Below are 55,857 nucleotides of genomic sequence, written 5' to 3'. Positions count from 1 at the left end.
GGCGATCGAAGCGGCGATCGCCCTCGCCGGCCAAGCCGAGGACCGAACCCGAATCGTTCCTGCCGATCCATCGAATCCGAGCAATACGCCAGGCACGCCGCAAGCATCGCGGCCTGGACCCGATACGTCCATGACGAAGCCGAGATCTCGCCATGGGCAGTCCGCAACCCGTCGTCGATAGGAGTCCGTATGCGCTACGCGAAGATCGTCCTGCTACTGCTTTGTCTGACCTTGCACGGCACCGCCGCAGCGGTCGTCGCCGGCGGCATGGTCGCGATAGACCGCACTTGGCCGAGCCAGCCCGGCGGTTACCTGGATATGGACTTCAGCATCGCCATCACCCAGGAGCCCGGCTACAACGGGCGCACCTATTGGGCGCATCAGTTCGCGCTCAAGAACGGCGACGGCGGCTACGTCGGCCTGCAACAACGCAGCAATGCCGACAAGGCACTGAATTTCTCGATCTGGCAGGCCACCGGCTGGGTCGCCGAAAGCGGCACCCTGTGCAGCCATTTCTCCCACGAAGGCAGCGGCGTGCAGTGCTGGGTCGCTTATCCCTGGGTGCAGGGCAAGAAGTACAAGATCCGCATCGTCAGCGAAGCTCCCGGCAGTTGGAGCGCCTACATCACCGATGTCGCGACCGGTGCGCGCCGCAAGGTCGCCAGCATCCAAGTGCCGCAGACCTGGGGCGGCCTCAACGAGAAGACCGTCGAGTTCCTGGAGAACTTCGCCCAGGGCGCCGATCAACTGGAAAGCTGCGCGGCCGCGCCGGCGACGAGTGCGGTGTTCTTCCGCCCCAGCGCCGAGAACGGCGCGGTCGCGCCATCGACCAGCACCAGCAAGACCTACGGCAACTGCGAGTCGATCGCCCGCGCCTCCTGTACCGCGGAGCAGGACTGCATCGCCGCCGACAACAAGTTCGGCACGCTCGGTTCGCCGAAGGTGCTGCTCAACACCTACAGCGGCTATTGCCTGGATACCCTGGCCGGCGGCACTCAGGCCGGCTTGTGGAGCTGCGCGAGCAACAACAACCAACTGATCGAACGCGACGACGGCTTCCGCATGATGATGCGCAGCCGCAGCCAGTGCCTGCAGGCGGAAAGCGACGGCAGCGTCCGGCTCGCGGCATGCGGCAACGGCTCGGCGCAACGCTGGATGCCGATGCCGGGCTCGGATGGGCTGTACAACGTCGCCAGCGGCACCTGCCTGGACCCGCTCAACAACGCCGCCCAGGGCGCTTATCTGCGCGTCTATACCTGCCTCGGCAACGGCTATCAGAAGTGGCGCTTGAACCCCTGAGCCCCTGAACCCCCGAACCAGGGCTCGCTTCCTGGGGGCCGCCGCCCGGATGCGACGGTTTCATCGAAGCTCGCACACCACGCCGTCATCGCCTGCGATGGCGGCGTTTTCGTTTTCGAGCCCGCAGGCGCGCCAGAGACATCGACATGCGAAGGTCTCGTGCATGCGCCATGCGCCCGGGGTTCCGCAAGCCGGCCTGCGCAGGCCGGCCCGCAACCCGTGCCGAAAGGTGGCACCATCCCGGCTATGCCCCGCATCGATCGCCGCCGCGCCCCCCCGACGCAGGACGACACGCCGCAGCGCTGACGCCATCCGCTTCCGCCCCGTGCTGCACCGAGAAGGACCGATGCGAAACACCCGCCAACGCCGCGAACGGATCCTGCAGATGCTGGTCAAGCACGGCAGCGTGCACGTTGCGCATCTGGCCGAATCGATGGGCGTGTCCACGGTGACGATCCGCGCCGATCTGGCCCAGATCGAGTCGCAGGGCCTGGCCAAGCGCAACCACGGCGGCGCCACCCTGGTGCGCACGCCGCCGCTGGAACAAGACATCCATCAGAAGGACAGCCTCAACAGCAGCTTGAAGGAATCGATAGGCGCCCGCGCGGCGCAGCTGATCCGGGCCGGCGACAATGTCATCATCGATTCCGGCACCACCACCATGACCCTGGCGCGCCATCTGCGCCACGCCGAGGGCGTCACGGTGATGACCAACGGCCTCAATATCGCCTGGGAACTGGCCAACGCGACGGGTGTCGAGGTGATGCTGACCGGCGGCCTGTTGCGCAAGCAGTCGCTGTCGTTCCAGGGCGCGCAGGCCGAGGCCAGCCTCACCAGCTACAGCTTCGATGCGCTGTTCCTCGGCGTCGACGGCCTCGACCTGCAGTTCGGTCTGAGCACGCATCACGAAGGCGAAGCCAGCCTCAACCATCGCATGGTCGAACGCGCGCGCAAGGTGATCGTGCTGACCGACGCGTCCAAGTTCGGCCGCGTCGGCCTGCACCGCATCGCCCAGTTGGAATGCGTGCATACCATCATCACCGACTCCAGCATCAGCCCGGAATACAGCCAGGGGCTGCTGCGTCTCGGCATCGAGCTGATCGTCGTCGACTGAGGCCGACGACGATCAGTTTTACAGCCCCAGCTCGCTGAGCCCCGGGTGATCGTCGGGCCGCCGGCCCTGCGGCCAATGAAACTTGCGTTCGCTCGCCGCGATCGGCCGGTCGTTGATGCTCGCCAGGCGCACCGCCATCAGGCCGTCGTCGCCGAACTCCCAGTTCTCGTTGCCGTAGCTGCGGAACCATTGCCCGGAATCGTCGCGCCATTCGTAAGCGAAGCGCACGGCGATGCGAGCGCCGTCGAAGGCCCACAGTTCCTTGATCAGGCGGTAGTCGAGCTCGCGGGTCCACTTGCGTTCGAGCAAGGCCACCGCGGCTTCGCGGCCGTCGACGAATTCGGCGCGGTTGCGCCAACGGGTATCGACCGAATAAGCCTGGCCGATGCGGGCCGGGTCGCGCGAATTCCAGGCGTCTTCGGCCAGGCGGATCTTTTCGATGGCGCTGTCGCGGGTGAACGGCGGCAAGGGCGGACGGGTGTGCATGAGGGCGGCTCCTGAGCGCATGTAGACGAATTAGTCTACTTGGATAAAAATTTATGTAGACAGATCGGTCTACACGGTAAATTTACCTCACGTAGACAGAGCTGTCTACACGATTGGCGCCGGTAGACGAATCGGTCTACCATTGCGCCATGAACCGCAAAGCCGCTTCGCCTGCCCAGCCAGTGCCCGCCCGCGAGCGGATCCTGCAGACCGCCCACGATCTGTTCTATCTCGAAGGCATCCGCGCCACCGGCATCGACCGGGTGATCGCCGAGTCCGGCGTCACCAAGGTCACGCTGTACCGGCATTTCCCGAGTAAGAACGCCCTGATCCTGGCGTTCCTGCACTACCGCCACGAGCGCTGGATGACTTGGTTCGATGCGGCCTTGCAGCGCCACGGCGCAGCGCCCGGACACGGCGCCGAGGCGCTGGTGCCGGCCCTGGCGGAATGGTTCTCCCATCCGCATTTCCGCGGCTGCGCCTTCATCAATGCCGTGGCCGAGATCGGCCCGGCGCTGCCCGAAGCGGTCGAATGCTCGCGCCGGCACAAGCGCGAACTCGCCGAACGCATCGCCGCGCTGCTGCCGGCGTCGGCCGAACGCGATGCGCGCACCGCTGCGATCGCCCAGGCCTTCGACGGTGCGATCGTGCGCGCTGCCGCCGATCCCGCCGCTGCGCAGGACGCCCTGAACGGACTCGCGCTGACCATCGAGGCCTTGTCGGCGGCGAATCGCTGAGCGAAACGCCGAGCAGAACGGGCCCCACGTCACGCGTCGCGCGTGAACCCCGTTACAGGCTCGACTCACTTCACACAGACCCCATACGGGCTTCGTCGAGCCTGCCCAGACTGCACCGGTCTCCCCACGAGAAACCGGAATGAACCTCGACCCCCAAGCCTACGACTGCGACCTGGTCGTCGTCGGCGCCAGCTTCGCCGGCGCCGCCTGCGCCCTGGCCGCCGCGCGCGCCGGCCTGCACGTGGTGGTGCTCGAACGCAAGCGCGACCCCGGCGAGAAATTGCGCACCACCGGCATCGTGGTCAAGGAAGCCGCCGAACAGACTTGGCTGAGCCGCGCGCCGGCCGGCTGCCTGCACCGCGTCGAACGCGTACGCCTGTATTCGCCGCGCCTGCGCAGCATGGCCTTGAGCGCACCGGGCTACTACTTCCTGACCACCGACACACCGCGGCTGATGCGCTGGCTGACCCAGGAACTGGTCCGCCACGGCGTCGAGTTGCGCCTCGGCACCTCCTTCACCCAGGCCGAGCGCGAGGACGACGGCTGGCGCATCGAAGGCGTGGGCCGCACCCGTTTCCTGGTCGGCGCCGACGGCGCCAAGTCGCGCGTCGCCGAGCGCACCGGACTGGGCCAGACGCGCGAGTTCCTCTACGGCATCGAGTACGAGTTTCCCGGTGCCGCCCTGCCCGAATCCGGCGCCCTGCACTGCTTCGTCAGCAAGCGCTACGCGCCCGGCTACATCGGCTGGGTGGCGCAGAACCCGACCGGCGTCCAGGCCGGCCTGGCGGTGCGCCACGACCCCGAACGCGCGCGCGTGCCCGACATCGACGGCTTCCTGCAGCGGGTGCGCTCGGTGGTCGGCCTTGACGCCGATGTGCAGCCTGCGGCGACCCGCGCCGGCCTGATCCCCTGCGGCGGCCCGGTGTTTCCGCTCGCCCGCGACGGCGTGATGCTGACCGGCGACGCCGCCGGCATCGTCTCGCCGGTCACCGCCGGCGGCATCCACTCGGCCTGGGCGCACGGCGAAACCCTGGGCCAGGCGATCGCCCTGCACGCGCTCGGACAGGGCCCGGCGCCGGAATCGGTCGCCCGCGACAGCGCCCCGCGCTTCCGCCGCAAGCGCGCGCTGCGCTGGGCCTTCGATCACTTCCAGTTCGACTGGCCGTTCGACCTGCTGTTGCATTCGGCGCCACTGCGCTGGGCCGCCGAACAGGTCTATTTCCACAAACGCGGCAGCCGCGAGCCGGACGAGGCCGCCGCATCGCGGCCTTCGGAAAGCCTCTGAACATGTGCGCCGGCGCGCTCGACACCTGCGCGCCGGCGTACAGTGGCCGCATGACCCTGTCTGCCCTGCCCGCTACGCTCGCCTGTCTGTTGGCCGCCGCCTTGGCCTACGGGGACGCGACGGCTGCGCCCGCTGCGGCCGCCTTGCAGGTCGAGATCGACTCGCGCCAGCAGGACTTACTGCTGGTCGACGGCGCCAGGCGCAAACCGCTCAAGCTCGCGCGCATCACCGATGTCGACGGCGTCGTCGAGCGGCGCGCGCTGCTGGCCGACTCCGGCCACGGCCCGGCCGAACTGCGTTATCTGTTGATCGAGGTCGACACCGCCAGCCGCAGCGACCGCACGCAGGGCCATTGCGGCGCCGGCATCGAGACCGACCTGGTCTGGCTGGCGCTCGATGCCGCACTGCAGGTGCGCAAGCACGACGCCTACCGCATCGCCTCCTGTCTGCAGTCGATCGAAGCGGGCGAGCGTGTCGTCGCCGCCGATGGCTCGCTGCGCGTGTCCTTGCTGCGTCCTGGGCGCGACGGCGAACCCGATCGCGAGGTCACCGTGCGTTACGACGCCGCCGACCCGAGCCAGGGCCTGCAGGTCCACGACCGCCTGCGCTGAACGCTGCCGTCCCTTATCCAACGAAGCGGCGTGCTCGCGCCAGGGCAGGAGCGACGGCCTGCCCGAGCTGCTCCTGCCGTTGCTGTTGCTGTTGCTGTTGCTGTTGCTGTTAAAGGTTGGCGCAGCTCCGAACTTGAGAGAACACCTGGAGACCCGGAGGGCGGCGCACAGGACGTGCGCCCAGCCTTTAAAAAGGAATGACTCGATAGGACAAGGATGTCCTATCGAAAAATCCCGGCGTAAGCCATGAACTCGCAGGAGAGCTTCGTCAAGGAAGGCCTCCCTTTGGTCAGCTTTGACCGAAGGGAATCCAGACGGACTTTTGGGCCAGCAAAAGAAAGTAACCCGGCCGCGTCAGCGGACGGAAGCTTTAGATGTTGCCTCACCGCTCTGCGGTAAGAGGCGTCGCAACCGCCAGCTGCGCAGTCGCGGCTTGCGCCGCTCCTACCCAAGAGCAGCGGCAGCGGCGCCGCAACGCTCGAGATACTCAGCGCAGTTCGAAGCTGTCGCCGTCGAGCATGGCCGGGAAACGCTCGCGGTGCGCCGCCAGTTCCGCCGCCTGCAGGGTCGTGGTCACGACCACTTCCTCGTCGGTGCATTCGCTGATCGGGTGGCCGAGGAAATCGATCACCGCGCTGTCGCCGGAATAGCTCAGGCCGTTGCCGTCGCTGCCGACGCGGTTGAGCCCGGCGACGTAGCACAGGTTCTCGATCGCGCGCGCGCGCAGCAGGGTCTTCCACGGGTAGGCGCGCGCCGCCGGCCAGTTGGCGACGTACAGCAGCAGGTCGAAATCGAGCGCGCCGGGGCGCTCGACGTCGAAACGGTTGCGCGAAAACACCGGGAAACGCAGGTCGTAACAGACCATCGGGCAGATCCGCCAGCCCTTCCATTCCACCGTCAGGCGCTCGCGGCCGGCGGCGTAGCGTTCGTGTTCCTTGGCGTAACGAAACAGATGGCGCTTGTCGTAGGTTTGCAACTCGCCGTCGGGCGTGGCGAACAATAGGCGGTTGAACACGCCGTCGTCGGTGCGCAGTTGCACGCTGCCGGCGACCGCGGCGCCGAGCTTGGCCGCCTGTTCGCGGATCCAGGCGACGGTCGGCCCGTCCATGGTCTCGGCGTCGCCGATGGCGTCGTTGCTGAAGCCGCTGGTGAAGGTCTCCGGCAGCAGCACCAGATCGGTGATGCCGCGCAGCGAAGCGATCAGATGGCCGTAGTAATCGCGGTTGCCGGCCGGGTCGTGCCAGCGGGTGGCGCCTTGGACGAGCGAGATGCGAAGGTCGCGCATACGAGCTACCGAACAGGGGGTCTGCGGACATTATGCCCGCGAAGCCGCGCCGGTTGCCGGGCCGGAGCCCGGCAACGCGACGCACGACTCATCCGGCTCAGCCGGTGCCGATGTCCAGCACCGGCACCGATACCTTCGGCAACAGGCGCTGGGTGAACAGCTTGTCCTGGTAGTACTTGATCTTGTCGCACTTCACCGGGTGCGGGATGCCTTCGTACAGGAACACCTCGCTGTCGAAGCCCATCGCCTTGAGCTCCTGCGGCAGCATCAGCGCGCGGCGCTCTTCCGACTCGCTGCGCGAGACTTCGCGGCCGCGGGTGATGTTCTCCTTGCGCACGGTGGTGTAGCCGAGCATATCGGAGTAGTCGTTCGCGTCCTGCTGCTCGCGCGGCGCGTAGATGATCTGCAGCGCGTGGTTGGTGATGATGGTGCGCGAGATGTCCTTGCCGTAGGTGGCGTCGAGCTGCGACATGCTCTGGATGATCGGCAGCAGGCGCAGGTTGTAGCCGGCCATGTACGACACCGCCGAGGCGATGATGTCGACCTTGCCGATCGAGGTGAACTCGTCCATCAGCAACAGGCACTGATGCTTGAGCTCGGGGTTGTTCTGCGGCAGCTCGCGGGTGTTGAGGTTGATGATCTGGCTGAAGAACAGGTTCACGATCAGACGGCTTTCGGCCAGCTTGTTGGGCTGGATGCCGACGTAGATCGTCATCTTCTTCTTGCGCAGGTCGGTCAGCAGGAAATCGTCGGTGTTGGTGGCCGCGTCCAGGACCGGGTTGATCCAGGGATTGAGCGGTTCCTTGAAAGTGCCGAGGATCGAGGCGAAGGTCTCGTCGGCCTGCGACAGCATGTTGGCGAACGCCGACTTGGCGTTGCTGCTGAGGAAGGGCCGCTGCGACAGTCCCTGCAGGAACGGCTTGAGCTCGGTCTTGCCGTCGCCCGAAGACAGGCGGTACACCGCGCCCAGGGTCGGGATGGTGCCGAACGGGAAGCCGACCTTCTTGGCGTCTTCCCAGGCCTCGAACAGGTACAGGGTGAAGGCCATGAAGGCGTTGCGGGCCTGGCTGACCCAGAATTTCTGGTCGTCCGAGCCGTCCGGATACAGCATCGCGGCGATGCTCATCAGATCTGAGACGCGGAACGCCGGATCGCTGGACACGTAGGTCAGCGGGTTCCAGCGATGGGTGCGGCGATCCTCGGCGAAGGGGTTGAACAGGAAGATCTCCTGCCCTTGCTCGGCGCGCCAGCCGCTGGTCAGGTCGAAATTTTCCTGCTTGATGTCGAGCACGACCATCGAGCCCTGGTAGTTCAGCAGGTTCGGAATGACGATGCCGACGCCCTTGCCCGAACGGGTCGGCGCGGCGAGGATCACGAACTGCTGGCCGCTGAGTTGCACCAGCTGGCCGTTGAACTTGCCGACCACGATGCTGGTGGGGGTCGACTTGAACATGCCCTTGGCCGACAGGTCGCCGGAGCGCGCGAAACGCGCGTCGCCGTGCATCGACTTCTTCTTCGGCTTCAGCATCAGCACGGTCAGGATCAGATAGCCGACCATCGGCAGGCCATAGCCGATGAAGCCGCCGGCCTTGATCTTGCCCACGTAGGGCTTGTACTGCGGGACGTCCAACACCTTGAGGTAATCGAGGTAGGTGTTCCACTTCAGCGCACTGGTGTCGATCTTCATCAACATCAACGTCACGTATCCCGACAGATACGTCCCCGCGGCCAGTACGAGTACCAGTACCGCCAGGGCAAAAATCAGCTTCCCTTTCACGTTATGTTTCCTGCTTGGTTTCCCCGAACCCGCTGTCGGTCAGCGTCGCTTGCGGGCGGCCTGCAGCCTGGAAGGCTCCCCCGGAGGCGATGACTCCATCATATCCGGCGACGAGCCTCCGCTGGAGGCCCTTTCCTGCTCGATCCAGAATTCCAGCCAGTTGCGGGCATCGGTCAGGGTCAGTTCCTGACGCATTTTGAGCCCGGAAGAGGACATCACCGCGTAAGCGTAGATGTCGTCGCTCTCGAACTGCGGGTCCGGGGTCAAGGCCACGATCTGGTAGCGGCCGCGGGTCAGGATGTGATGACGGTATTCGTTCATTGCAGGCCTCCGATGCCTTCGCGCGCTCTATGGCGGCGCGGGCGTTTCAGTCTTTGTCTTTGAACAGGGCACGGGCCAGCGACGGCTCGCGTTCGCCGCGGTGCTCGGCCTGACGTTCGGCCTGGCGCTCGTCCTGCCGTTGCCGGTCCTGGAGTTCCTGTTCGCGATTGAGCTGGGCCAGCTGCTGGCTGCTCCGTTCCATCGATTGCGCCGCCGCCTGGGCGGTGTCGACATAGCTCATGCGCCGGCTCGGCGAATCCAGCTCGCCCTCGATCACGAACGCGCGCGAACCGTCCTTGCTCAGCACCACGTGATCGGCGCTGCGCAGGCCGCCGGTGCGCGCTTCCAGGGCCAGGGCCGCGGCCAGGTTGTCGCGCTGGTCGCCGGAGTAATCCTTGAGCCCCATGTCCTGCTTGTCGAGGCAGACGCGCACCTGCGAGTACAGGTCGTGATGCGGATGGCTGGGGCTGCTGAGCAGCGAGCGCTGCTCGGCGCGGCGCATGTCGTCCAGCGTCTGGGTCGTGGCTTGGCCGTCGACCTTCAATTGCTGTTCCTGAGTGCTTCCGTTCATCGTTGCACCTCCGGCCGGAACCGAATCGTCATGCTCGCGCAATAGCGGAAACCCCACAAGGGCGAGGCCCCCGGGCCGGTGCGCGCAGCCCGGCCTGGTTAGAAACATTGGCATCCCGGCCCCGCCGTCGCCGGCCGGCCGTGTCCGCCCGCCCGATCGCGGGCGGCCGGCAAAGCGGCAGCGACAGGCTCGATCTCCCTAGCGATCGAGCCTGCCCTGCCCGCTCCGCCCCTGCGGGCGAAGCGACGACGTCCCTGTCCGGACATCGCAGTGGTTGCAACGCATTCCCTTGCCTGCGATGTCCCCGATCCGGATCGGCGCTCTCCTCCACCAGAGTTGTGCGCCGGCCCAGGGTCAAGCCATCTGGATCCTCGGAGCTTCCTTCTGCGGCGCCTGGGCCTGCTCGCGCGTCGGTGCGTCCTGTTGCACCTGGAAGCTCGAGCGTTCGACCGGCTGCTCGGCCGCGTACTTCTTTTCCACGTGGACGCGGTTCTGGCTCGGATCGTTGAGTTCGCCCTGCACCGCGAACAGGCCGTTGCCGTTCGCGCTGCGGGTGACGTGATCGATCGCAGTCAAGCCGCTGACCTTCGCTTCATAGGTCAGCGCAGCGGCGGCGCGCTCCATCTGTTCGCGATTGCCGAAGCCGCCGTTCGGCCCGAGCTTCTCCAACCCGGCCACGGCCTGGCGGTAAATGCCGTTGTCCGGGTGCACCGGATTCGACAGCAACGGCGCCTCGCCGGCCTTCTTCAGCGCTTCCAGCGTCTTCGGGCCGGCGATGCCGTCGTCCTTGAGGCCGTGCGCATGCTGGAAAGCCTTGACCGCTTCGCGGGTGCGATCGCCGAAATCGCCGTCGGACTTCAGCGCATGGCCGTGGCCGTCGCGGTAACCGAGCTTGTTCAACTGCTCCTGCAGCAGGCGCACGTCGCGGCCGTGTTCGCCTTCGCGGATCACGCCGTCGGCAGCGGCGCCGCGGCTGGCCGGACGCGGCGTCGCTTCGCGATGCCCGGCTTCGCGATGCACGTCCTCGCGCGCCGGCGCTTCGGCGGTCTGGCCGTTCTTGGCCGGATAGCGGTCCGGGGTGATCACGCCACGGTCGATGTCCTGGATATAGCGCTTGAACTGATCGGCCTCGACTTCGACGTGCGCGTGCACCGAACCGGGCGTGCCGGTGTCGGACATCGCGCCGAGCGGCTGGCCGTATTGCACGTGCGCGCCTTCCTTGAGCTTGAACGAGTGGGGGTCCATGTGCAGGACCTGACCCACCAGCTTGGCGCCGGGCTGATCGTGCGGACGGTCGTAGATGCGCAGCGCGGCCGTGGGGTCGTTCGGCAGGTAGTGCACATAGCCTTCGACCGGCGCCGGAATCTGCACCCGCCCCAGGCTGTCCTGGCTGAGGATGAAGTCTTTCTTGACCAGGGTGCGGCCGTCGTTGGTGCGGCGGATTTCCTCGAACTCGCCGTCGACGCGCGCATGGTCGCGGCCGTGCTCGAAGTCGGCGTCGCGGCCGGTCTGCAGGCCGCGCGCGTTGCGGCTCGGGTGATGGATGTCGAGGTCGTCGTAGCTGTGAACGTGCTCGACGCGGCGGCCCACGCTTTCCGTAATGCGGTAGCGGCTCATGAGAGTCCTTCCATTGAGTGATTGAGAGGGTGCTGAAGTCGCGATCAGGGGGCGGACGGTTCCGGGTCCTCGGCGAGGAACCAGCAACCTTCCTGTTTGACGAAGCGGTACGAATTACCTTCCGACATGCCGTACTGGTAGCGGACGAAATAGGCGTCGGCCGGCTCGGCCTTGACCTCTACCGCGACCGGCTTGGGATCGACCGCGCCGGCACTGTCGACGACATGGAAACCGTCGTCGCGATAAGCGAGGTTGAAGCCGGTGTAGTCCTTGCCCGGCACCTGCTCGGTGCGTTGCTGGGTGTCTTCGCCGACGTCGACCAGGTCGACGACCTTGACCGTCGGCAAGGTGAAACGGGTCTTGGTCTGCGCATCGCGTGCGTAGGCCTTGAGGAAATCGTCGAAACCCTGCGCGGGGCACGCGGCCGCAGCCGCCGGGGCCGCCGCAGCGGGTGTCGAGGGCGTCGCCGTCGCGCCGACCGCCGGCGTTGCGGGCACTGCATTCGGGCTCGCGCCTTCGAGTTCCTTGAACGGCGATTCCGACTGCTCGGCGTCGCCGGAGCTCGCGCCGCAAGCGACGAGCGCCAGGGTCAACGGGATTACCAGAAACCGGGGGAGATTCATGCCTGTCTTCCTTGTGCGTGGCGATCGGTGCATGGCGATCTTTGCAGGGGGGATCTTGCGAGGGTTCTTTGCGAGGAGCGTGGGATCGATGGCGGCAGGGCCGATGCGGGGCGCGGATCGGCCCTGCCCGCCCTCAGATCGTGTGCATCCTCGGCGGCTGTTGTTGCTGACGCGGTTCCTGGGCCTGCTGTTGCGCGGTCTGGGCCTGCTGCGGCAGATCCTGTTGCAGTTTCTGGGTCGATTGCTCGAGCGACTGGTTCATCGCGATGTCCTTGTTGGCGAACACGCGGTGATGGGCCGGGTCGTTGAGCCCGCCCTGCACCGCGAACAGACCGTTGCCGTTCGTGCTGAGCACGACATGGTCGATCTTGTTCAGACCGCTCACCTTCGCCTCGTAGGTCAGGCTCGCCGCGGCGCGCTCGAGATCCTCGCGGCCGCGGAAGCCGGCCTGCGGCCCGAGTTTTTCCAGCCCGCCGAGCGCCTGCTGGTACATCGCGTAATGCGGGTTGTTGGGGTTCGACAACAGGTTCGACGGCTCGCCCTTCTTGAGCGCGTCGAGTGTGCGCTTGCCGGCGATGCCGTCGTCCTTCAAACCCTGGTCGCGCTGGAACGCCAGCAAGGCCTCGCGGGTACGCTCGCCGAAATCGCCGTCGGCATGCAGCGGCCGCCCCTGAGCGTCGCGATAACCGAGCTTGTTGAGGTGGTCCTGCATCGCGCGGACGTCGGCGCCACGCTCGCCCTGGCGCAGCACGCCGTCGTCGACCGCAGGCCGGTCCGCTGCGGCCTGGCCGCCGCGCGCGCCGACCGTCTGGCGCTGATTCCAGAAGGTTTCCGGGTTGAGGTTGCGGTCCTCGCTGTCCTTCATCTGGTAATGGACGTGCTGGGCGTACTGCTCGGAACCGCGCGGGCCACGGCCGCCCATCGTGCCGATCTCGGTGCCGGGTTCGACGCGCTGCCCCACCACCACCGACTGGCTCTGCGTATGCAGCAGCTGATGGCTGTTGCCTTCGGCATCGCGGATGCTGATGGTGCCGTAGCGCCCGCCGACGAATTCGACGGTGCCGGCGACCGGCGAATGAATCGTCGGATGGGTCAGGTTGACGCCGGCCTGGCCGCCGACGTAGTTGAAGTCGGAGCCGCCGTGGGCGCCGTTGTCGCGGTGTTCGCCGTAATGGCCGGTGATGTGCGCCGAGCGTCCGTATTGCGGCGGCAGGATCACGTTCATGGTGTCCTGGTACGACATGTCAGCGTCTCCTCATGGGCTTGGCTTGCATCGGGCGGCGCTCACAGGGAGTCGTCGCGCGTGCGGTACAAGGTCCAGCATTCGCCCTTTTTGAAGAAGAACGACATCTGGTAGTCGGTGTCCGGCTTGGCCAGCATCACTTCCTTGTCGCCGTTCAATTCGGTCTGGCTGAGCACGAGTCCATCGCGCTTTTGTTGCTGCGCGCCCGGCATCACCGGGAAGCGCAAGGCGGTTGCGTCGAGCATCGTCGTGACCGGCCTGGGTTCCGGATCGGCGTTCGCATCGACCGTCTCGCTCTGCAGCGGGCTTGCGGTAAAGGCCTTCTGGATGGCGACGTCGTCCATGAACGCGGCCAGGAAGGCGTCGAATTGCTGCGACGGACAGGCCACGCCGGTCTTGCCGGCAGCAGCCGCCGCGGTCTTGACCGGGGCCGCGGCTTTATCCGCAGGCGCCGTCGCGCCCGGGCCTCTGGAGGCGACTTCGCAGCCCCCCAGCCACATCAGCATCGTCAGCACTACTACTTTCTTGCAGTTCATCTTGCTTCCCCAAACACTACGGCCTGTCGCAGCGGGCCGACCATCGGCCCCCGTCGAGCGGCGCCTGCGCCGCTGCCACCTTCCGTGGCCCTGCTGATGCTCCTGGTCCATGCCCGGTTCCTTGCTGCCGCTTCCGTGCGGATCGAAGGCAAGGCTCCGAACCTGCCGCCTACGACTTCAGATCGGGCTTCAGCCCCACCTGGAACGTGCTGCGCCGATCACTGTCGTCGAGACGGTAGTACTGGCCGGAAACGATCAGGCCGCCATTGCTCCAGCGCAATCCCTGCGCCCCTTCTTCGACCCAGGCCGAGACGGGATCCTTGACGCCCGGCACAGGCACGTCCGCCTGGCCTTGCACCGCGCCGTCGCCGAGCGCGAGCCTGACCACGCGCAACAGCGTCTGCGACGAGGCCTGTTGCGGCTGGGTGTCGGACTGCAACAACACGTACACCGAATCGGCTTCGCGCACGCAATGGGTCGCGCGGCTCTGGTAGGTCTGCGTCGGCAGATCCAGGGTGCGCGTCCACAAGGCCTTGCCGGAGGTCTCGGCGACGTAGGCCACGGGACGCTGGTTCATGCCGTCGTCGTCGACCGCCGCACCGACCACGCATTGCTTGTTGTCGCCGATCGATTCCGAGGCATAGGAAGAAAACCCCGGCGGGATATCGGTGCTCTTGGCCCGGGCGTCGCGCGGGACGCCGTCGTTCGCCGCCGAAGCCAGCGGCTGCGGCGTCGACACCGACGCGTTAGCGGCCGGATCGGCGCTGCACGCGGCCAGCGCGAGAGTAAGAGCGGATACAGCGAGCAATGCGGTGTACGGGTTCGTCGTCATGAGCCGGTCCAACAAGTCCAGTGATTGAAGCCGCGGGCGACGAACACCGCCCGGGGCGCACTACACGAGCCGGTCTGGTACGCCCGCCGTATCGGCGGCGGACGCACCAGACCCAACCGCCCCACGTTCCCGCGTCCTGCGGGAGCGAGGGGCCACTCGGTCAGGCCATCATCGGCCTGGCTTGCTGCTGACGCGCTTCCTGCGTCTGCGGTGCCTGCTGCTGCACGTCCTGCTGCAACTGCTGGCTCGACTGCTCGACCGTCTGCTGGCGCGCCTGGCGGCCGTCGACGTGCACGCGGTGGTTGCCCGGATCGGTGAGTTCGCCTTGCACCGCGAACAGACCGGTGCCGTTCGCGCTCGGCACGACGTGGTCGATCTTGCTCAGACCGCTGACCCGCGCTTCATAGGTCAGGCTGGCCGCGGCACGTTCCATGTCTTCGCGGTTGCGGAAGCCGGCCTGCGGGCCCAGGCGTTCCACGCCTTCGAGCGCTTGGCGGTACATCGCGTTGTCGCGGTTGGCCGGGTCCGACAGCAACGGTGCGCGCGCCGGATCGGCCTGCTGCGGCGTCGGCGTGGCGCGGCCTTGCTGAGTGGCCTCCTGCTGGGCGCGATCCTGCGCAGCCGGCTGAGCGCCGTCGCGAGCGCCCTGCTGCTGGTTCGGCTGCGCGTTGCGCAGTGCTTCCAAGGTCTTGCTACCGGCGATGCCGTCGTCCTTGAGGCCGTGTTCGCGCTGGAATGTCTGCAGCGCTTCCTTGGTGTGGGCGCCGAAATGGCCGTCGGGATTGATCTCGTTGCCCTGGGCGTCGCGAATGCCGAGGCGCTTGAGCTGCTCCTGCATCTGCTGCACCGCCGGGCCGCGCTCGTTGAGCTTGAGCACGCCGTCGGCCATCGCATCGCGCTGTCCCGGGGCGGCCGGCAGCGCCACTTCGCCGCGCGCCAAGCGTTCCATCACTTCCGGAGTCAGCGCGCGTTCCCACTGGCCCACCGCTTCCCGGCGTTCCTTGAGGTGGTTGTAGCCGCCGTTGATGTCGTGGGTGGCTTCGCGAACATTGGTCTGGTGACCGTTCGGCACCACCCGGCCCTGCCAGTAGTGCACGGCGATCTTGGCCGCGTTCTCGCGATCGGAAGCCAGGTCCGGGTTACGGACCACGTCGATGCCGATCTCGCGCGCAACGCGCTCGTAATTGTCGCGGCCGGTCAGCTGGACATAGCCGCGGCCGTGGAAACGCGCGCCGTCGCCCGGCTCGGTGTTGCCGAGGTTTTCGCGGCCCCAGGCGCCGCCGTAGATCGCATTGGCGATCGCATCGCGGCCGCCGCGGACGATCGCGTCGGCCTCGGCCTTGGTGTCCATGCCGTTGCGGCCCGGGAACACTTCGAGCAGGCGCTCGCTGCTGTAGCCCAGCCCCTCGTGCATGCTCTTGAAGCCGCCGGACTCGACCTGCATCTGGCCCATGAACCCGGCCAGTTCCTTCGGATCGCGGATGCCCGCTTCATAGGCGCGGAGCAGCAGAAAATCACGATTGTTTGGGGTCGACATAATTCCTCCTTGATGGATCTTCGATAGCGGCCGGACCCGGTCCGGCCGATGAATTAATTCCTGGGCGGCAGGCCGCGCTTATCGAGCTGCGCGTCGCGGTCCCAGCTACGGGTGAACTTGAACAAGACGTTGTCTTCGTTGCGGATCACGCTGTCCTTCTCGCAGCTCAGCGCGGTCTCGGGCTTCGCGGCCGCGTCGGCCACCACCATCACGCCCTGCTCTTCCAGCCCCATTTCGCCGGACACCGAGTAGAAAATGTGCTTGCGGCCGCCGTCCTCGAACGAATAGGCGTAACCGCCGGTGTTGCCGGCAAAACCCAGTTGCGTGCGCTTGAAGCGACGCGCCGGAGCGGACTTGTCCGCGGGGTAAACGTAATCGTTATGACCTGCGGTTCCCTGGGCGAAGTAGACATAACCCGACTGGTCGGTCACGCCCTTCGATGCGCACAGCGACGCGAGCTTCTTCTCGGCGCCGGCGAGGGTGCACGAGATCACCACGTCCTCGTCGGCCGCGCACAGCGAACGGCCGTCGCCGGCGGGCGCTGCGGTCGCAGCCGGTGCCGGCACTGCGGGAGCCGCAGTTGCCGGGGCCGGTGCTTGCGATGCCGTCTCGGTTGCAGCGGTGGTCGCGGCCGCCGGCGCTGCCGACGTTTCGCCGTTCGCCGCAGTGCCGCCCTGGCAGCCGCTCAACACGGTCAACAGTGCGATGCCCAAGAGATTCACAGATTTCATAGCAATTCCTTGACTGATCGAGGTAACGGGGTGTCGCGGGTGGATCCGAGCTCAATTGGATCCGAGTTCCATTGGATTCGAGCTCAATTGGATCCGCGTTCAATTGAGTCGGCATTCAATCGAGTCCGCATTCAATCGCCGAACGCGGCAGCGGAACAGACTGCGCTCGCAGTGCTGGCCGGGCCCGGCTGGCTGAAAGAAAGTCGCTGACACGGGCACGACCGGGACGGCCTGACCAGACCGGCGCACGACGGCGAAAGAACTGGGAGCCACCGAACGGACGCGACCACCGCTGAGCCGACACGCACGCTTGCGCGCACGCAACGACGGGCACGAGGCGACGCCGACCGAGCAAGACGGCGTTCCGATCGCATGCGCGAACGGAGCGCCGCATGCTTAGGCGGTCAGAACCTTCGGCTTGTGCTCTTGCGTCGGCGCGGCCTGCTGCGGTGCGTCCTGCTGGACCTGGAACGTCGACTGCTCGACCGGCTGGTTCGCCGCCTGAGCCTTGTTGACGTGGGCACGTTGGCTGCCCGGGTCGGTCAAGCCGCCCTGGACCGCAAACAGCCCGCTTCCGTCCGCATTCGGCACCACGTGATCGATCCGGTTCAGACCGCTCACCTTGGCCTCGTACGTCAGCGTCGCCGCAGCGCGCTCCAGTTCCTGGCGATTGTGGAACGCCTGCGGACCGAGCTTTTCCAGCCCGTCCACCGCGCCCTTGAACATCGCATGGTCCGGATGCGCCGCATTCGACAACAAGGGCGCCTGCTCGGCCTTCTTCAACGCTTCCAGCGTCTTGGGGCCGGCAATGCCGTCGTCCTTCAGGCCATGGGCCTGCTGGAACGCCTGCAGCGCTTGCTTGCTGCGATCGCCGAAGTCGCCGTCGGCCTTGAGCGGCTGCCCTTGCGCGTCGCGGTAGCCGAGTTTGTTGAGCGTTTCCTGCATGCCGCGCACTTCCGCGCCATGCTCGCCACGCTTCAACACGCCATCGGCCATCGCATCCCTTTCGGGTGCGCGCGGCGTCGTCTGGGTCTGGCCCTGGGTCGGGGATGCGTCGTTGACGGCCCGCCAGGCGGCTTGCGGCGTAAGGCCCTGGTCGATCGCGGCCTTGTACTCGGCCCGCATCGCCTGCAGCGCTTCGCCGGCCCGCTCGGCCGAGATGGAAGCGCGATTGCCCCCCATTCCGCCGTAACGGCTGCGGCCGGTGTCGGGATCGGCCACGCTGGCCCATTCGGCCGCCATCGCTTCCTGCGCATCGTGCAGCGACACGCCGGGCTTGCCGGTGATGTAGCCGTGGATGTCGGGGCGCTTCTGGACGATCAGGTAATCGGAGAAGATCCGCTCCTGCAGCTCAGGGGTGAAGCGCTGGTCCGGGTCGAGCCGAAGCCCGCGGACTGCGCCGTCCATGGTGCCGGGGATGATTTGATACTTGCCGACCGCGAACAGGCGGTCGGGATCGCGTCGCGGCAGGTGCTGCGCTTCTTGCAGCTCGCCGACGGTCATGCGCGAAAAATCAATCGTGGCGCCACGGGCGTCGCCCGCGCTTCCGCGATTGTATGAGTTGTATCCGCCCTCACCTTGCGCGATGAGGTCGCCTAGTCTGTTTCCCATTGTAGTGAGCCTCCAGCTCAAGCAAGTAAGTCGATGGTTACCTGGAAAACCGATTCATCCTGAATCTTTCCAGGCCATGCGAAACCGGCCGGAGCCGACTTCGACTTTACGGACCGGGCACTTGCAGACCCGGGACCGCAATGGCGCATCTGCGCCACGATTTCTTGCGAGCTGGAGCGGCCTCCTGGCCTGTCCTCAGCCCTTGGAGGCTTTCGCGAAGCCCCACTCGGTAACGTTCAAGCGCGAATCCTCACCAGCGACGTTCCAGTCCTCGACCATTCCATAGGTCGTCACGTCCAACTTCTCGCCGCTGCTGACGCTTTCAAAGTGCATTATGCAGTAGCCGTCGCCGCTGCAAGCATCCAATTCGGGAATTTGATCACAAATTTCAGCTTCGCCGCCCACATTTTTCTTGCAGGCCGGCTCCACCACCGGGGTCCAGCCGCCCTCGAGCACCAGCTTGCGAAGATCGGCGTAGGCCATGTCCTTCTTGAAGGCGGCCTGCAACTCGGTCGACGAGCGGGTCGGGCTCTTGGCGACGACCGCTTCGGCCGTGGCTTCGGAAGCGTTGCTATCCATCGCGTTCTCCATAGGCGCAGCGCTGTCGGTTTGCGCTTGTGCTTTGACCGCTGGCGCCGCGTCCGCCTGTCCCCGGCCCGAGTCCGCGCTGCATGCGCAGAGCGAGACGGCCAACAGCAACAGGATGATTCGATTCGGCTTCACTGCGACTCCTTTGCAGCCCAGAACCGCAGGTTAGCACAGCCGCAAACGCGCTCGGCCGGCCTGCGGACCCGACGGAATCGGGCCGGGGTGAAGCCGATGAACGAGGCAAAGTCGGTCGCCTGTGGGAGCGGGCTCGAGGGTCGCGCCCACCCTTCCCTGTTCATTGGAGAGTCTGCAGCCAACCCAAGACCAGAGATCAGAGATCAGATCAAGCGTCGAAGGTTCACAGCCACCTAGAGCGTCTCGCTTCGACCGGATCGGGTCTCTCGAGCCCCATTCGTATTCCTCACGGCAGCACGAGCACGGGCTCCGAACATTCCGAATAGACGGTCTGGCACCGCCCTTTTTTCTAAGCCGGTCTGTCATCTAAGCGAATTCTTATTGCGTGCCAGCAGGGCGACATGGCTACGCTTTTCAAAGCTACTGCACAAGCACCGGTTTGGTGCACTCCGAATAGACGATACGGCACCCGCGATTATTACTGGCATCGTCGCCGATACAACTCTTCATCGCGAGCCCTGTCGCGACTTCTATCGTAGAACCGCCTTGCGTGACGATGGTTGCACCCGGTACCGAAGGCCAAGCGATGACGGCGCACTGGTTCTCATAGGCGAAAAGCAGCTTCTTGCAACCGCTCGCGCCACTCGCGGCACAACGCTTCAAGGCTTCCTGCTCGGCCTTCTTCCTGCTGAAGTTGCCGACCGAAGTGCCTACATCTCCGCTGATCGGATCAATCGCAATAGCACCCCAAGTCAGTTTCCAGCTTGGCTCCGCAGGCACGGCTCGCGAGGCTGCTGCATTCTGCGGCCATGCGCTCGGAGGAAGGCATTGCGGATTGCCCGCCGAAGGAATGCCTGCGGGACACTGCGCCATTGAGTCGTCGTTCCACAGCAACCCAATACCAAGAACCACGAATAAATACGCGACTTTCATTTCAACATTCCTTGTTTCCTTACCTACCGAGAGAAGGACGTTCGCCCGCACTCGTCACTCTTCTCGCCCCATCAAATCGAACCACTCGTGAAGATGCGGTTATCGCATCAACTCCGGAGGGCTGCAATTCGTGTAGTGAATACGGCAGTTCACGTCGTCATTGCTGCACTGGCGCATACCCAGCTCAGAAGCTCTGTCGACAGTCGCAGCAGTGTGAACGCTGTATTTCTTGTCGCCCGTAACAAGGATCGCGCATTGATCGAAGTACGAGACATCCAGGACGCAATTTTTGCCCCCTCTCTTACGGCATTGCGAAAGTGCCTGCGCTTCCGCCTGCCGCTTGGATTTCATTCCGGTCGAGGTGCCTAAGACTGCTTTCGGAGCATCCGTCGCGATCGCTCCCCAGCGACTCTCCCAGCGCGACGGCGAAGGATCTTGGCGTACAGGCGCGTTCTGAGGCCATGCATTCGGAGGGATGCAAGAAGGATTCCCGGCAGCAGGGATACCGGCTGGACACTGAGCCTTCGCAGCGGGGCTAAGTGCGAATACACCGAGTAATACGAGACAAGCAGCCTTCATTGCATTGTCTCCAAATAGAACAGCGCTATGCGCCTAAGCCATCGAGCGTGACTGCAACATACCAATAAAAAAGCCCGCATCTCGATGACGCGGGCTTTCTTAGCCACTTATTAGTACGACCACTCTCAGAACGAAATTACCGCGACACGAGCACCGGGTCAGAGCACTCAGAATAAACGATCCGGCATTTCCCGCTGTCGCCAACACTGGTACCCGCACATCTTTTTAGTGCGATTTCACTTGCTGCAGCGACGCTAGCACCGCTTTGCGCGATAACTCCTGCACCGACGCCTACGACGGCGGGCCAAGCGATGACCGCACACTGGTTTTGATAAGAGAACAGAACCTTCTTGCAACCGGTCGCGCCACTCGCTTGACAACGATCTAAAGCCTCTCGCTCAGCCTTTCTTTTACTGGGCTTACCAACCGCAGTTCCTACATCACCGCTATCCAAATCGATAGCGATGGCACCCCAGGTCAACTTCCAGCTCGGAGGCGCGGGGACCGCCTGCTGTGCAGGAGCATTCTGCGGCCAAGCGCTCGGAGGTATACATGACGGATTCCCTCCTGATGGAATACCGGCCGGGCATTGCGCCAAAGCAGGTCCAGCAAAAAAAGCAGAGAGACCAGTGAGTACCAAGAGGCTGACTGCTTTCATGCTAAGAGCTCCTATTCCTTGCTACCTGCCAACCCGCGCTGCCCCGGTGAGGGTTCCGCGTTAGCCTGCTGGCCTGAGAATCGCGGAGCGGCAGCTTGGGACTGCATTTGTGAGTGGTACTGACTACCTTGCGATTCGGCGGCCCGCTGCGGCGGCTGTCCACCACCGCTGTAGTGCGGCGGAATGCCTGCGCCCGGCGAACCCGACTGACCGGTTTGACCTTGGAACTGGTTGTACGAACTGAACTGACCCAACACGCCCTGGAAGAACATCGCGGCCATCGGCGGTGCGCTGATGATGAGCACCGTCAGGATCAAACCCAGACCGCCCTGCTGCAATGCCTGACTCGACATGCCCGAGGTGAACTGGGAACCCAGAATCGCACCAGCGATCGCAGTGCCCCAGAAAACCGCCGCCACCTTGGCGACCATCTCCATGGCAATCGCGACCATCGCACTCAACATCGCCATCGAAAACATGGTTCCGATGCCATAGTACAGCCACTTGCTGAACAGTTGCTTTGTCTGGTCGAAGAGCAAACACAATATGAATATCGGTCCCAATCCGATGAACAAAGCCATCGCAATTTCATAAAGCAGCAACGAAATACCCGCGGTAATCGCAGGCCCGCCGGTGCCGAAACCGACCGCCCACATCGCCCGGGTCTTTTCGTCGGTCAAGGCTGGATCGCTGACGATCTGCATCGCGTCGATGCTCGACCAGGCCAATTGCATCCACCCCAGGTTCTTGTCGATCTGTTGCTCCGGGGTGGAATTCTGATCGCCAGTGACGACCCAGTTGATTTCCTTCTTGACGTCGTCGGTCAGGAACTCGTGCAAGTCCGTTCCGAACACGCCCATCGAAGTCGCGATCGCGACGATGAAGGTCGCGCGCAACGAATTGGTCACCAGCGCCATCATCGGTTCGCGCGACATGCCGGTAACGATGCGGTAGCCCTGCAACAGGATCCACAAGGTCATCAAGGTCAGCGCGATACCGCCGACCCACTGCATCGCGTTGCCCATCAGGTCGAGACCGAATTTTTGGATCTCGCGACGCAAGTAGGTCAGGATCAGACGGAAGAAAACAAAATCCCCGACCGAATCGATGCGCAAGTTGAGCCAATCCAGTGGACTGGAGTTCGGCAGCCAGCCGCCGCTGAGGTTAAATCCCTTAATCATCGCTGCACCCGCTATCCCTGGAATCGCTGTTGCCGGCCCGGCTCATCCGCATGCGGAGAGCGGCCTTGATTCGAACGTCGCCGTTCGCCCTTGTCATTGCAGAGCCCCTGCCATCGCCGCCGTGCTGATGGCCGAGCCGATCAGCGTCTGCTGGCCTTTCAGGCCGCGCTTGGCGAGCGTGTTCTGCTTGTCGACCATCGCCACGATGTAGGCGTCGTAGATAGCCATCTGCGCCTGGTACATCTGGTATTTGATATCGAGATCGTTCGCCAGGCGCATCGATTCGCTATCCACGCCTTCCACGTTGCCCTGATCGCTGCTGGTCCCGCGCTGGCTCTGTACCTGGCCGAGCAAGCGCTGCATTTCCGGCACGGTGTCGCGCGAGAACCTGACGGTGTAGTTGAACTTCTCAACCTTGGCGCTCTCGATGTTCACGCAGATCTGCATCTGCTGCTCGGACAAGTCGCCGTCGAGGTTCAGGCCCACACGGGACATCAGATTGCCCAGAATGCTGCCGCCGCCTGTCTGGCGGCAGCGCTGCTCGACCACCTGCGCCTTATCCAACTCGCGCCAGGGCTCGGAGGTCGGCAAGGCAATGGGGTTGTCGAGGAAACTCTGGAACTTGATGAGCTGCTGCTGGAAGTGGTCGTACTGCTTCTTCCACTCGGCCATTTCCTTGCCGAACTCTGCCGCGCGCTCGACACTGGTCTTGATCTGCTGACCGATGTTCGCGGCCATATGCCCCGGATCGGTGACGACCCATTGCGCGTTGACGCTGCCGGCCGCCATGACACAGCCCAGCGCCAGGACGCCAACCGCAAGGTTCTTCTTGTACGCCTGCTTGGCATTCATTTTCATCTTCCCTCTCCCGATCCGATAGTTGCCACTGGCATTGCCGATCAGTGATTCATGAGCCCGACTTACTGCAGCGCGCCCGCCATGGCCGCGGTGCTGAGCGCCTGGCCGAGCATGCTCGGTTCGCCCTTGAGCGCGCGCGTGGCCAAGGTGTTCTGTTTATCCATCATCGCGGCGATGTAGGCATCGTAAGTCTTCATTTGCGCCTGCCAGGATTGGTACTTGATGTCCAGGTCGTTCGCCAGACGCATCGATTCGCTGTCCACGCCCTGGATGTTGCCCTGGCTGCTACTGGTCCCGCGCTGGCCCTGGATCTTGCCGAGCAGGCTCTGCATCTGCGGCACCGAGTCGCGAGCGAACTTGACGGTGTAGTTGAACTTGTCGACCTTGGCGCTTTCGATGTTCACGCACACCTGCAACTGCTGCTTGGCCAGGTCGCCGTTGAGCTGCAAACCGACGCTGTCCATCAGCCGGCCCAGCAGGCTGCCGCCGGCATCGCCGCATTTCTGCTTGACGACCTCGGCCTTGTTCAACTCGACCCAGGGCTCCGAATTCGGCAAGGCGATCGGATTGTTCAGGAAGCTCTGGAACTTGATGAGCTGCTGCTGAAAGTGCTCGTATTGTTTCTTCCACTCGTCAATCTGCTTGCCGAACTCTATCGCACGCTCGCCCGAGACCATAATTTGCTGGACGACGTTCTGTATGGTGTGACCAGGATCGGTAACCACCCATTGCGCATTCACGCTTCCGGCCGCCATCACGCTACTGAACGCCAGTGCGCAGACAGCCAGTTTCTTAGTGCGCGCCTGCTTGGCAATGTTCGATTTCATCTTCCTTCTCCTGATCTGATGGTTGACGTCAGATACTGCTGATACTGCTGAATAAACGGTTCGCCAGGCTCAGGCCGCGGCGGAATCGGAAACCGCCTTCTTGGCCGGGCCCTTGCCCGAACCCTTGCGGTTGTCGAAAAAGTCCTGCAGCCAATCGGCGGGAACGAGATCGTTCTGGGTAATGCCCTTCTTGTGGGCCGCCTTCTCGAGCACCTGGTGCATGATGTCGATGTTATCGGTCGAAGCGGAAATGACCGCCAAGGCGTCGTCCATGCCGCGCAGGTTGAGCTGGCAGACGACCGCTGAGTGGCCTTGCTTGACCAGGAAGCAGCGCGAACGCTCGTCAAGGCCCTTCACGACCTGGTACTCGGCATCGGTGAGCTTGAGGCCCTCGATGTAGTCTTCGCGGCTGGCGTTCGGGTTCGGCAGCAGGATCAGCGTCGCGGTCTGTTCGATCAGCGATGCCGAGATGTCGCTGGCCAGCGCGTCTTCCGGGCTCTGGGTCGCGAAGATGCCCATACCGTTTTGTTTACGGATGGTCTTCTGCTTGTTCTTGGCGAATTCCTTCAGGCCGCCGCTGCCGTCGAGGATCTTCCAGAATTCGTCCATGACATAGATCAGCGGACGGCCGTCGATCAGCTCTTCGAGGCGGTGCAGCAGGTAATTGATCACCGGCACGCGCACTTCGGGGTTGTCGATCACGTCGGTGTAGTCGAAGCCGATGATGCTGGCTTTCTCGAGATTGACCGTATCGACCGGGTTGTCGAACACCCACCCCAGCGAATTGCCCGCGGTCCACTTGCGCAGGCGCGCATACAGACCGTCGTCACCCATGTTGGGCAGGCTCTTCTGCAGGTTGGTCATGCTGCGCAGGTGCGGCGGCGTGTCGAGGATGTTCTCGACCGCGCGGAAAATGTCCTCTTCCTCGCGCGCCGAATACACGGTCTTGCCGGCCAACACCTTGATCAGATCCGAGAGGAACTGGGTATTGGTTTCGTTGTTTTCGCACTGGAACGGATTGAAGCCGGTGGGCTGACCGTTCTCGAGGGCGAGATAATTGCCGCCGCAGGCGCGCACGAAGATCTCGGCGCCGCGATCCTTGTCGAAGAAGAAGATCGTCGGCACCGGCTTGAGCTTCTGCACCTGGCTCAACAGGAAGTTGATCAGCGCGGTCTTACCGGTACCCGACTTACCGATCACCATGGTATTGGCGATGGCCTTCTCGCCGAGCGAGTTTTCGGCCGGATGGGTCGCGTGGAAATTGAAGTAATACGGCTGGCCGTTGGTCGTCTGCAAGGTGGTGACGCAGTCGCCCCAGGGATTGTTCTCTTTCTTGCCGGTGGCGAAGTTATGCAGCGGCGACAGGCCGAGGAAGTTCAGCGAGCTGACATTGGCCAGGCGCGTGCGGTACTTCCAGTTGCCCGGGAACTGGGCGTAGAACGAGGACGCCACGGCCAGGTCTTCCTTGGCCGAAATGAAGCCGGCGTTGGACAACTCGGCGCGCGACATGGCCAGGTGCTGGGCGAGTTTTTCCTGGCTGTCGGCGTACACCGTAAAGGTGAAGTGATACTCGCCGAGCACGAAGTTGCCCGAGGCGAGCTGGTCCATCGCCATGTCGAGCTCGATGATCTGGCTGACCGCCTTGTCGCCGGACGAAATCATCATGCCCTTGGTGCGGTCGAGCGCCTTCAGCGCGTCCTGGCGTCCCATCGGGCTGAACGAATGCGTCACGACGTATTCGAAGTCCAGGTACTTCAGGCCATTGAGGATGCCCGGGTACGTGGCGTCGGTGTATTCCTTGATGTTGAGGATCGCACCGAAATGATTCACGCCGTTCGGCGTATTGATGACGAAGTCGCCGGACTTGTTCGAGAACATGTGCCGGCTGACCGGCAGGTAGTTATAGACCGGGGCCGGCAACACCGGCACCGGCTCGTCGATGCGGTTGAGCAGGTAGCCGAAGAACTCCAGCGCCTCGGAGAACACCAGGCCGTTCTTGGCTTCGTACATGCCCAGCCGGTACGGCGCGTAGTCCTTCAGGACCGCCTCGACGTTGCTGGCCAGCTCCATGAGCTTGCCGATCGCCTGGTCTTGCTCTTCCTTCAGCTGCTCGACGTTCGTCGACTTCTCGACGAAGCGCTTGCCCGACACGATCGGGCGGTAAATCATCGTCAGGTACAGCTCGTTCTGCATGAGCTTCTGACTGGACAACGACGCGAAGTAGCCGTCCGACAATTCCTGGTTGAAGACCTGGTCGAACTGGTTCTTGGTGTTGACGCGGCGACGACGACGGATGTCGTGCACCCAGAACGCCACGTTGACGAAGTCCGGCGCGCGCAGGGTCTGCAGCATCCGGTTGAAGGTGTTGTGGCGGTGCTCCAGCTCCCACTCCTCGCGCCCGACGAAAGGCAACCCACCCAAATGCCACACCAACAGGAAGTCGCCCCCGGTCGTCTTCAGCACCGTCGGCGATACATGGGTGGACAGCGGGATGAACTCGCTGATGGGAGCGTCGGGCGTCAACATAGGGTGAGTACGTGCCTTCTGGGGTGGATGTAGCGGCTGTTTGAGGCTGGACGGCTGGGACGGCTGAATCGCTCGAGGAACTCGGCTGACAGCGAACTCGGCTAACAGCCGGCCGCGAACGGCTGCCGGCAAAGCCGGACGTCATTGCGGGCTAGCCGCAATGACGTCCGGGACTTCATTTTTTCGCTTTCTTGTCGCTGGGGCTGCGATACAGGTTCGGCGTGAACACCCACATGCCCTGGTGGTGCTCCAGGTTCCGCACGCGGGTGCGGAACTGGAAGCGCAGACCCAGCAAGCGGAAGATCAGCTCATCTCGCCGGGTCATCTGCCGCATGATGAAAATCACCACCGGCAGCAACAAGATGCACCACATATCGATATAGAACGTCAGCAGCATCGAGGTCCCGGCGCCGAAGGCGAAGGGAATGTACGGAACGCCGAGGAACATCGGCGGACGCGTACAGCCGCGAAACAGCGCGTTCTTATGCATACGAGGACAGGGCCGTCATCACCATCACGTTCTGGCCGACGTCATCCGGGATCACCATGTTGGCCAGCTGGGCGGCCGCGCCGATCAGGAAGCCGCCGATCAGGACCGGAGCGACGTCGGCGATGCGCTTGTGAGCGAACGCGATCTGGTAGCCGGCGAAGATCACGGCGATGGTCACGACCGCGATCGAAGCGATATTGAGCAACGAGTTCAGGTTGTTGATGAAGCCGCTGACGCGCTCTTCGGCATTGGCGCCGCCGCCCGGCTGAGCGAGTGCCACTTCCGGCAGGACCAGCATGCTGACGAAGAGAGCCGCCATGCCGAAGGCAGAGACAAAGTTCTTGAGAATGGTGTTGTTCATGAAGAGATCCCTTCTAGTTCGCGAGTGGACAAAGGTGGTGGAGAAGAATCGTGGGTCTAGGGGTGGAGCTAGGGAATTGGAGCTAAGGGTTTGGCGCTGGTGGATCGGTGGTCAGAAAACGAAGGCCTGGTCTCCCGGCGACGGCTCCTTGGCCGGAGCAGCGGCAGCGGCTGGCCCCGCGGCGGCGTTCATCGGCATGACTCTCACCGGTTGAGACGCTTGCAGGGTCAGTGCGGCCATACCCATCGAAACGGGCTGGGCCGGAGGCGGTGAAGAAACTGGCATTGGTGTAGCAGATAACGGCAACTGGGGCATCGACGCGGCCATCGGCGGCGGGGCCGGGGCCGGCTGCGAAGTCGCCAAGGCGGCGGCCAGGCGCTGGGGGCCGGACTGCCGGCCTGGCGCGTAGACCGGCTTGGCGGCCGCGGCGACGCTCGCCCCAACGGGCTCGGCACGCGGCGACTTGCTGATCACGGCGATGGCCTGACCATCGGAGACTTCGCTCGCGGCGCGGTTGATCGAGGCATAGATCTTCTGCACGTAACCGTGCCGGAAACCGGTGACGAAGTTGCCGGAGTAGTAACAGCTGAAAGATTTGCCCCAGTCGTTGTTGGAGCGGCTGTAGCACTCGGCCAGGATGCGCGAACCGGCCTGCAGGTTCGGACAGGCCTCGAAGGCTTTCTCGTAGGAGTCCAGGCCGTACTTGCCAAGGTTGTAGCGGTTGACCTGTGCGACGCCGAGCGAAAAGTTGTAGCCGCGGCGCTCGAGCATGCGCACAGTGGCGATCGCTTCGGGGAGATTCTTGGGCTGGCGCACAAGGCGGCCACCCACGACGCCGATGGCGTAGGGATTAAAGGACGACTCCACGCGCACGACGTGGTGCATCACTTCATGTGGAACTGCCAAGCCCGGGCAGTTCATCAGCTCAATTCCGGGCAACATTCCTTGATCCCCCCTGCCGACCTTGGCGCCGACCCCCTGTAAACAGACCAAAAATGAATGGGTTGCTAGCAGTTGGAACGACGCCGCAATGATTCATGTTGGAGCCAGGATTGTCAATGACTATGCACACTTACGTCACTTTTTCACGAATTTCCCGAACGCAGCGCACCTATTCGGCGTGCGCGCGTTCCGGATTGAAATCGATACCCGTGATATAGCGCTGCCCGGCGTGGGCCTTGATGTGCACGACGATGTCGATGGTCATCATCAACAAGCGCTTGATGACCGCGAATTCCAATCCCGAGCCCTCGTTCGAAGCCTTCACCATCAACGCCAGCTGATCCCAGGTCTGGGTGATGCTGCCGGCGTGGCAGCTGGTGATCGATCCCGGGTGGCCCGAGGCGCAGTTACGAATGAAGTAGAACGATTCGTCGCCACGCAACTCGGCCAGGATGATCCGGTCGGGCTTCATACGCAGGCAGGCCTCCATGCAACTCTTGGCCGTGACGTTGCTCGTGCTTTGTCCACCTTTTGAGTAGAGCAAGTGCACCACATTCGGCTGCTCGATGAAGAGCTCGCGTGCGTCCTCGATCGTCACCAGCCGTTCGTAGGCCGGAATGTGGTTGACGAGCGACTTCATGAAGGTGGTCTTGCCGCTGCCGGTGGCGCCGGCGACGACGACGTTCTTCTTGTACTGGACGGCTTTCTTGAAGAATTCGGCGTAGTTCCTCGACGCGCGCAGCTCCAGCAGCTCGCGGTCGTGCTCGCTCAGCACGTGCGTCTGCTCGACGACCTGGGCGAAGAAGCCGTCCTCCTCGTACTGCTGGAGGGTCTTGCTGTGCTTGGACGGCAGGCGGATCGTGATCGAGACCTTGCCGGCGTCGCACGCCGGCGGGATCACGAACTGGGCGCGCTGGCCGGTCGGGAACGTTAACGAGACCACCGGGTCGGCATCGGTGATGCGTTGGCCGGTGTTGCTCTCGTTGACGACCGCGGTGCAGAACTGCCGGGCCCGATCGAACGTCAGGCCCGGCACTTCAATCCGGTTCCAGCCCGACCGGGTCTCCAGATAGAGCTCCCCCGGCCGGTTGATACAGATTTCCGTCACATCCGGCGAGCTCATGTACTCGTGGATGCCCAGCACCTGGTACTGGTATTCCAGGAACGCGTTGGATACCTGGGCGATCGGTGAATTGTCTGTATCCATTTCTCTCAACTAACCACTGTGGCCGATATCACCTGAGGACCGACGAGAAGTCGACGTCCTTGGCGACATAGACGTTCACGATCGTGCCCTGGTTGATGGTCACGGTCGGCGGACGGTTGATGCTCTTGTCCAGGGCCTGGTTGGCCAGGCGTTCCATCGCACGAGCGGTGTTGCTCTCGTACGGCTGCTGGATCTCGTTGCCGCTGTTGGTGATCGTGGTGCTTTCCGGACCGTTCTTGGCCGCTGCGTATTTGAACGCGTCGCTGATCAGGCTGATCATCAGCGCCGAGGCGATACGGCTGCCCCAGTGCGCGTTGAAATCGCCGGGGTGGCCGGCACCGCCGAGGTTGTCGATACCCGGGCTGGCCATGTTGACGTCGATGCCGTTAGGGGTGGTGATGCGATCCCAAATGACCGAAACGCGCGGGCCGTTGATGTTGTCGTTCTGGTAGCGACCGGAGATCTTCGAGCCCTTCGGCAGCAACAGACGACGGCCGTTGATCGAGTAGGTCGGCTCGGTGACGATGCACGAAGTAAAGCCCGGCAGATCCGTGACGATTCGCGTTTCCATCACGCAGCGGATGTATGTACCGCGTACCAGCAAGGTATCGGGGTTGTAGATCGGCTGTGCGAAGGCGACTTCCTTCGGCGGCTCGACGACGGCGGCCTTCGGGTTGAGGCGGGCTTCGGCCGCGGCGATCTGGGCCGCGACACGGTCCTCTTGGCTTTGTCCACCGCTACCACCGCCCTGCCCGGCCATTTCGCCCATGCGGCGTTCCATCAGGCTGGGACCGCGCGGGCCGGCTTCGACCTGTTCCTGCGGCTGCTGGTTCATCTGCGGCTGCGGCGGCGGCATCGGCTCGGCCATCGGCAAGGGCGGCATCGGCGGCATCGGCTCCGGCGGAGGCAACGGCGCCTCGATCGGCTTGGGCAGCGCCGGGATGCTGATCTCCTCTTCCTTGACCTTTTTCGTCTCGTCGTCGTCGGAAGTCGCGCGGTTGAACATCCACAGCGCGGCGATGATCAACAACAGCACGATGCCGCCGAGGAACAGCAGCGCCTTACGGTTGAGCTTTTGCGCTTCGGCGGACTTCAGGGTCGGGGTACCGGCATCCAGGTCCGGCGCGGGGCCGCTGGCCTGCTGGCCGTAATAGGGATTGGCACCGGCGTAGCCGTAGTTGCCTTCTTGCGACGTGCCCGTGTTGTCCTCGGGGCGGCCAGGCGGGTTGGGCGGCATGTTCTGGCTCATTTCTGCTTCTTCCTGCGCAGACCGACGACGTTGTTGCCGTGCCGGATGATCAAGTAGGGATAGGTACCGTGGACGACGATCGTGTTGTTCTCGACCGTGGTGTTGACCACGAAATCCTCGCTGCCTTCGCGTTCGCGACCGAACACGGCCGGGAAATTGCCGGTCGGCAGGCTCTTCAGTCCACTGATCTTGATGTAGGTGAACTGGCCGTCGTCGTAGACGTTGGTCGGCACCAGCCAGGAGGGCTTCTTGCGGGTCGAATACTGGTAGTCGAAGTTGTAGACGCGGTTCTTGTCGAGCGTCGTGTTCAACTCCGGAACCGGCTCGACCTTGGTCTCCTGAGCGCCGGAAAACTCGGTGCCGTTCGGGTAGACGAACTTGATCTTGTACTGCACGCCGGCCTGCTTGGCCTGCTCGAGCACGCGCCAGTCGGTGGCGACGACCTTCAACTCGAAGATGTACGAGTGCGTGCTCGTACGGATCATCATGTTGGTGTCGACGTCGACGTTCTTGGGCTTGATGTAGAAGACGTTGTCGCGGCGGCTCAGATCCCAGCCGGTGCTGAAGCCGGTGCTGTAGTCGAGGATGTTCTCGCTCGGGCTCAGCTCGATCTGGGTGGTGATGCCCAGGCCGGTACGTACCGGATAGATACGGTTGGCTTCGTATTCGTATTCCTGGATAACCTGGGCCGTGGCAGGTAGCGCGAGGCCGGAAACCGCCAGAAACAGCAGGGCGGCCAAGCGGTGTTTACGCAGGCAGTTCATCGGTTGCTGACTCCATTCGCATTGCCAGTCGGTGCAGGTGCGGGTGCCGCCGGCGTCATTGCCGGATTGGCGGCGGGATTGGGGGGAACGGGCGCGCCGGGCTGGCCCGGCTGGGCCGGTGCCGTCGGCGGGTAGCCTGGGGCGGCGCCGGGAGCGGCCGGAGCCGCGCCGGGATAAGCGGGAGCCGGCGCCATCGTGCCGTCGGGCATGAGCTGGCCCTGCGGCGCAGCCGCGGGAGCAGGAGCAGGAGCCGCGCCCGGCGTGGTCGGATACTCGCTCTGGATCGGCGGCGAAGCGGCGTAGTCGTTGTCGACGCGGTAACCGGTCACCTGGAAGCCCAAGGGATTGAGCACGCGATTGCGCTCGTCCATCTTGAGGTTCGACTTGTACAGGTACTCGATCGTGGCGATCTTGCTGTCCAGAGGCTCGGAAGACCCGGTGTCCTTGTTCAGCACGCTGCGCTGGAAACGAACCGTGGCGACTTTCGGCTTCGGACCGGTGTTCTGCTCGCCGTTGAGCTGGATGCTGAGAATCTTGACCCGGACCGTCTTGGCCTTGCCGAAGATGGTGATCGGATTGTTCGGATTGGTGTTGCCGTACAGCTGCGAGTAGCCGCTGGTGACGTGCGGGGCCGCCATCGCGAACACCGTGCTCCAATCGCGCTCGCCGATCTGCGAGTGGTCGTAGGACTCGCGCGCCATCACGAAGTGCGAAATGTTGCTCTTGTTGATCGCCTCGCTGCTGGCGATGCTGGGGTTGACGAAGTCGTCGCGCAGGCGGGCCACGGTCGAGGTGCCGGTGTAGGCATCGGCCATGACCAGGTACGGCACCTTTTCCTTCAGCGGCAGGAAGTAGAAATATCCGCCGGCCAGGATCAGCGACATCACCAACGAGGCGAACGCCACCATCCAGGCGCGGCGTTCGCTGCGTCGCGCTATGTCGGCAACGGTGACTTCGTAGTTGGCCGCCTTGGCGACGGCGTTCTCGATCTGCGGAGTTACGGGCTTTTTTCCGAACATCTTATGTTGCATCCATAACTATGGAATCGTTGCCGGCGACCGCGCGTGCTTGCGCACGCAGACCGGATCGCTCAAGCGGGTCGGCGTTAGCCGTTCGATGGTTAAGGCGTCGGAGCTGCGGTTTGCGCGACCGCCGTCGTCGAGACCGACGAGGGCGCCGCATCCGCGGAGGGCGATTCGGCCGGGGCCGCCTCGCTCTTGGTCTTGGCGTGACGGCTGGCCTTCGACTCCGGCTCGGGCACCGCCGCGGCGGGACCCGGCGCCGGCGCGGCGACGGCCGAGCGGACCACGATCTTGTCGCCTTCGCGGGCGATGACCACGCCTTGCGCGGCATACGCCGAATTCAGCTGCGAAACCGCATCGGGCAGGCTGGTGGTGTGGATCAGCGACACCGCCTGGTGCAGGGTGAAGTCCGAATAATGCTGGTAATCCAGGGTCATATTCGAATCGGTCGCCCAGCGCGTCAGCATGTTCTTCAACGTGCCGTCCATCGGCGACGGATAGAACACGTAGGACTGGTGCAGCGGGATTTCACTGGGGGCTTCGGAATACCGGTTGACCGGCTTCCAGCGGCCGCCGAAATCCGGCGCGGGTCGAGTGGCGCAGCCTGCCAGCGCAATCGCCAGCAAAATCGCGACCCACAAACGAGGGCTGGTTGCAGTTGTATGTCTCACGCTTTCCCCGGCTTTATTTGATTGAACTGACGCACGAAATCGCCGCTGAGGCCGCCAGCCACGCCTGGACTCGCCAGTGCGTCGCGACTGGCCCCGCCGCGGTCATTGTTGGTAACGGATTTGCTGGACCGAAGCCGGCCAAAATGAGACGGCGGACACCTTTGCAGTGGCAGTGCGTAACACGCCTGCCCTTTCTGCACCGGGTCGCGAAAGTAAGGCCGCGCGAGTCGCGCGACGCGTAATCATCGTTCTGTCCATGAACTCCCCTACAGCACGGTAGTACCGTTAAACGTGTGTCTGACGACACTCGTAGACGAAGATTAGACCGAAGTCAAAGCTTTCGGCAAGTGGGTCGACGAAAAAAGTGCAATCTAGAGTTGCGACTCAAAGTCTGGCCAGGCGTTCGATCGCCGCGTCGAGGGTCGCTTCGTTCTTCGCGAAACACAGGCGCGCCAATCGTTGCCCGGCCGGCGGCGACTCGTAGAACGGCGACAGCGGAATCGCCGCGACGCCCTTCTCTATCGTCAGCCAACGGCAGAAGGCCGCGTCGTCGAGGTCGCTGATCGCCGAGTAGTCGACCAGTTGGAAATAGCCGCCCGGCACCGGCAGGGGCTTCAGGCGCGTGGTCGAAAGTTGCTCGCGAAACCGATCGCGCTTGGCCTGGTAGAAATCGCCGAGGCCCAGGTAGTGCTCCGGCTCGGCCTCGATCATCTCGGCGAAAGCCCACTGCGCCGGGGCGAAGCTGCAGAAGCTGTTGTACTGATGGACCTTGCGCAACTCGGCCGACAACGCCGGCGGCGCGATGCAGTAGCCGATCTTCCAGCCGGTGCAGTGGTAGGTCTTGCCGAAGCTCGACACCACGAAGGCGCGCGCGCGCAACTCCGGGTAGCGCAGGATCGACTCGTGGCGCAGCCCGTCGAACACGATGTGTTCGTAGACTTCGTCCGACAACAGCCAGATATCGTGCTCGCGCAGCAGCTCGCTCAGGCGCGCGATGTCGTTCGCATCGAACATGGCCCCGGACGGGTTGTGCGGCGAGTTGATCATCAACAGCCGGGTCTTGGGGGTGATCGCGGCGCGCACCTGGTCCCAGTCGACGGCGAAGGTCTGCGGGTCGAGCGGGACATGCACGGCGCGGCCGCCGGCCAGGTCGATGGCCGGCTCGTAGCTGTCGTAGCAGGGATCGAGCACGATCACTTCTTCGCCCGGGCGGACCACCGCCTGGACCGCATCGAAGATCGCCTCGCTGGCGCCGGACACCACGGTGATCTCGCTGTCGGCGTCGGGACGGTGGCCGTAGCAGCGCTCGGTCTTGGCGGCGATGGCCTGGCGCAGGGCCGGGATGCCGGTCATCGGCGCGTATTGGTTCTTGCCGTCCTTCATCGCCCGCGCCAGCGACTCGACCAGCCGCGCCGGCACGTCGAAGTCGGGAAAGCCCTGCCCCAGATTGACCGCCTGGTGCTCGAGGGCGAGCTGCGACATCACGGTAAAGATGGTGGTGCCGACTTTCGGCAGCTTGGTTTCGAGCGTCATGGGCCGGGAACGGATCGCGTACGGGGCATCGAGTGTAACGGTGCGGTGTTGCAGGCCGTTAGATCGCATCCGGCCGCAAGCCGTCCGAGTCGACATATCGATATGCGCCCGACCCATTGGACAGCCGCCGATCAACGGGCATTGCACTGTCCGCCCAGGCTCGGGACACTGACGCCATGCGCGAACTACAAGTCGTCAATGCTGCCGAACTGGCGGTCGCTTACGCCGCCGCGGACTATGCGGTGGCCCTCGACGGAGACGCGCTGCCCTTACGGGTCGGCCGCCCGGCCAGGGACCTCGAAGCGTACTGGCCGGCGACTCACTATATGTTCGTGACCGCCTGGAACCCGGCGTCCGAACCGCACTCCGACAGCGCCAACCGCGCCGCCGACGAACGACTGGTGGCGCGCCTGGATGCCGCTGGGGTGCAACGCCACGCCGCCTGGGCCGAAGACAGCGCAGGCGAATGGCGCGAGCCGGGCTGGCTGTTGGCCGACCTCGACGAAAGCCTCGCCCATGCCCTGGCCCGCGATTTCGGCCAGGCCGGGGTGTTGGCCTGGCGCCGCGGCGAGCCGGTGCGCTTGCGCATGCTGATCGCGCGCCCGGCCAATGCCGAGCGCTCGGAATACACCGACTGGCTCGGCGATTGAGTCGGGCGCGATCCGGGCCGGCGCGGCCGCCCTCGCCCTCGCTCGCTCATGGGGGATTGGCGGCGGACTCGCATAAAATGCGCGCTCCGCGACCCGACCGGGCGCCCGCACCCGACCGATGACCTCACACGAACGTACTGCCCCGCCGCTGTTGCAAGCCCGCGGACTGCGCTTTGCGCGCAACGACGAACCCGTGTTCGGGCCGCTCGATTTCGCGGTCGACGCCGGCGAGGCCTTGCTCGTGCAGGGCGACAACGGCGCCGGCAAGACCACGCTGCTGCGGGTACTGGCCGGTCTGTTGCGGGCCGACGAGGGCGAGATCGAACTCGACGGCGAACCGTCCGACCCGGCGCGCCGCGCCCGGGCGATCGCTTACCTCGGCCATCTGCCCGGGCTGAAGGCCGACCTCAGCGCGATGGAAAACCTGAACTTCCTGTGCGGCCTGCAGGGGCGCCGGCGCGGCCAGCTGCCCGAGAACGCCCTGGCCATCGTCGGCCTGGCCGGCTACGAGGATGCCCTCGCCCGCCAGCTGTCGGCCGGACAGAAGAAGCGCCTGTCGCTGGCCCGCCTGTGGATGGCGCCGGCACCGCTGTGGCTGCTCGACGAGCCCTACGCCAATCTCGACCTGGAAGGCATCGAACTGGTCAATCGGATGGTCCAGGCACACCTGCGCGAGGGCGGCGCCGCCCTGGTCACCACCCACGGCGCCTATGCCGCGCCGCCGGTGCGCACCCGTATGCTGGTCATGGAGAAGGCGGTATGAGCGCGCGCCAACGCAATCCCAGCCTGACCGCCGCCACGCCCGGCCTGATCGGCTCGGCCCGCGCCCTGATGGCGCGCGACCTGCGCCTGCTCTGGCGCCGCCGCGGCGACGCCCTGCAGCCGGCGCTGTTCGCCTTGCTGGTGGTGGTGCTGTTCGCCCTGGCCCTGGGCGGCGAGAAGCAGGCCTTGGCGAAGGTGTCCGGCGGGGTGCTGTGGCTGTCGGCGCTGCTGGCCGGCCTACTCGCCCTCGACACCTTGTTCCGTGGCGACGCCGAGGACGGCTCGCTGGAGCAATGGATGCTGGCGCCGGTGCCGCTGGGCTGGCTGGTCGCGGTGCGCACCTTCATGCACTGGGCCACTACCGCCCTGCCGCTGCTGGTCGCGACCCCCTTCCTCGGCGAGCTGCTATACCTGCCGCGCGAGCAATTGCCAGTGCTGCTGGCCTCGCTCGCGCTGGGCACGCCGCTGCTGAGTCTGCTCGGCGCGGTCGTGGCCGCGCTGACGGTCGGGATGCGGCGCTCTGGTATCCTTGTGGCCTTGTTGGCGCTGCCGCTGTATGTCCCGGTGCTGGTGTTCGGGGCGGGCAGCGTGGCTCGCTCGGCCCAGGGATTGGACCCGGTAGGCGCGTTGCTGTTGCTGGCCGCCGGACTGGTGGTCGCCCTGTTGCTGGCGCCGCTGGCGGCCGCCGCGGCGATCCGCATCGCATTGAACTGATCGCACCGAACAGATCCTGCGCGGCCGCCGCTTGGCCGCGTCCCACCGCTCCAGGCCGCTCGCGACCCAGACCCCGAACGAACCACTGAATGAATCCCCTCGTCCGCTGGTTCCACACACTCGGCTCGCCGCCCTACTTCGACCGCTTCGCCGCGCGTTGGGCGCCCTGGGGCTACGGCCTGGGCCTGCTGGTCATGGCCTGGGGCCTGTACTCGGCCCTGTTCCTGGTGCCGGCCGACTACCAACAGAAGGACAGCTTCCGCATCCTCTATATCCACGTGCCCAGCGCCTGGATGAGCATGGCGGTGTTCGCCCTGATGGCGTTCTATGCCGCCATCGCCCTGGTCTGGCGCATCAAACTGTGCGAGATCCTGGCTATGGCCTGCGCGCCGATCGGCGCCGGCTTCACCCTGATCACACTGGCGACCGGTTCGATCTGGGGCAAGCCGATGTGGGGCACCTGGTGGGACTGGGACCCGCGCCTGACCACCGAGCTGATCCTGCTGTTCCTGTATCTCGGCGTGATCGGCCTGTACAACGCCATCGACGACCGCCGCGCCGCGGCGCGCGCCGCCGCCTTGCTGGCGATCGTGGGCGTGGCCCTGCTGCCGGTGATCCGTTATTCGGTGGTGTGGTGGAACTCGCTGCACCAGGGCCAGACCATCAGCCTGCTCGGCAAGTCGAGCATGGACGCGAGCATGATGGCGCCGCTGATCTGGATGATCGTCGGCACCAAGCTGTGGTTCATCGGCGCCCTGCTGACGCGGGCGCGCGCCGACAACCTGCGCCGCGAACAGGGCAAGGCCTGGGTCGCCGAACTCGCCGGCGCCACGAGCGAGGGCCGCCGATAATGGAATACCAGGAATACATCATCGCCGCGTATGCGGTTTTCGCCATCGTGCTGGGCTGGGACTTCGTCGCCGGCCGGCTGCAGATCCGCCGCGAATTGCGCCTGGCGCGCGCGCGCGCGGCCCGCAGCGCAGCGCGTAGCCAGACAAGTGAATTGAGTCGATGAACCCCACTCGCCGTCGCCGCCTGCTCTGGGTAGTCGGACTGGTCGCCGCCGCCGGCGCCGCGACCGCCCTGGTCGCCACCGCCTTGCAGCGCAATGTCGCCTATCTGTACACGCCGAGCGAGATCCTGCGCGGCGAAGCCAGCGAGCGAGCGCGTTTCCGCCTCGGCGGCATGGTCGCGGCGGGTTCGTTCAAGCGCACCCAGGGCACCCTGGATTCGCAATTCCGCGTCACCGACGGCGACGCCGAGTTGGCGGTCGCCTACACCGGCATCCTGCCCGACCTGTTCCGCGAGAAGCAGGCGGTGGTCGCAACCGGCCGCATGCAGGGCGACACCTTCGTCGCCGAGGAGATTCTCGCCAAGCACGACGAGACCTACATGCCGAAGGAAGTCGCCGACAAGATGGGCGCGGCGCACAAGAAGCACGACGTCGCCGCCCCCGGCGGCGCGGAGCCGGCGCGTTGATCGCAGTGACCGTTGCGGTAGCGAGAGCAAATCCCCCCTGCCCCCCTTTTTCAAAGGAGGGAACAGCACGGACTGGCTCTCGGGGATCTACTCGCTTTGATAACTCCGCTGGTCTTCCCCCTTTGAAAAAGGGGGGCCGCGGGAGATTTGCCGTTGCTGTTGCCCCATCCCTGATCTTCTGCAAGGGCGCCTACCATGCTGCCTGAACTCGGCCAGATCGCCCTGATCCTCGCCCTGCTGATCTCCATCGTGCAGGCCAGCCTGCCGATGCTCGGCGCGCATCGCGGCATCGCGCCGTGGATGGCGATCGCGCGGCCGGCGGCCTACGCGCAGCTGATCCTGGTCGGCTTCGCCTTCCTGATCCTGACCGAAGCCTTCGTCACCCAGGATTTCTCGCTGCGCTATGTCGCCGAGAACAGCAATTCGCTGCTGCCGATGGCGTATCGCTATTCGGCGGTGTGGGGCGCGCACGAGGGTTCGTTGCTGCTGTGGGCGCTGGTGCTGGCGCTGTGGACCGCAGCGGTCGCGCGCTTCTCCAAGGCCTTGCCGCCCGAGGTGATCTCGCGCGTGCTCGCGGTCATGGGCGTGATCAGCGTCGGCTTCCTCGCCTTCCTGATCTTCACCAGCAATCCGTTCGCGCGCCTGCTGCCGGCGGTCGCCGAAGGCCGCGATCTCAATCCGCTGCTGCAGGACCCCGGCCTGATCATCCATCCGCCGATGCTGTATATCGGCTACGTCGGCTTCTCGGTGCCGTTCGCCTTCGCCATCGCCGCCTTGCTCGACGGCAAGGTCGACGCGCGCTGGCTGCGCTGGACGCGGCCGTGGACCAATATCGCCTGGGCCTTCCTCACCCTGGGCATCGCCCTGGGTTCGTGGTGGGCCTATTACGAACTCGGCTGGGGCGGCTGGTGGTTCTGGGACCCGGTCGAGAACGCCAGCTTCATGCCCTGGCTCGCCGGCGCCGCCCTGCTGCATTCGCAGGCGGTCACCGAAAAGCGCGGCAGCTTCCGCGGCTGGACCCTGTTGCTCGCGATCGCCGCATTCTCGCTGTCGCTGCTCGGCACCTTCCTGGTCCGTTCCGGCGTGCTGACCAGCGTGCACGCCTTCGCCGCCGATCCTTCGCGCGGCCTGTTCGTGCTGATCTTCCTCGGCATCGTCATCGGCGGCTCGCTGCTGCTGTACGCACTGCGCGTACCGTCCGGCGACGACGACGGCGGCAAGCCGTTCGAGCTCAGTTCGCGCGAGACCTTGTTGCTCGCCAACAATCTGCTGCTCGCCACCGCCTGCGCGATGGTCCTGCTGGGCACCTTGTATCCCTTGCTGGCCGATGCGCTGGAACTCGGCAAGATCTCGGTCGGCCCGCCGTATTTCTCGCTGATGTTCGTGTTGCTGATGACGCCGTTGGTGTTGTTGCTGCCGTTCGGGCCCTTGTTCCGCTGGCAGCGCGAGCAGCCCTCGCGCCCCTTGGCGATGCTGGTGCCCTGGGCCGGTCTCGCCCTCGGCGCGGCCATCGCGGCCTATTTCCTCGCGCCGCAGGGGCCGTGGAAAGTCGCCGCCGGCGTCGGCGGCGCGGTGTGGGTCGCGGCCGGCACTTTGCGCTTCGTGTGGACGCGCGTGCGCGGCAACGGCACCCGTTACACCGCCGAAATGCTCGGCATGACCCTGGCCCATCTCGGCGTCGCCGTATTCCTGGTCGGCGCCCTGCTGGTCGAAGGCCTCAGCGTGCAGCGCGAAGTCGCGCTGACGCCGGGCAAGAGCCTGGACCTCGGCCGCTACGCGTTCCGCTTCGACAGCGTCGACCATCGTGTCGGGCCCAACTACGAAGCCGATTACGGCACCGTCACCGTGTTCGACGGCGAGCGAGTGCTCGCGGTCATGCACCCGGAAAAACGCGCCTACGCCAGCGGCGGCCAGGTCATGACCGAAGCGGCGATCGAACGCGGCATCACCCGCGATCTGTATGTCGCCCTCGGTGAATCGCTGGGCGACGGCGCCTGGGCGGTACGCGTGCACATCAAACCGTTCGTGCGCTGGGTCTGGCTGGGCGCCTTGCTGATGATGCTCGGCGGTTTCGTCGCAGCGGCCGACCGGCGTTTCCGAGTCAAGGCCGATGCACGCGAGGAAGGCGGACGTTCGCCCGAACCGCGTCCGGCCGTGTCCGCTGCGGTCGCAGGATCCATTGCAGGAGAACAGGCATGAATACCCCCACCCCGCGCGGCAATAACAGCCGCTGGTTGCCGTTGGCGGTATTCGCTGCGTTGGCCGTGCTGCTCGCCGCCGGCGTTTGGCTGAGCCGCAAGCCGAACCGCGAGGCGCTGCCGTCGCCGCTGATCGGCAAGCCGGCGCCGGCGTTCTCGCTGCCGGTGCTGCACGAAGCCGGCCGCCTGCTCTCGTCCGACGACCTGCGCGGCGAGCCCTACCTGCTCAACGTCTGGGGCAGTTGGTGCCCGGCTTGTCGCGACGAACATCCGGTGCTGACCCGTTTCGCCGAGACCAAGCGCGTGCGCGTGATCGGCTTCAACTGGAAGGACGAACACGCCGACGCCCTGCGTTGGCTGGAGCAGTTCGGCAATCCCTACTGGGTCGTGGTCACCGATTTCGAAGGCAAGTCGGCGATCGATTGGGGCATTTACGGCGCACCGGAAACCTTCCTGGTCGACGGTAAGGGCATCGTGCGCTGGAAGTTCGTCGGCCCGCTGACCGACGCGACCATCCGCGACGAGTTGCTGCCGAAGCTGGCGGAAGTCGAGAAGGCGCGATGAGCTACTGCGGCGAGAGCAAATCCCCCCCTACCCCCCTTTTGCAAAGGGGGGGACAGCACGGGTTCGTCGGTGCCAATGCAGTCTCCCGACGCATTACTGTCTCGCCCGTAACGACGCTCTCTACCGAAGATCTCCCCCCTTTGAAAAAGGGGGGCCGGGGGGGATTTGCTTTCCTCACCCACTCGCTGCGCCGAATCGCACGCCCCCTCTCGCTCGCCCTGCTGCTGACCCTGGCCCTTGCCGCTCCACTGACGGCGCAGCCCGCCAACGACCCGGTGCCGTTGAGCTTCAACGACAGCGGCGAAGAACGGCGCTTCCATGCCCTCGTCGCCGAGCTGCGCTGCGTGATGTGCCAGAACCAGTCGCTGGCCGATTCCAACGCCCAGATCGCCCACGATCTGCGCCGCGAGGTCCTGGAGCTGATGCGCCAGGGCAAGAACGACGCGCAGATCAAGGACTTCCTGGTCGCGCGCTACGGCGAGTTCGTGCTTTACCGGCCGCAGGTCGAATCCAAGACCTGGTTGCTGTGGTTCGGCCCGGCCCTGCTGCTGTTGGCCGGCGGCTTCGTGGTCGCGCGCATCGTGCGCCAGCGCAGCGCGGCGTCGACGCCCGCGCCGAACGACGACGAGCAAGAGTGGTGATGGCCGTGGCGATGGGTTCGAGCTCGATGACGATGTTCGTGGTGGCGGGCGCGACCCTGGTCGTGTTCGCGCTGGGATTCGCCCTGTATCCGCTGTGGCGCTCGCGGCCGTGGCTCGGTGCCGGCGTCGGCCTGGCGCTGGCGGCGGTGACCGCGGCGCTGTACCTCGCGATCGGCACGCCGGCCGCGCTCAATCCGCAGCAGGTCAAGGCCCCCCAGACCCTCGCCGAAGCGGTGACCCAGCTCGAAGCCGAGCTGGAACGCGATCCGAACCAGATCGAAGGCTGGCGCCTGCTCGCCAGCGCCTACACCGCCGAAGGCTTGAGCGCGAAAGCGCGCGATGCCTATGCGCGTGCGGTCAAGCTAGCCCCCGACAACCCCGACCTGCTCGCCGAAGCCGCCGAGGCGCGCGCGCTGGCGATGCCGGACCGGCGTTTCGACGCCGAAGCCGTGGCCATGCTGCAGCACGCCTTGCAACAACAGCCGATGCATCAGCGTGCGCGTTGGTTCCTCGGCATCGCCCAGCGCCAGGCCGAGCAACCGGCCGAAGCGGCGAAGACCTGGGAGCCGCTGCTCGCCGTGGTCGATGCCCGCACCGCCGCGAGCCTGCTCGAACAGATCAACGGCGCGCGCCTGGAAGCCGGGCTGGAACCGATGCAAGCGCCGGCCAAGACGGCCGCGGCCGCAAGCGCGGGCCCCGGCATCACGATCAAGGTCAGCCTGGCGCCGGCCCTGGCGGCCAAGCTGCCGGCCAACGCCAGCCTGTTCGTGCTCGCCCGCCAGACCAGCGGCGCGCCGATGCCGGTTGCGGTCGAGAAACACGCGGCCAAGGATTTCCCGATCGAAGTCCGGCTCGACGACGGCGACAGCCCGATGCCGACCATGAAACTGTCCCAACTTGCCGAAGTGCAGGTGCTCGCCCGCATCTCGGCGTCGGGCAATGCGATTCCGCAGCCTGGCGACCTCGCCTCCGCGCCGACGACCGCGCGCGTGGCCGACAGCGGTAGGGTCGAGATCGTCGTCGATCGCGTGGTCGAATGATCGTGGCCGGGCCCGTCCGGATCCGGCCTCGAAACGAGGCCTGTTTCGCCATCGGAACGGGCGCATGACGACAGAACGGATGATGCTGCGACGCACGCCGAAACAATGGTTTAGGCTGCACGGCGATCGATACGGGCGAGCGGAGGAAACGAACTTCGCCAGCCTTCGCTTCCCGTTCCGCCCTTCCCCTCCGACCCCAAGGACACCGGCCCACGGCCGGCCAGACGAGCGCAAGGCATGACCGAATTCATTCCGCCCGGCACCCGCCACATCGACCTGCCCTCGCCGTTTCCGATGAAGCGCGGCGGCGCGCTGCAGGGCGCCCGCATCGCCTACGAGACCTGGGGCGAGCTCAACGCCACCCGCGACAACGCCATCCTGATCGTCACCGGCCTGTCGCCCGACGCGCATGCCGCGGCCAATGCCGGCAACCCAGAGCCGGGTTGGTGGGAAGCCATGCTCGGCCCGGGCAAGCCGATCGACAGCGACCACTGGTTCGTGATCTGCGTGAACTCGTTGGGCAGTTGCAAGGGCTCGACCGGCCCGGCTTCGGTCGACCCGGTCACCGGCGAGCTGTACCGCCTCGAATTCCCCGAACTGTCGGTCGAAGACGGCGCCGATGCGGCTGCCCATGTCGTGCGCGCGCTCGGCATCGAGCGCCTGGCCTGCGTGATCGGCAACTCGATGGGCGGCATGACCGCGCTGGCCCTGCTGATCCGTCATCCGGGCCTGGCGCGCAACCACATCAATATCTCCGGCGCCGCCCGCGCCTTGCCGTTCTCGATCGCGATCCGCTCGCTGCAGCGCGAGGCGATCCGCCTGGATCCGCAATGGAACCAGGGCCGCTACGACGACGAGCATTACCCGGAGTCCGGCATGCGCATGGCGCGCAAGCTCGGCGTCATCACCTATCGTTCGGCGCTGGAATGGGACGGCCGCTTCGGCCGCGTGCGCCTGGAATCGGACCGCGCCGACGACGAACCGTTCGGGCTCGAATTCGAAGTCGAAAGCTACCTCGAAGGCCACGCCCGCCGCTTCGTCCGCCGTTTCGACCCCAACTGCTATCTGTATCTCAGCCGCTCGATGGACTGGTTCGACCTGGGCGATTACTGCGGCCAGACCCTCGCCGACAATGATGAACAGGTGCGGCTCGGCCTGGCCGCGATCCGGGTCGAGAAAGCCCTGGCGATCGGCGTCCAGACCGACATCCTGTTCCCCTTGCAGCAACAGCAGGAAATCGCCGAGGGCCTGCGCGCCAGCGGCGCCGATTCGCGCTTCCTGCCGCTGGAATCGCCGCAGGGGCACGACGCCTTTCTGGTCGACATCGGACGTTTTGGGCCGGCCGTCGCAGGATTCCTGGCCGAGCTGCGGGGAGGCTAGGACAGACGTAGAATGGACCGCATGAACGCCACCGACGCCCTGCCCGACCTCGACTTCCCCGGCCACGACAAACTGGTCGCCGCCATCGACGACGCCGTCGCTTCCGGCGACGAACACGCCGTCACCGCGGCCTTGCGCAACACCCTGTGCAAGATGATCCGCGACCGCGACGTGCACCTGCCCGAGTGCGTGTTCGATCCGATCGACGATCACTACGCCCGGCGCGAGATCTACCGCAGCCCGCAGCTCGGCTACAGCGTCGTGGCGATGACCTGGGGCCCAGGCCAGGGCACGCCGATGCACGACCACAGCGGCCTGTGGTGCGTCGAAGGCGTGTGGGACGGCGAGCTCGAAATCACCCAGTTCGAACTGCTCGAACGCAACGGCGAAAACTTCCGTTTCCGCGCCGCCGGCGGCATGCATGCCGGCCCGGGCAGCGCCGGCAGCCTGATCCCGCCGCACGAGTACCACACCATCCGCAACGCCAGTAACGACTCGGTCGCCGTGTCCCTGCACATCTACAAGGCGCCGATGGAAGCCTGCTCGATGTTCGTGCCGCGCGACGGCGAGTGGTTCCGCCGCGTCGACAAGTCGCTGGAAACCGACGAAGCGGCTTGAGCCGCAGCGCGCCGTTCCACACGGCGCCGCACCACCGCATCGGCGGCAGGCCCGATGAGCGGCGCGCACACGCGTCATCGTCCCCTCGTGGCGCCGCACACAACCTGCTGATGGCCCATGCTGGCGCGCCCGGCACCGGGTAGCATTCGCGCGTTCGCTTCTTGCCTCTCTCAGCCGCCGCCCGGAGATCAGACGATGCTGACCGACCTGTTGCTCGCCGCCTCGCACCACCTGCTGATCTTCGCCCTGGTGTCGATGCTCGTCGCCGAATCCATCCTGTTGCGCGGCCCCATCGACGGCGGCGTGCTGCAACGCCTGGCCCGTCTCGACTCCGCCTATGGCGGCTGCGCCGGCCTGTTGCTGCTGATCGGCCTGGCGCGCGTGTGGTACGGCGTCAAGGGCCACGATTTCTATCTGCACAACCCCTGGTTCCACGCCAAGCTCGGCGCCTACGTCCTGGTCGGCCTGCTGTCGATCCTGCCGACCGTGCGTTTCCTGCGCTGGCGCAAGGCCTGGTCGCTCGACCCAGGCTATCTGCCGGATGCCGGCGAAGTGGCGAAGATGCGCGGCATCGTGCGCTTCGAATTGGTCCTGATCGCGGCGATCTTCGTGCTGGCCGCGGCTATGGCGCGCTACGGCGGCTTCTGAAGACCGCTACGGCCGCACCGCGACCTGCCGATCCTGATACACCTCGCAGGCGGGCCACGTCGGCCCGGCACTGCAGCCGGATCGGTATCGGCCTAGGCATCGCCGTCGATGCGCGACGAGCGGGCAAAAACAAAGGGCCTAGCCTTGCGGCTAAGCCCTTGTTTTTCATGGTGCCGGAGGTGGGACTCGAACCCACACGCTTTTAAGGGCGGCGGATTTTGAGTCCGCTGCGTCTACCGATTCCGCCACTCCGGCAGCGGCTGCGCAGTATACCCAGGCAAACGCTCCGCGTCTGCACGTCTTGATGAGGTTGGATGCCGCAAAGCCCGACACGGGTTCGATCAGGGGCGCCGAGCGCGATGGCCGCTCGGGTGGCAAGGGACCGGCTTCGCTTCGCCGTCGTCTTTCGCGTGAGTCAAACGACAACGCCCCCTACCCCCCTTTATCAAGGGGAACAGCACAGGTCTGTTCGCGACGACGACCTCCACTGAAGCCTCCCCTTTGAAAGAAGGCGGGCGAATTTGCCTTGCTCACCAATCGCGACGCCAGACCGAGACTCAGTTCGGCTCGCCGGCATCGTCCTCGGCGCCGAACGCCGCGGTCATCGAAGCGGCCGCGGCATCGCCGGTTTCCTGCGGCTCCGCCACCGACTCCGCGCGTTCCGCCGTGCTCATCCGCGCCGCCGCCTGCCAAGCGGTCACGGTGCATCGGATGGCGGCGGCGGTTGCGAGCATGGGGATCAGTTTTCTGAATGAGTTCGACGACAGCCCAGGCATCGCCGGGTGTGGCCACGACGGCCGAACGAGGGCCGCGACAACAGGCCGCCACAGGGGCATTGCGGCTCCAGACCGCGTTCCCAGCGCCACAGACGCCAGAATGAATACATCATCATCGTGAAGCCGGCGCATACGCTGCCGAGCTGCAACGATCGTGCGATCGGTGCGAACGCCGCACCGGCGGGCGTATCGCCCAGTTCCAGCAGTACCGTACCGGCCGCGATGCCGCCGGCGGCGATCACCAAGGCCGGCGCGAACAACTGCAGCAACATCCTGGCACCACGATTCATCGACACGTCTCCCCTTCTGCGCCAGCTAGCAGAACGTGGAGCGGTCTCAGCCGATGAGACGATGGCCAGAATATGGCCAGGCCCGCCCCGACGCCCCTGCCATTCGTCGTGGCGGCGCTGCGACGCTTGCCGCTTGCGCGTCGAGGCCGACCGTGAGCAATACGGCGGCGCGGGCACGGCTAGAATGGCGCGATGTGTCTGATCGCCCTCGCCTGGCAACACCATCCCCGCTATCGCCTGGCCTTGATCGCCAATCGCGACGAGGCCCATCAACGCCCGACCGCGGCCGCGGGGCCCGACCCCGACAGTCCCGAGGTCTACGGCGGCCGCGACCTGCTCCAGGGCGGCAGTTGGCTGATGGCGTCGAGCGCGGGCCGCTTCGCTGCGGTCACCAACGTGCGCGCCGGGCTCAATCCCGAGGCCGCACCGCGATCGCGCGGCGGACTGGTGCGCGAGTTCGTGCGCGACCGCATCGGCGCCGCCGATTATCTCGAAGCATTGCGTCCCGACGCGGCCGAGTTCGGCCGTTTCAATCTGCTGCTATGGGACGGCGAGGCCTTGATGTTCGCCAGCAATCATCCGCATTTCGTCGCCGGGCCGGTCGCGCCCGGCGTGCATGCGATGTCGAACGGCGCCTTCGACGCGCCGTGGCCGAAGAGCACTCACGCCACGCGCGCCTTGTCGTCGTGGCTGGACTCGTCGGCATCGACCGTGCCGCAATCGGGCACCGACCAATTGGAAATGCTGTTGTCGGCGCTCGCCGACTCCACGCCCGCGCCCGACGAGGCTCTGCCCGATACCGGCGTGGGGCTGGAACTCGAACGCATGCTGTCGCCGCCGTTCGTGCTCGGCGAGCGCTACGGCACGCGTTGCAGCACGGTGGTGTTGATCGATGCCGATTCGATCGCCTTCGTCGAGCGTCGCTTCGGCCCGAACGGCGCGGCCGGCGGCGAATCGGCGACGCTGCTGCCCTTGTCGCCGCGCAGCTGAGTTGCTCGCGCGCACTGACCAAACGCGCAATGAGAAGACCCGGGCCTTCGAGATTTCCTCGGGTGTCCGGGCCTTCCGTATCGGAGCGATTGCATCGGACTTTCGTCCGTTGGTTGTTCTCCGATAGGCGTAAGGTACTGCCGCCGGCGTTACCTGCCGATCAAATTTTCGTAAGCGAAATCTGACGCGCACCTGTTCAGGACGCTCGGCGGCGCGCTCAGCAGTCGGGACGAATAGCTAGGAACCAGGAGTGAGAGAGATCGCCCGCAGCCTGGGCACCTACTCATTCCTCGCTCCTGACCACTCGCTCCTCGCCTGACTCACTTCGACCAAGGCCACCAACCGCGGCCGGTCTGGGCGTAGCGATCGGCGGCGCGCTCGAACGGATTGCGCACGCTGATGCCGCCGCAAATCAGATACAACGGCACGAACAACAGCCCCAGCACCATGTATTGATAGACGTGGGCGCGCTCGTGATCGGCGAGCAGGATCGGCGGCTCGTCGCCGTGGCCGGCATCGTGGGCATAGGTGAAGCACGGCGAATCCAGGCTGTCGCCGGTGTGCAGGATGACGTTGCCCAGGGTGATCGCCCCGCCCGGCCCCCACGGCCAATGCTGGAACACCAGGGCCAGGTCGCTGCGGCGCAAACGCAGGCGCGCGCCGAACGGCATGCCGACGACGCCGGCGAGCAGACCCAGCGCCGTGATCGGCGAGGTCCAGAGCATGCCGAGCGTGCTGCCGGCGATTCGCAACAGGCCAGCCAGTCAGCAGCCCTCTTCCGACATCAACAGCCAAAGGATCAGGTACACCAACGCGACCGGCAGCAGGAAGGTGGCCAGGGCCAGGACGACGAAAGCGCCGCGCACCAGCACCGGATTCCAATGCATCCGCAAGGCGATGCCACCGCAGACGCCTGCGATCATGCGATCGTGGCGCGAGCGGCAGAACGTTCGCGTGGTACTGCTCATCCGGGCGTGCTCCGGGTTCCTGCGGGCCCGGAATCAGTCTAGCGCGTCAGGGTGATGGCGTCGTCGCCGGCTTGGCGCGCAGCTGAACGAGGCGAGCCTTGAGCCAGGCGGCCGAGGCGACCGGCGGCGCGCCGCCGCAGCGGACCCGGTAGGCCTGGCCGCTGAGGCTGCTTTCGCTGGCCGCGCGCTCGATGAACTGCTCGGCGGTATCGGCCAGGTCGCGCTTGCGCAGGTAGGCCAGCTTCTTGCGCAGATGCGCCTGCGCCGCCTTGGCGTCGTGCCAGCTGCCGTTGCGTTCGAACTGGCAGGCGGAGCTGCCGAGCGCCTGGATCAGCTGCTCGATCTCGCGCTCGGCCTGGGCCGATGGCGCGGCCTGGGCGGCGCCCAGGCCGGCAAGCAAGGCGACCGTGGCCAGGGCGCGGATCAAGGGAATGCGGAAGCGGGTGCGGGCGATGTCCATGCGGCGCATTAGATCGTACGCAACCAGGCGCCGACCACCTCGGTCCAGATTTCGTAGCCGCCGCGGTTCATGTGCAGGGCGTCCTCGAGGAACAGCTCGGGACGCGGCGCGCCGGAGGCCTGCATCATCGGCGTATAGACGTCCAGATAATCCACGCCCTTGGCTTGTTGCGCATAAGCGCGCACCAGGGCGTTCGCTTCGCGCACCTGCGGCAGCAAGGCCGCGCGCGAGGGGCTGGGCTTGATCGAGATGAAACCCAACCGCGCCTGCGGCGCGGCGGCACGCACGCGCTCGACGAAAGCGGCGAAGTCGTCGCGCACCTGCGTCGGCGTGCGGCCTTCCGACAAGTCGTTGTCGCCGGCATAGAACACGACCGCGCGCGGCTGATACGGGGTGACGATGCGGTCGGCGTAGTAGAGCGAATCGTAGACGCGCGAACCGCCGAAGCCGCGGTTGATGATGGCCACGCCGGGGAAATCCGTATCCAGGCTTTGCCAGTAACGGATCGACGAACTGCCGACGAAGACGATGCTGCCGGGTCGGCGGCGGACCACCGCGTCCTCGCGCTCGAAAGCCTGGATGTTGATTTCCCAGCGGCTGGAATCGGTGGCGGCTGCAGCGGCAGCCGGGGCCGCTGCGGCCGTCGTTGCAGCCTGGGGTGTCGGCGCGGTGCTGGCGCAGGCGCAAAGCAGGGCCAGCAGCAAGGGAAGCAGGATGCGGCTCATGAGCGTTCTCTGACTGACGAGTTGCCGAGACTAAACGTCCCAGCGGGGCAATGCATCCTGGGGGCTATGCGCAGGCCTCGCTGGCCCTCACCCCGGCCCTCTCCCGCCAGCGGGAGAGGGAGCGGTTCGGGGCCTGCTTCGGATATGCGAGAAGAATCGGATACGCCAGAGAAAACAGTTCGCAGGCTGCATCGTGTGCAGCGAGGACGCCGGGCGCAGCGTATTCAGCGCGAGCGCTGCGCCAGCCAGTCGTGGATCGCCTGGGGCACTTCGCGCTGGGCGCGGCCGGACACGTAGATGCCGATGTGGCCGCCGCGGAACGACAGCTCCGAGTAGTCCTCGGTACCGACCAACTTAGCCAGCGCCCGCGACGCGGCCGGCGGCACCAGATGGTCCTGCTCGGCGAAGATGTTCAGCACCGGCATGCCGATGTAGGCCAGGTCGACCGCACGGCCGCCGATGTCGATGCCGCCGTTGACGAAGCCGTTGCCCTGGTAGAACTGCTTGATGAATTGACGGAAGGCTTCGCCGGCCTGGTCGGGCGAGTCGAAGATCCACTTCTCCATGCGCAGGAAGTCCTCGAGCGCGCGCTTGTCGTCGAGGATGTCGATCAGGCCGACGTACTTCTGCACGAACAAACGCCACGGCTTCAAGGTGAGGTAGCACCAGTTCATGACGTCGGCCGGGACGTTGCCCAGCGTGTCGACGAACTGGTCGATGTCCAGGCCGCGGGTCCAGTTCGACAGCATGTTGTCGTCGGTGTGGAAATCAACCGGCGTGACCATGGTGATCAGGTTGCGCACCTTGCCCGGGTTCAAGGCCGAATAGCACAGCGAGAACGCGCCGCCCTGGCAGATGCCGAGCAGGTTGATCGCGTCCATGCGGTACTCGCGGCGCAGGTGGTCGACCGCGCCGCCGAGGAAACGCTGGATGTAGTCCTCGAGTTCGAGATAGCGGTCGGAGCGGTCCGGATAACCCCAGTCGAGGATGTAGACGTCTTCGCCGCGTTCGAGCAGGCCGCGCACGATCGACTTGTCGGCCTGCAGATCGACCATGTAGGGGCGATTGACTAAGGCGTAGGCGATCAGCAGCGGGACTTTCGCGGTCGGCGCCTTGTCGCCGCGGAAGCGATACAACACGACCTTGCCGTCGCGCCAGACTTCCTCGCGCTCGGTCGCGCCGTAGTCGATGTTGCCGACCTGGTGCAGCGAGTCCAGGCCGGCGCGCAATTTGTTCTGCGCCTGCATCGCTTCCTGGGCCAGGGATTCGGCGCTGAAATTGATCGGTGAGGTCATGTCAGCGCGCCTTCTTCGTGGTCTTGGCCGGCTTCACCGCGGCGGCGGCGCTGGGCCGGGTCGGCGGTTGCGGACGGGCGATCGCGGTCTTCTTCGCCGGCTTGGGCTTGCCCGGCGGCACAACGCCCGACTTGCTGGCGGCGGCGGCCGCGGCCTGGGCCGGGCGCGGCTTGACGGTTTTCTTCGCCGCGGCCTTGGCCGACTTCGCCGCTGATTTCGCTGCGGGTTTCGCAGCCGGCTGGGCCGGCGCGGGCGGCGCTTCCGCGGCCCGGCGCGGCGCCTCGTTCGCGCTGGCGGACCGCGCCTGCTGCACTTCATCGCGCAGGCGCCGCAGTTCGCGTTCGAGTTGCGCGATCTTGCGGTGCGCGGCGTCGATCTCGGTGCGGGTCGGGATGCCGAAGCCGCCGCTGGCCTGCTCGACTTCCTTCTGCACGCCGGCGCGCAGTCGCATCTGCGAATTCACCAGGGCCGCATACGCGTCGCGGAAACGCGGCGACAAGGCGATCTGGGCATAGGCTTCCTCGGCCGCATCGATCCACAGATCGAACAGCGCGCGTGCGCTGGAGAGCTGACGACCGGGCTCGCTGCGCTCGGCCAGCTTGTCCTCGAAACGCGAGAACGCATCCTGGCCGGCTTCGGCCATCAAGGCGTTGTAGGCCTGGCTTTGCTTCTGGTAATCGACGTGCGCCTGAGCCAGCGCCTGCAGGCGCTCCTGATGCTCGCGCGCGAAACCGAACGCGGGCAGGCCGAGGATCGATGGGCCCTGGCCGTGCAGGCGCTCCAAAAACGGCGCGACCTGCTCGACCCAACGCGACAGATCCTGCTGGCCCGGGCCGCGCATCGCCCCGAACACGTCGGCGAAGGGATTGGCGGCATTGCCGCCGAGCGCGCGTTTCCAGGCCCCGGCGATGTCACCGGCCGAGGCGTCGCTGCCGGCGAACTGCGCCGCCAGCTTCTGGATTTCGCCGAACCAGCCGCGCGCCTGGCTGTTGAAACGGTCCAGGGTTTCGTCGGCTTGCGGGCTCGCGCCCTTGGCCAGTTGCGACCACCAGTTCACGGCCTCGTTCCAACCCGGAACCGACGGCTGCGAGGGCTGCGCGCCGGCACCGCGCATCATCTGCCCCCATGCGCTCCAGTACTGTCGCGCCAGTGCATCCAGATCGGGGCCGGCGCCGAAATCGCCGGGATTAGTCGAGCCGAAACCGAAATTCGCCATCGCCGCCTCCATGATTTGATCCGATCATAGCAACGGCCTGTTGCCGCGCGCTGTGTCGGCAGCACCGCCGCGCGATGAGGGCCGATCGATGCGCCGATGCTGTGCCGACCGCCGCGATGCGCAAACTGCGCGCGGCTACGCGGTCGGCCCGGGCTTGGGTATGCTTGCGGCACATTCAGGCAAGGAGCCACTCGTGGCCATTGGCGAGTATTCGCAGATCTACCGCGGCAAGCGCATCGTGAACTTCAGCATGGGCGAGACGCCCGCCGGCGGCGACGTCGTCTACCGCCTGCATCAGGACTACGACAGCGCCGAAAGCCAAGGCGATCTGCTCGGCAGTCTGCTGTCGCAGGTCGACCCGGGCACGCTCGATGCGCTGGTCGTCGGCCCCTGGAGCGAAGCCCACGACGAAAGCCCGTCGGGCTATCTCGACCTGCTGATCGAACGCCGCGCCGAACTGCCTGCGCTCAAGGGGCTGTTCGTCGGCGACATGACGTACGAAGACTGCGAGATCTCCTGGATCATCCAAACCTCGTACAACGCCCTGCTCGCGGCCTATCCGGCGCTGGAATCCCTGCGTATCCGCGGTTCCAGCGGTCTGGAACTGCAGGCCTTCGAGCATGAGCACCTGCAGGAACTGGCGATCGAATGCGGCGGCCTGCCGTCGAAGATCGTCGACGCCCTCGCCGGCTCCAAGCTGCCCGCGCTGCACCACCTCGAACTGTGGCTCGGCGACGACAACTACGGCTACGACGGCGACCTGGCGACCTATCAGCGCCTGTTCACCGCGATCCAGCCCGAGCGCCTGCGTTACCTGGGCCTGCGCAACGCCAGCATCAGCGACGAGCTTGCCGTATGGCTGGCCGCGCAGCCCTGGCTGGGCGGCTTGCAGACCCTCGACCTGTCGCTGGGCACCATCGGCGACGTCGGTGCGCAGGCCCTGTTCGAAAGCCCGAACCTCGGCGGCATCGAACGCATCAACCTGAGCCACCACTACATCTCGCCGGAATGGCAGCAGAAACTCGCCAGCCTGCCCTGCGAAGTGGTGCTCGACGAGCATGAAGACGAGGACGACGGCGAGCGCTACGTCGCAGTCGCCGAGTAAGACGTGTCCGCCACCCCCTGGCTGCTGTTCGGCCCGCGCGCCAGCCGCCGGGTCCAGGGATTGCAGCAGGCCTTGCGCGAGCGCGGCCTGCCTGCGGCCGAAGTCGTCGACTACCAGACCCTGCTGAGCGCGCCGGAACGCGCCGCCGAGGCGATCGGCGGCCATCGCGGCGCGATGGTCAAGCTGGAATCGCCCGGCGAAGCGCCGGCCCTGCACGCCGCCCTGATCGAACGCGGCTGGCATCGGCTTGGCGCGCCCGGCCCGGTACCGCAGCCGCTCGAACATGGCGAACTCGCCTATCAGCATTACTGGTACGCCGGCTTCGCCGATCTGCTGCGCTCGCTGCCGGCCGAGGCCGCCTACCTCAACCCGCCCGACGACATCGCCTGTATGAGCGACAAGCTGGCCTGCCAGCAGCGCTTGATCGCGGCCGGGATCGAGGTGCCGCCGCTGCTCGGCCCGATCGACGGCTACGAAGACCTGCGCGAACGTTTGCGCGATACCGACTGCGACCAGGCCTTCGTCAAGGCGCGCTACGGATCCTCGGGCGCCGGCGTATTGGCGTATCGGCGCAACCGCGCCGGCCGCGAGATCGCCTACGGCTCGGCCGAACTGGTCGAAAGCGGCGGGCAAGTCCGCGTGTTCAATTCGCTGCGCCCGCGCCGCTACACCGCCGCCCGCGACATCGCCCGCCTTGTCGACCTCCTCGCCGCACAAGGCGCATACGCCGAGCGCTGGATACCGAAGCCGCGCGCGCCCGATGCCCTCGGCGGACACTACGACCTGCGCGTAGTCGCCCTCGACGGCCAGGCGCGGCAACGCGTCGCCCGGGTCAGCCGAAGGCCGTTAACCAATCTGCACTTGGGCAACCGCCGCGGCGCGCTGGAGGCCTGGCTCGATGCGGACTCGATGCAGGCGCTGGAAACCGCGAGCGAGCGTGCCGCCCAGGTATTCCCGCGCAGCCGCATGATCGGCTTCGACCTGATCCTGCGCGGCCGCCGCAGTTGGCTGCTCGAAGCCAACGCCTTCGGCGACCTGCTACCGAACTTGCGGTGGCAAGGCCGCGGCACCTACGACGATCAGGCGGCGCTGACGCCCTCGCCGCACATCACGACCGGCCCGCAACGAGTCCTCGCCCATGCCTGACGCCCTGCCCGACATGCGCGCCATCGTCGGCGATCACGACCTGGTCCTGATCACCCTCGACACCTTGCGCTACGACGCCGCCCAAGCCTGCTTCGAGCGCGGCGAACTGCCGGTGATAGGCCCGCATTTGCCTCCGGGCGGGTGGGAGCGCCGGCACACGCCGGGCAGCTTCACCTATGCCGCGCACGCGGCGTTCTTCGCCGGCTTCCTGCCGACCCCGGCCTCGCCCGGCCCGCATCCGCGCTTGTTCGCGCTCGACTTCGAAGGCAGCGAAACCACCGCCGCCCACACCTACGTGTTCCGCGACCGCGCCGACATCGTCTCCGGCCTGCACGACGCCGGCTATCGCACGATCTGCGTCGGCGGGGTCGGCTTCTTCAACAAGCGCAACCCGCTCGGTTCGCAATTGCCCGGCTTGTTCGACGAGAGCTATTGGGAGCCGGGTTTCGGCGTCACCGCGGCGGACTCCACCCAGCGCCAGGTCGCGCTGGCCTGCGCACGCCTGCGCAGCGAGGAGCTGCGCGATACCCGCTGCTTCGCCTTCATCAACGTCTCCGCCCTGCATCAGCCCAATCGCCATTACCTCGCCGGCGCCGAGCACGACGGCTACGACAGCCATTGCGCCGCCCTGCGCTACGTCGACGCCGCGCTCGCGCCCTTGTTCGCCGCCTTGCGCGAACGCGGACGCGCCTTCGTCATCGCCTGCTCCGACCACGGCACCGCCTACGGCGAGGACGGCTACCACGGCCATCGCCTCGCCCACGATGTGGTGATGACCGTGCCCTACGCGCATTTCATACTCACGCCATGACCGCTGACCGCCTTAGCCCCGGCCTCGCCGACCTGCTCAACTTGCCGCCCTACCAGGCGTACTCGTATTCCTACCCGCACAAGACCGCCTATCGCCCGATCGAGCCGGCGCAGCCCTTGTCGCAGTTGTGGGCCGGCGAACGCCGCGATGCCTTGTTCCTGTACCTGCACATCCCGTTCTGCTCCTATCGCTGCGGCTTCTGCAATCTGTTCGCGCTGGCGCGGCCGGAACCGGCCAAGGTCGACGCCTATCTCGACCAGATGGAGCGGCAGCTGCAGGCCACCGCGCAGGCGCTCGGCGATCACCGTTTCGTGCGTTTCGCGCTCGGCGGCGGCACCCCGACTTACCTCGACGTCGACCAGTTGCGCAGAGTGTTCGCTATGGTCGAACGCCACGCCTCGATCGACTTGAAGACCACGCCGGCCGGCATCGAGGTGTCGCCGGAAACCGTCGATGCCGACAAGCTGCGGGTCTGCCGCGAAGCCGGCATCGACCGGGTCAGCATGGGCATCCAGAGCTTCAGCGACGCCGAGGTGCGCTCGCTGGTGCGGCCGCAGCAGCGCGAGGTGGTCGAGCGCGCGATCGCGACTATCCGCGAGCAGGCCTTCCCGATCCTCAACCTAGACCTGATCTACGGCATC

58 protein-coding genes, 1 tRNA gene and 1 pseudogene (1 of these 60 only partly in view) are annotated in these 55,857 nt (G+C 65.6%); 23 read left to right on the top strand and 37 right to left on the bottom strand.

Annotated features, from left to right (window positions below; all coding sequences use genetic code 11):
- Positions 1-189: 189 nt before the first annotated feature.
- Positions 190-1,299, top strand: a complete 1,110-nt coding sequence (locus LC490_RS06160) for a ricin-type beta-trefoil lectin domain protein (protein ID WP_223619604.1) — start codon at positions 190-192, stop codon at positions 1,297-1,299.
- Positions 1,300-1,645: 346 nt separating this feature from the next.
- Positions 1,646-2,413, top strand: a complete 768-nt coding sequence (locus LC490_RS06155) for a DeoR family transcriptional regulator (RefSeq protein ID WP_031370762.1) — start codon at positions 1,646-1,648, stop codon at positions 2,411-2,413.
- A gap of 18 nt (positions 2,414-2,431) precedes the next feature.
- Here LC490_RS06155 and LC490_RS06150 read toward each other — a convergent pair whose 3' ends face one another.
- A complete protein-coding gene (locus LC490_RS06150) occupies positions 2,432-2,899 on the bottom strand; it encodes a nuclear transport factor 2 family protein (RefSeq protein WP_031370761.1) in 468 nt (155 codons plus the stop codon).
- A gap of 149 nt (positions 2,900-3,048) precedes the next feature.
- Here LC490_RS06150 and LC490_RS06145 point away from each other — a divergent pair, with 149 nt between their 5' ends.
- The 3 genes from LC490_RS06145 (at position 3,049) to LC490_RS06135 (ending at position 5,532) form a co-directional block, all read left to right on the top strand.
- Positions 3,049-3,636, top strand: coding sequence for a TetR/AcrR family transcriptional regulator (locus LC490_RS06145; RefSeq protein WP_223619603.1), 588 nt, complete (start codon positions 3,049-3,051; stop codon positions 3,634-3,636).
- 139 nt (positions 3,637-3,775) lie between these two features.
- Entirely contained in the window at positions 3,776-4,921 is a 1,146-nt protein-coding gene (locus tag LC490_RS06140; RefSeq protein ID WP_223619602.1) for an NAD(P)/FAD-dependent oxidoreductase, read from the top strand.
- A gap of 50 nt (positions 4,922-4,971) precedes the next feature.
- The gene (locus tag LC490_RS06135) at positions 4,972-5,532 is read left to right on the top strand and encodes a hypothetical protein (RefSeq protein ID WP_223619601.1); all 561 of its coding nucleotides are present in this window, start codon (positions 4,972-4,974) and stop codon (positions 5,530-5,532) included.
- Between the two features lie 487 nt (positions 5,533-6,019).
- Here the strand turns inward: LC490_RS06135 and LC490_RS06130 are convergent, their stop codons facing one another.
- From LC490_RS06130 to LC490_RS05985, 27 genes and pseudogenes are all read right to left on the bottom strand, one after another.
- A complete protein-coding gene (locus tag LC490_RS06130; RefSeq protein ID WP_223619600.1) occupies positions 6,020-6,817 on the bottom strand; it encodes an amidohydrolase in 798 nt (265 codons plus the stop codon).
- Positions 6,818-6,914: 97 nt separating this feature from the next.
- The gene (locus LC490_RS06125) at positions 6,915-8,582 is read right to left on the bottom strand and encodes a type IV secretory system conjugative DNA transfer family protein (RefSeq protein WP_223619624.1); all 1,668 of its coding nucleotides are present in this window, start codon (positions 8,580-8,582) and stop codon (positions 6,915-6,917) included.
- A gap of 51 nt (positions 8,583-8,633) precedes the next feature.
- Positions 8,634-8,915, bottom strand: coding sequence for a hypothetical protein (locus LC490_RS06120; RefSeq protein ID WP_031370755.1), 282 nt, complete (start codon positions 8,913-8,915; stop codon positions 8,634-8,636).
- A 46-nt stretch (positions 8,916-8,961) separates the two neighbouring features.
- Positions 8,962-9,486: an XVIPCD domain-containing protein gene (locus tag LC490_RS06115; RefSeq protein ID WP_223619599.1), complete on the bottom strand. Its 525-nt coding sequence runs from the start codon at positions 9,484-9,486 to the stop codon at positions 8,962-8,964.
- A gap of 354 nt (positions 9,487-9,840) precedes the next feature.
- Positions 9,841-11,103: a peptidoglycan-binding protein gene (locus LC490_RS06110; protein WP_223619598.1), complete on the bottom strand. Its 1,263-nt coding sequence runs from the start codon at positions 11,101-11,103 to the stop codon at positions 9,841-9,843.
- A gap of 44 nt (positions 11,104-11,147) precedes the next feature.
- Complete coding sequence (locus LC490_RS06105; protein WP_152566092.1) at positions 11,148-11,726, bottom strand: hypothetical protein; 579 nt, start codon at positions 11,724-11,726, stop codon at positions 11,148-11,150.
- Positions 11,727-11,859: 133 nt separating this feature from the next.
- Positions 11,860-12,969, bottom strand: a complete 1,110-nt coding sequence (locus tag LC490_RS06100; protein WP_223619597.1) for an XVIPCD domain-containing protein — start codon at positions 12,967-12,969, stop codon at positions 11,860-11,862.
- A gap of 41 nt (positions 12,970-13,010) precedes the next feature.
- Entirely contained in the window at positions 13,011-13,616 is a 606-nt protein-coding gene (locus tag LC490_RS06095; RefSeq protein WP_223619596.1) for a hypothetical protein, read from the bottom strand.
- Between the two features lie 58 nt (positions 13,617-13,674).
- Positions 13,675-14,337 carry a hypothetical protein gene (locus tag LC490_RS06090; protein WP_223619595.1) on the bottom strand — a complete coding sequence of 221 codons (663 nt, stop codon included), beginning with the start codon at positions 14,335-14,337 and terminating at the stop codon, positions 13,675-13,677.
- Between the two features lie 160 nt (positions 14,338-14,497).
- Positions 14,498-15,874, bottom strand: coding sequence for an XVIPCD domain-containing protein (locus LC490_RS06085; RefSeq protein WP_223619594.1), 1,377 nt, complete (start codon positions 15,872-15,874; stop codon positions 14,498-14,500).
- Between the two features lie 53 nt (positions 15,875-15,927).
- The gene (locus LC490_RS06080; RefSeq protein WP_152566090.1) at positions 15,928-16,605 is read right to left on the bottom strand and encodes a hypothetical protein; all 678 of its coding nucleotides are present in this window, start codon (positions 16,603-16,605) and stop codon (positions 15,928-15,930) included.
- Between the two features lie 396 nt (positions 16,606-17,001).
- Positions 17,002-18,108: an XVIPCD domain-containing protein gene (locus tag LC490_RS06075; RefSeq protein WP_051884452.1), complete on the bottom strand. Its 1,107-nt coding sequence runs from the start codon at positions 18,106-18,108 to the stop codon at positions 17,002-17,004.
- Positions 18,109-18,411: 303 nt separating this feature from the next.
- A complete protein-coding gene (locus LC490_RS06070; protein WP_223619593.1) occupies positions 18,412-18,939 on the bottom strand; it encodes a hypothetical protein in 528 nt (175 codons plus the stop codon).
- Between the two features lie 420 nt (positions 18,940-19,359).
- Positions 19,360-19,872, bottom strand: coding sequence for a DUF4189 domain-containing protein (locus tag LC490_RS06065; RefSeq protein ID WP_081930613.1), 513 nt, complete (start codon positions 19,870-19,872; stop codon positions 19,360-19,362).
- 1,248 nt (positions 19,873-21,120) lie between these two features.
- Positions 21,121-22,290, bottom strand: a complete 1,170-nt coding sequence (locus tag LC490_RS06050; protein ID WP_223619592.1) for a type IV secretion system protein — start codon at positions 22,288-22,290, stop codon at positions 21,121-21,123.
- Between the two features lie 93 nt (positions 22,291-22,383).
- Positions 22,384-23,148 (bottom strand): DUF4141 domain-containing protein, encoded by a 765-nt coding sequence (locus LC490_RS06045; protein WP_223619591.1) that lies wholly within the window; start codon positions 23,146-23,148, stop codon positions 22,384-22,386.
- A gap of 62 nt (positions 23,149-23,210) precedes the next feature.
- A complete protein-coding gene (locus LC490_RS06040; RefSeq protein WP_223619590.1) occupies positions 23,211-23,975 on the bottom strand; it encodes a DUF4141 domain-containing protein in 765 nt (254 codons plus the stop codon).
- Between the two features lie 69 nt (positions 23,976-24,044).
- On the bottom strand, positions 24,045-26,501 hold the full coding sequence (locus LC490_RS06035) for a VirB4 family type IV secretion/conjugal transfer ATPase (protein WP_031370743.1): 2,457 nt from the start codon (positions 26,499-26,501) through the stop codon (positions 24,045-24,047).
- A gap of 175 nt (positions 26,502-26,676) precedes the next feature.
- On the bottom strand, positions 26,677-26,991 hold the full coding sequence (locus tag LC490_RS06030; protein WP_223619589.1) for a VirB3 family type IV secretion system protein: 315 nt from the start codon (positions 26,989-26,991) through the stop codon (positions 26,677-26,679).
- Positions 26,984-27,352 carry a TrbC/VirB2 family protein gene (locus LC490_RS06025; RefSeq protein WP_223619588.1) on the bottom strand — a complete coding sequence of 123 codons (369 nt, stop codon included), beginning with the start codon at positions 27,350-27,352 and terminating at the stop codon, positions 26,984-26,986. The genes LC490_RS06030 and LC490_RS06025 overlap by 8 nt, the downstream gene beginning before the upstream one ends.
- Before the next feature lie 111 nt (positions 27,353-27,463).
- A complete protein-coding gene (locus tag LC490_RS06020) occupies positions 27,464-28,282 on the bottom strand; it encodes a lytic transglycosylase domain-containing protein (protein ID WP_200875796.1) in 819 nt (272 codons plus the stop codon).
- 181 nt (positions 28,283-28,463) lie between these two features.
- The gene (gene virB11, locus LC490_RS06015) at positions 28,464-29,501 is read right to left on the bottom strand and encodes a P-type DNA transfer ATPase VirB11 (protein WP_031370739.1); all 1,038 of its coding nucleotides are present in this window, start codon (positions 29,499-29,501) and stop codon (positions 28,464-28,466) included.
- A gap of 28 nt (positions 29,502-29,529) precedes the next feature.
- Complete coding sequence (locus LC490_RS06010; protein WP_031370738.1) at positions 29,530-30,750, bottom strand: TrbI/VirB10 family protein; 1,221 nt, start codon at positions 30,748-30,750, stop codon at positions 29,530-29,532.
- A complete protein-coding gene (locus LC490_RS06005) occupies positions 30,747-31,514 on the bottom strand; it encodes a TrbG/VirB9 family P-type conjugative transfer protein (RefSeq protein ID WP_031370737.1) in 768 nt (255 codons plus the stop codon). The genes LC490_RS06010 and LC490_RS06005 overlap by 4 nt, the downstream gene beginning before the upstream one ends.
- Positions 31,511-32,533, bottom strand: a complete 1,023-nt coding sequence (locus tag LC490_RS05995; RefSeq protein WP_036148033.1) for a type IV secretion system protein — start codon at positions 32,531-32,533, stop codon at positions 31,511-31,513. The genes LC490_RS06005 and LC490_RS05995 overlap by 4 nt, the downstream gene beginning before the upstream one ends.
- A 281-nt stretch (positions 32,534-32,814) precedes the next feature.
- Positions 32,815-33,177: pseudogene (locus LC490_RS05990) on the bottom strand (hypothetical protein); the annotation flags it as partial.
- 414 nt (positions 33,178-33,591) lie between these two features.
- Positions 33,592-34,740: a pyridoxal phosphate-dependent aminotransferase gene (locus tag LC490_RS05985; RefSeq protein ID WP_223619587.1), complete on the bottom strand. Its 1,149-nt coding sequence runs from the start codon at positions 34,738-34,740 to the stop codon at positions 33,592-33,594.
- A 176-nt stretch (positions 34,741-34,916) separates the two neighbouring features.
- Between LC490_RS05985 and LC490_RS05980 the strand changes: the two genes are divergently transcribed.
- The 13 genes from LC490_RS05980 (at position 34,917) to LC490_RS05920 (ending at position 45,434) form a co-directional block, all read left to right on the top strand.
- Positions 34,917-35,390, top strand: a complete 474-nt coding sequence (locus tag LC490_RS05980; protein WP_051884444.1) for a DUF3293 domain-containing protein — start codon at positions 34,917-34,919, stop codon at positions 35,388-35,390.
- Between the two features lie 118 nt (positions 35,391-35,508).
- Positions 35,509-36,153 (top strand): heme ABC exporter ATP-binding protein CcmA, encoded by a 645-nt coding sequence (ccmA, locus tag LC490_RS05975; protein WP_223619586.1) that lies wholly within the window; start codon positions 35,509-35,511, stop codon positions 36,151-36,153.
- Positions 36,150-36,866, top strand: a complete 717-nt coding sequence (gene ccmB, locus LC490_RS05970; protein WP_036148003.1) for a heme exporter protein CcmB — start codon at positions 36,150-36,152, stop codon at positions 36,864-36,866. Before ccmA ends, ccmB begins: the two co-directional genes overlap by 4 nt.
- 89 nt (positions 36,867-36,955) lie before the next feature.
- Positions 36,956-37,717, top strand: coding sequence for a heme ABC transporter permease CcmC (gene ccmC / locus LC490_RS05965; RefSeq protein WP_031370730.1), 762 nt, complete (start codon positions 36,956-36,958; stop codon positions 37,715-37,717).
- Entirely contained in the window at positions 37,717-37,881 is a 165-nt protein-coding gene (gene ccmD / locus LC490_RS05960; RefSeq protein WP_223619585.1) for a heme exporter protein CcmD, read from the top strand. The genes ccmC and ccmD overlap by 1 nt, the downstream gene beginning before the upstream one ends.
- Entirely contained in the window at positions 37,878-38,345 is a 468-nt protein-coding gene (gene ccmE, locus LC490_RS05955) for a cytochrome c maturation protein CcmE (RefSeq protein ID WP_031370728.1), read from the top strand. The genes ccmD and ccmE overlap by 4 nt, the downstream gene beginning before the upstream one ends.
- A gap of 195 nt (positions 38,346-38,540) precedes the next feature.
- Complete coding sequence (locus LC490_RS05950; RefSeq protein WP_223619584.1) at positions 38,541-40,544, top strand: heme lyase CcmF/NrfE family subunit; 2,004 nt, start codon at positions 38,541-38,543, stop codon at positions 40,542-40,544.
- Entirely contained in the window at positions 40,541-41,107 is a 567-nt protein-coding gene (locus LC490_RS05945) for a DsbE family thiol:disulfide interchange protein (RefSeq protein WP_031370726.1), read from the top strand. The genes LC490_RS05950 and LC490_RS05945 overlap by 4 nt, the downstream gene beginning before the upstream one ends.
- Positions 41,108-41,301: 194 nt before the next feature.
- A complete protein-coding gene (locus LC490_RS05940) occupies positions 41,302-41,748 on the top strand; it encodes a cytochrome c-type biogenesis protein (RefSeq protein ID WP_223619623.1) in 447 nt (148 codons plus the stop codon).
- Between the two features lie 26 nt (positions 41,749-41,774).
- Positions 41,775-42,788, top strand: coding sequence for a tetratricopeptide repeat protein (locus LC490_RS05935; protein ID WP_223619622.1), 1,014 nt, complete (start codon positions 41,775-41,777; stop codon positions 42,786-42,788).
- 237 nt (positions 42,789-43,025) lie between these two features.
- Positions 43,026-44,168 (top strand): homoserine O-acetyltransferase, encoded by a 1,143-nt coding sequence (locus tag LC490_RS05930; protein ID WP_223619583.1) that lies wholly within the window; start codon positions 43,026-43,028, stop codon positions 44,166-44,168.
- Between the two features lie 21 nt (positions 44,169-44,189).
- Positions 44,190-44,786, top strand: coding sequence for a cysteine dioxygenase family protein (locus tag LC490_RS05925; protein ID WP_031370722.1), 597 nt, complete (start codon positions 44,190-44,192; stop codon positions 44,784-44,786).
- Positions 44,787-44,981: 195 nt separating this feature from the next.
- On the top strand, positions 44,982-45,434 hold the full coding sequence (locus tag LC490_RS05920; RefSeq protein ID WP_031370721.1) for a DUF2214 family protein: 453 nt from the start codon (positions 44,982-44,984) through the stop codon (positions 45,432-45,434).
- Positions 45,435-45,602: 168 nt separating this feature from the next.
- On the opposite strand, the gene LC490_RS05915 is transcribed toward LC490_RS05920, so the two are convergent.
- From LC490_RS05915 to LC490_RS05905, 3 genes are all read right to left on the bottom strand, one after another.
- Positions 45,603-45,689 (bottom strand) — tRNA-Leu (locus LC490_RS05915).
- A gap of 302 nt (positions 45,690-45,991) precedes the next feature.
- A complete protein-coding gene (locus tag LC490_RS05910; protein ID WP_223619582.1) occupies positions 45,992-46,135 on the bottom strand; it encodes a hypothetical protein in 144 nt (47 codons plus the stop codon).
- 38 nt (positions 46,136-46,173) lie between these two features.
- On the bottom strand, positions 46,174-46,500 hold the full coding sequence (locus tag LC490_RS05905) for a hypothetical protein (protein ID WP_223619581.1): 327 nt from the start codon (positions 46,498-46,500) through the stop codon (positions 46,174-46,176).
- 192 nt (positions 46,501-46,692) lie between these two features.
- Here LC490_RS05905 and LC490_RS05900 point away from each other — a divergent pair, with 192 nt between their 5' ends.
- Positions 46,693-47,490: an NRDE family protein gene (locus tag LC490_RS05900; RefSeq protein WP_031370719.1), complete on the top strand. Its 798-nt coding sequence runs from the start codon at positions 46,693-46,695 to the stop codon at positions 47,488-47,490.
- 320 nt (positions 47,491-47,810) lie between these two features.
- On the opposite strand, the gene LC490_RS05895 is transcribed toward LC490_RS05900, so the two are convergent.
- From LC490_RS05895 to phaE, 6 genes are all read right to left on the bottom strand, one after another.
- Positions 47,811-48,215, bottom strand: coding sequence for a hypothetical protein (locus LC490_RS05895; RefSeq protein WP_223619621.1), 405 nt, complete (start codon positions 48,213-48,215; stop codon positions 47,811-47,813).
- A 39-nt stretch (positions 48,216-48,254) separates the two neighbouring features.
- Positions 48,255-48,458 (bottom strand): PspC domain-containing protein, encoded by a 204-nt coding sequence (locus LC490_RS05890; protein ID WP_031370717.1) that lies wholly within the window; start codon positions 48,456-48,458, stop codon positions 48,255-48,257.
- A gap of 46 nt (positions 48,459-48,504) precedes the next feature.
- Positions 48,505-48,918 carry a DUF5329 domain-containing protein gene (locus LC490_RS05885; RefSeq protein WP_051884479.1) on the bottom strand — a complete coding sequence of 138 codons (414 nt, stop codon included), beginning with the start codon at positions 48,916-48,918 and terminating at the stop codon, positions 48,505-48,507.
- An 8-nt stretch (positions 48,919-48,926) separates the two neighbouring features.
- Positions 48,927-49,643 (bottom strand): SGNH/GDSL hydrolase family protein, encoded by a 717-nt coding sequence (locus tag LC490_RS05880; protein ID WP_223619580.1) that lies wholly within the window; start codon positions 49,641-49,643, stop codon positions 48,927-48,929.
- Positions 49,644-49,867: 224 nt separating this feature from the next.
- Positions 49,868-50,938 (bottom strand): class III poly(R)-hydroxyalkanoic acid synthase subunit PhaC, encoded by a 1,071-nt coding sequence (locus LC490_RS05875; RefSeq protein ID WP_031370714.1) that lies wholly within the window; start codon positions 50,936-50,938, stop codon positions 49,868-49,870.
- Between the two features lies 1 nt (position 50,939).
- Positions 50,940-52,154 (bottom strand): class III poly(R)-hydroxyalkanoic acid synthase subunit PhaE, encoded by a 1,215-nt coding sequence (gene phaE, locus LC490_RS05870; RefSeq protein WP_223619579.1) that lies wholly within the window; start codon positions 52,152-52,154, stop codon positions 50,940-50,942.
- Positions 52,155-52,347: 193 nt separating this feature from the next.
- Between phaE and LC490_RS05865 the strand changes: the two genes are divergently transcribed.
- The 4 genes in view from LC490_RS05865 to LC490_RS05850 are tightly spaced (at most 24 nt apart) and all read left to right on the top strand, a layout consistent with a single transcriptional unit that may run on beyond the window.
- Complete coding sequence (locus LC490_RS05865; RefSeq protein WP_223619578.1) at positions 52,348-53,259, top strand: STM4015 family protein; 912 nt, start codon at positions 52,348-52,350, stop codon at positions 53,257-53,259.
- Between the two features lie 24 nt (positions 53,260-53,283).
- Complete coding sequence (locus LC490_RS05860) at positions 53,284-54,405, top strand: STM4014 family protein (RefSeq protein WP_343223002.1); 1,122 nt, start codon at positions 53,284-53,286, stop codon at positions 54,403-54,405.
- Positions 54,398-55,216 carry an STM4013/SEN3800 family hydrolase gene (locus tag LC490_RS05855; RefSeq protein ID WP_223619576.1) on the top strand — a complete coding sequence of 273 codons (819 nt, stop codon included), beginning with the start codon at positions 54,398-54,400 and terminating at the stop codon, positions 55,214-55,216. The genes LC490_RS05860 and LC490_RS05855 overlap by 8 nt, the downstream gene beginning before the upstream one ends.
- Positions 55,213-55,857, top strand: partial view of an STM4012 family radical SAM protein gene (locus tag LC490_RS05850; protein WP_223619575.1) — the start only. Its footprint extends 729 nt past the window's final position; the window shows 645 of its 1,374 coding nt (coding positions 1-645); its start codon is at positions 55,213-55,215; its stop codon lies off the right edge, out of view. The genes LC490_RS05855 and LC490_RS05850 overlap by 4 nt, the downstream gene beginning before the upstream one ends.

Origin of the sequence: Lysobacter sp. ESA13C, assembly GCF_019970005.1 — a bacterium.
GTDB lineage: Bacteria > Pseudomonadota > Gammaproteobacteria > Xanthomonadales > Xanthomonadaceae > Lysobacter > Lysobacter antibioticus_B.
This window is presented reverse-complemented; position numbering and strand designations above follow the sequence as displayed.

Coding starts and splice junctions, on each gene's coding strand:
- LC490_RS06005 (WP_031370737.1), bottom strand. CDS start 31,514: ATGAACTGCCTGCGTAAACACCGCTTGGCCGCCCTGCTGTTTCTGGCG.
- ccmA (WP_223619586.1), top strand. CDS start 35,509: ATGACCTCACACGAACGTACTGCCCCGCCGCTGTTGCAAGCCCGCGGA.
- LC490_RS06100 (WP_223619597.1), bottom strand. CDS start 12,969: ATGTCGTACCAGGACACCATGAACGTGATCCTGCCGCCGCAATACGGA.
- phaE (WP_223619579.1), bottom strand. CDS start 52,154: ATGGCGAATTTCGGTTTCGGCTCGACTAATCCCGGCGATTTCGGCGCC.
- LC490_RS05885 (WP_051884479.1), bottom strand. CDS start 48,918: ATGGACATCGCCCGCACCCGCTTCCGCATTCCCTTGATCCGCGCCCTG.
- LC490_RS06065 (WP_081930613.1), bottom strand. CDS start 19,872: ATGAAAGTCGCGTATTTATTCGTGGTTCTTGGTATTGGGTTGCTGTGG.
- virB11 (WP_031370739.1), bottom strand. CDS start 29,501: ATGGATACAGACAATTCACCGATCGCCCAGGTATCCAACGCGTTCCTG.
- LC490_RS06130 (WP_223619600.1), bottom strand. CDS start 6,817: ATGCGCGACCTTCGCATCTCGCTCGTCCAAGGCGCCACCCGCTGGCAC.
- LC490_RS05985 (WP_223619587.1), bottom strand. CDS start 34,740: ATGACGCTCGAAACCAAGCTGCCGAAAGTCGGCACCACCATCTTTACC.
- LC490_RS06160 (WP_223619604.1), top strand. CDS start 190: ATGCGCTACGCGAAGATCGTCCTGCTACTGCTTTGTCTGACCTTGCAC.
- LC490_RS06110 (WP_223619598.1), bottom strand. CDS start 11,103: ATGAGCCGCTACCGCATTACGGAAAGCGTGGGCCGCCGCGTCGAGCAC.
- LC490_RS06135 (WP_223619601.1), top strand. CDS start 4,972: ATGACCCTGTCTGCCCTGCCCGCTACGCTCGCCTGTCTGTTGGCCGCC.
- LC490_RS05935 (WP_223619622.1), top strand. CDS start 41,775: ATGACGATGTTCGTGGTGGCGGGCGCGACCCTGGTCGTGTTCGCGCTG.
- LC490_RS06155 (WP_031370762.1), top strand. CDS start 1,646: ATGCGAAACACCCGCCAACGCCGCGAACGGATCCTGCAGATGCTGGTC.
- LC490_RS06105 (WP_152566092.1), bottom strand. CDS start 11,726: ATGAATCTCCCCCGGTTTCTGGTAATCCCGTTGACCCTGGCGCTCGTC.
- LC490_RS06035 (WP_031370743.1), bottom strand. CDS start 26,501: ATGTTGACGCCCGACGCTCCCATCAGCGAGTTCATCCCGCTGTCCACC.
- LC490_RS05925 (WP_031370722.1), top strand. CDS start 44,190: ATGAACGCCACCGACGCCCTGCCCGACCTCGACTTCCCCGGCCACGAC.
- LC490_RS06150 (WP_031370761.1), bottom strand. CDS start 2,899: ATGCACACCCGTCCGCCCTTGCCGCCGTTCACCCGCGACAGCGCCATC.
- ccmC (WP_031370730.1), top strand. CDS start 36,956: ATGAATCCCCTCGTCCGCTGGTTCCACACACTCGGCTCGCCGCCCTAC.
- LC490_RS06050 (WP_223619592.1), bottom strand. CDS start 22,290: ATGATTAAGGGATTTAACCTCAGCGGCGGCTGGCTGCCGAACTCCAGT.
- LC490_RS06145 (WP_223619603.1), top strand. CDS start 3,049: ATGAACCGCAAAGCCGCTTCGCCTGCCCAGCCAGTGCCCGCCCGCGAG.
- LC490_RS06140 (WP_223619602.1), top strand. CDS start 3,776: ATGAACCTCGACCCCCAAGCCTACGACTGCGACCTGGTCGTCGTCGGC.
- LC490_RS06115 (WP_223619599.1), bottom strand. CDS start 9,486: ATGAACGGAAGCACTCAGGAACAGCAATTGAAGGTCGACGGCCAAGCC.
- LC490_RS06040 (WP_223619590.1), bottom strand. CDS start 23,975: ATGAAATCGAACATTGCCAAGCAGGCGCGCACTAAGAAACTGGCTGTC.
- LC490_RS05905 (WP_223619581.1), bottom strand. CDS start 46,500: ATGAATCGTGGTGCCAGGATGTTGCTGCAGTTGTTCGCGCCGGCCTTG.
- LC490_RS05895 (WP_223619621.1), bottom strand. CDS start 48,215: ATGCTCTGGACCTCGCCGATCACGGCGCTGGGTCTGCTCGCCGGCGTC.
- LC490_RS05920 (WP_031370721.1), top strand. CDS start 44,982: ATGCTGACCGACCTGTTGCTCGCCGCCTCGCACCACCTGCTGATCTTC.
- ccmE (WP_031370728.1), top strand. CDS start 37,878: ATGAACCCCACTCGCCGTCGCCGCCTGCTCTGGGTAGTCGGACTGGTC.
- ccmB (WP_036148003.1), top strand. CDS start 36,150: ATGAGCGCGCGCCAACGCAATCCCAGCCTGACCGCCGCCACGCCCGGC.
- ccmD (WP_223619585.1), top strand. CDS start 37,717: ATGGAATACCAGGAATACATCATCGCCGCGTATGCGGTTTTCGCCATC.
- LC490_RS05945 (WP_031370726.1), top strand. CDS start 40,541: ATGAATACCCCCACCCCGCGCGGCAATAACAGCCGCTGGTTGCCGTTG.
- LC490_RS05890 (WP_031370717.1), bottom strand. CDS start 48,458: ATGAGCAGTACCACGCGAACGTTCTGCCGCTCGCGCCACGATCGCATG.
- LC490_RS06075 (WP_051884452.1), bottom strand. CDS start 18,108: ATGACCGTCGGCGAGCTGCAAGAAGCGCAGCACCTGCCGCGACGCGAT.
- LC490_RS06045 (WP_223619591.1), bottom strand. CDS start 23,148: ATGAAAATGAATGCCAAGCAGGCGTACAAGAAGAACCTTGCGGTTGGC.
- LC490_RS05875 (WP_031370714.1), bottom strand. CDS start 50,938: ATGACCTCACCGATCAATTTCAGCGCCGAATCCCTGGCCCAGGAAGCG.
- LC490_RS06090 (WP_223619595.1), bottom strand. CDS start 14,337: ATGACGACGAACCCGTACACCGCATTGCTCGCTGTATCCGCTCTTACT.
- LC490_RS06010 (WP_031370738.1), bottom strand. CDS start 30,750: ATGAGCCAGAACATGCCGCCCAACCCGCCTGGCCGCCCCGAGGACAAC.
- LC490_RS05855 (WP_223619576.1), top strand. CDS start 54,398: ATGCCTGACGCCCTGCCCGACATGCGCGCCATCGTCGGCGATCACGAC.
- LC490_RS05980 (WP_051884444.1), top strand. CDS start 34,917: ATGCGCGAACTACAAGTCGTCAATGCTGCCGAACTGGCGGTCGCTTAC.
- LC490_RS05995 (WP_036148033.1), bottom strand. CDS start 32,533: ATGTTCGGAAAAAAGCCCGTAACTCCGCAGATCGAGAACGCCGTCGCC.
- LC490_RS06025 (WP_223619588.1), bottom strand. CDS start 27,352: ATGAACAACACCATTCTCAAGAACTTTGTCTCTGCCTTCGGCATGGCG.
- LC490_RS06095 (WP_223619596.1), bottom strand. CDS start 13,616: ATGGACCAGGAGCATCAGCAGGGCCACGGAAGGTGGCAGCGGCGCAGG.
- LC490_RS05930 (WP_223619583.1), top strand. CDS start 43,026: ATGACCGAATTCATTCCGCCCGGCACCCGCCACATCGACCTGCCCTCG.
- LC490_RS05900 (WP_031370719.1), top strand. CDS start 46,693: ATGTGTCTGATCGCCCTCGCCTGGCAACACCATCCCCGCTATCGCCTG.
- LC490_RS06085 (WP_223619594.1), bottom strand. CDS start 15,874: ATGTCGACCCCAAACAATCGTGATTTTCTGCTGCTCCGCGCCTATGAA.
- LC490_RS05880 (WP_223619580.1), bottom strand. CDS start 49,643: ATGAGCCGCATCCTGCTTCCCTTGCTGCTGGCCCTGCTTTGCGCCTGC.
- LC490_RS06080 (WP_152566090.1), bottom strand. CDS start 16,605: ATGAAATCTGTGAATCTCTTGGGCATCGCACTGTTGACCGTGTTGAGC.
- LC490_RS05950 (WP_223619584.1), top strand. CDS start 38,541: ATGCTGCCTGAACTCGGCCAGATCGCCCTGATCCTCGCCCTGCTGATC.
- LC490_RS06120 (WP_031370755.1), bottom strand. CDS start 8,915: ATGAACGAATACCGTCATCACATCCTGACCCGCGGCCGCTACCAGATC.
- LC490_RS06030 (WP_223619589.1), bottom strand. CDS start 26,991: ATGCATAAGAACGCGCTGTTTCGCGGCTGTACGCGTCCGCCGATGTTC.